Origin of the sequence: Erwinia sp. B116 (assembly GCF_002865965.1) — a bacterium.
Taxonomy (GTDB): Bacteria; Pseudomonadota; Gammaproteobacteria; order Enterobacterales; family Enterobacteriaceae; genus Erwinia.
Genome location: NZ_JRZZ01000011.1, coordinates 1 through 54,262, shown reverse-complemented (window position 1 = coordinate 54,262; position 54,262 = coordinate 1). Strand labels below are relative to the sequence as shown.

Here is a 54,262-nt window from a genome sequence, read left to right as displayed (position 1 = left end):
TTCCCGCCAGGCGTTGAACCGCCTGCGGCCACCGGGCTTCTGCTGGCGGTGTTGCTGGCGGCACTGGTGCCGGTAGTCAGCGAGTTTGTCTACACTTAGGGTGAAGCCATTGACTGGTTATCACTGGGGGAGCGCCTGACGCTCCCTCGCCGACAGACTCAACAGAGGGAAGCATTATGCCTGGCAGACCACCCTATCCACGTGAAGCCTACATCGTCCCGGTGAATAAAGGGGCACCCGGCAAAACCGTGATCTGGTATGAACTGCGCGCCGATCACCCTAAGCCGGATTCACTGATCAGCGAGCACGAAACCGAGCCCGAAGCGCTGGATGCCAAAGCGCGATATGAAGATGTTTCCAAAGAGTAATTTTCCGCGGCAGGGACGCCGTGGACTCTCCCCGCACCGCTCCCATCATTCTGTTTATCCTGATATCAAAAACAATTGCTTGACCGCCTGGCAGCAAGGTCGTAGTTTGAAAATATCAAAAAACAGGAACAGAAGTTCCAGATAATGGAATATCGAAATGACTACTCTTGAGAATGCGACCGCTGTTCTGAAATTATTCACCCGCAGAGGGCTGTCTCAGGGCCTGCAGGGGCTGACGTTTACCGAGGTCGCCAGCGCGCTCGGGCTGCCAAAAAGCACCGTTTCGCGCCTGCTGTCGACCATGGAGCGCGAAGGGATGTTGGATCGCGATCCGCTGACGCGCTGTTTTTATCCCGGACAGATGCTGATCTCGGTCGCCAGTGGTTATCTGTCAACGCCGCTGGTGGATGGGGCATCGTCAGTGATGGCGCGGCTGGCGGCAGAATCCAGCTGCACCGGTTATATCTCGGTGCTGGAAGGGCGTGAAATTATCGTCATGCGCATGTTCCAGGGGCGAATGTTTATCCAGGTGGTGACGCCGCCCGGCAGCCGTTTACCGGCGGCGGAGACCTCGGTGGGGCGGGCGATACTGGCCCGTTACAGCGATGATTATGTCAGCAAGCTGTACGCGGATCACTGGCAGGTCAGCTCGCCAAATTCGCCTCAGACGCTGGAACAGCTGCTGGCCGAACTGGCAAAAATCCGTCAGCACGGCTGGTCGCTGGCCCGCAATGAAACCCTGCAGGGGATTTGTGCGGTCGCTACCACCGTCAGCAATAAACATCGGGGAGAGACGGTTGCATTAAGCCTGGCTTTCCCCGTCGGCAGCCAGCCGGTTCCCCCGCAACCGGATCGGCTGGATGCGTTGAAAAAGGTCACGCAGCAACTGGCCGGCCAGTTTGGCGACCCGTTGTGGTCCACCGGGCACCACCCGGTATCGTAGTATCTGCGTCGCTGCCTGAATGGGGTGACGCAGCGCCTCACCAGGGCACTGGCAGTACCTTGTTGTATCGATTCATCTGCAATCGTCCCGCGCCGCCTCGATCGGGCAGGGTATCAGGCCCACAGAGGCCGAAATAAAAAAACGGAATATCCCCTGGGTTTTCAGGGGATCATTCTGCCGCTCACCCTCGCAAATCCGCCAACAAACTGCGGCATTCCTGCGCAATAACAGGTGACAGCTCCCCGAAAAAGCCTCTACACTGGCTGCTTACCTTTGTCTCTGATTTTAAGGAATTTATATGCTCAACGTTAGTGAGTATTTTGACGGTAAAGTGAAGTCGATCGGTTTTGACAGCGCCAGCACCGGTCGCGCCAGCGTCGGCGTGATGGCCGAAGGTGAATACGCCTTTGGTACCGCACAGGCGGAAGAGATGACCGTGGTCAGTGGGTCACTGAAGGTGCTGCTGCCGGGTGAAGCCGAGTGGAAACTGTATCAGCCGGGTGATGTGTTCAACGTGCCGGGCCACAGCGAGTTTCATCTGCAGGTCGCCGAGCCGTCAGCCTATCTGTGTCGCTACCTGAAAGACTGATTTTGCTGCAGGCCGGGGCATCCCGGCCTGTTGATTCAGAAGGTTCTCACCTCCTGTCGCGCCATCAGCGCTGCGCTTCCCCGCCTAAGGCTTCCACGATATTGGCGATCAGTGCCGCCAGCTCGCCGGTCATCAGCACAAAGTCGGCATCAAAGCGTCCGGTCACGTCTTCACGATCGATATCGTCATTCTGTTCGCGCAGCGTGTCGGCGAACTTCAGACGTTTGATCGAGCCGTCGTCGGAGAGGATCAGCTGAACGCGCTCCTGCCAGTCGATGGCCAGTTTGGTGACCAGCTTACCGGCTTCAATATGGTTGGCGATCTCATCACAAACCAGATCCTGCTTTTTACAGCGGATCACGCCGCCATCTTCAAGGATCGCTTTCAGCTCGGCTTCATCCATCAGCGTAAACCCGGCCGGCAGATCGCCGGAGCGCACCCATTCGGTCAGCGTCAGCTCAATCGGGCTCTCCAGCGTCAGCGGCACCACCGGCAGTGAACCAAGACTTTTACGCAGCAGGGCGAGGGTATCTTCGGCTTTTTTGGCGCTGGCGCAGTCGATCATGATCAGATTATTGATCGTATCGATCCACAGATAAGTCTGGCTGAAGCGGCTGAAGGCGCGCGGCAGCAGGCTGTGCAGCACTTCTTCCTTCAGCGAGTCCTTCTCCGTTTTCTTCAGCTTGCGCGACTGCTCGGCTTCCAGACGGCTGATTTTAGCCTCCAGCGCCTGCTTGACCACCGGCGACGGCAGGATCTTCTCTTCCTTGCGCGCGCAGATCAGGATCTGGCCGTTGGTCACGTGGGTCAGGTCTTCGCTGCGCGGACCAATCGGGGAGACCCAGCCGGTTTTCGCCATATCCTGGCTGCCACAGGGGGTGAAAGAGAAGGCATCGAGCTGTTTTTCCATCTCATCTGCCACCAGCGGAATGTCGCGATTAAGACGATAAACCATCAAATTTTTAAACCACAGCATGCTGCATTCCCTCTCAGGGCGCGCAAAAGGCGCGCATGTTCAAAGTCAGCGCGCATGATAGCGAATCGGCGGCGGGGTTTCATTGCCTTTCCGCCTTTCGCCTTTTAAGGTAAGGGTCTCAGCGTTAATTCATAAGGACTAACCCGTGCGGATCGGTATCGATTTAGGTGGCACCAAAACAGAAGTGATCGCGTTATCTGACCAGGGGGAATCGCTGTTCCGCCATCGTGTCGCCACGCCGCGTGATGATTATCCGCAGACGCTGGCGGCCATCGTCGGGCTGGTCGAACAGGCCGAGGCGGCGACCGGCCAGCGTGGCAGCGTGGGCGTCGGTATTCCGGGGACGCTGTCACCGCTGACGCGGCGGGTGAAAAATGCCAATTCCACCTGGCTGAATGGCCAGCCGCTGGACGCCGATCTGCAGCGGCTGCTGGGTCGTGAGGTCAGAATTGCCAATGACGCTAACTGTCTGGCTGTCTCCGAGGCGGTGGACGGCGCGGCGGCGGGGCAGCAGACGGTATTTGCGGTGATTATTGGCACCGGCTGCGGTGCCGGCGTGGCGCTGAACGGTCAGGCGCACGCGGGTGGCAACGGCAACGGCGGCGAATGGGGGCACAACCCGCTGCCGTGGATGGACGAGGATGAGCTGCGCTACCGGGCGGAGGTGCCCTGTTACTGCGGCCACGCCGGCTGTATTGAAACGTTTATTTCGGGGACCGGGTTTGCCACCGACTACCAGCGCCTGAGCGGCATCGCGCTGAGCGGTGCTGAGATTATGCAACGCCAGCAGCAGCAGGACCCGCTGGCAGAGCTGGCGTTAAGCCGCTATGAAATCCGACTGGCGAAATCGCTGGCGCACGTGGTGAATATTCTGGATCCGGATATGATCGTGCTGGGCGGCGGCATGAGTAACGTAGAGCGCCTGTACCAGACCGTGCCGGCGCTGGTCAAAAACTGGGTGTTCGGCGGTGAATTTACCACGCCAATCCGCCAGGCGGTGCACGGTGACTCCAGCGGCGTCCGAGGAGCCGCGTGGTTGTGGCCGCTGTGATAATGTTGCCGGAACCGGCTAATAATATCTGAATAAGTCCGATTCACGTGCGTGATAAACGCGCGTGAATGCGGGAGGGAATAAAACGGATTTTTCTTATTTCATCGCAAAAAAGAGGCCAGGTTATACCGGATTTTTTGTCAGGAGGTGAATATTCACCTTGCGCCATTAAATTTATTTAAAATTTCAGGCTATGTTTTTTATTTCGATATGATAGTCTCTACCGCCAGCAGCATCATGCCTGCTACCAGCATCTCCTCAAACCTTTTGTGCCGGAAAGTCATTCGGCTTTGCCAGACTATTTGGCCTGATTCGCTGTTTGGCTGACTTCTTTCAGGGATATGAAATGAACTCCAGAAATCTTATTGCTTTAACCCTATTCAGCAGCGCCGTGCTCAGCGGCTGCGCCACCGAATCTTCGCGGACCATTGAAGCACCACAGGTGATCGCCGCCAGCCAGCCGCAATATCAGGGCGTAAAAAGTCCGATTGCCGTCGGTAAGTTCGATAACCGTTCGGCCTATATGAACGGCATCTTCTCCGACGGTGTCGATCGCCTCGGCAATCAGTCGAAAACTATTCTGATTACCCACCTGCAGCAGACCGGCCGCTTTAACGTGCTGGATCGCGCTAACCTCGAAGAACTGAAAGCCGAAGCGCAGTACAAGGGCAGCCAGCAGTCGATTAAGGGCGCCAGCTACGTCATTACCGGTGATATCACCGAATTTGGCCGTAAAGAAGTGGGCGATCAGCAGCTGTGGGGCATTCTCGGCCGTGGAAAATCCCAGGTGGCCTATGCGAAAGTGAATCTGAACGTGGTAGATGTCACCACCTCGGAAGTGGTCTATTCCGTGCAGGGCGCGGGAGAGTACAGCCTGTCTAATCGTGAAGTGATTGGCTTTGGCGGCACCGCCAGCTATGACTCCACGCTGAATGGCAAGGTGATGGATCTCGCCATCCGTGAAGCAGTAAATCATCTGGTTAATGGAATTGAGTCCGGCGCGTGGCGTCCGGCTAAATAATAAGGGATTATGACATCATGAATGGAAAAATTATCGGCGTCGCTTTGGCGGCGCTGTTAATGAGTGCCTGCGCCAAAAAAGTTGAACCGATCTATTATTGGGGAGACTACGAGCCTGCGCTTTACAGCTATTATCAGCACGACGTTTCTCCCCAGCAGCAAATTGATACGCTGAATAAAGTGCTGGAGCAGGCTAAAGCCAAAAATAAACCGGTACCTCCTGGATTACATGCGCAGCTGGGCCTGCTTTATGTTGATACCAGCCGTCCTGATTTGGCCTTTGCCCAGTTTAACGCTGAGAAAACGCAGTTCCCGGAATCCGCTGCATACATGGACTTTCTGATGCGTAATAAGGAGAAAAAGCAGTGAATAAATTACTCGCGCTGGTTGCCGTTGCGGCAGGCTTACTTCTCAGCGGCTGCGCAAAGCAGGCCCCCTATGATTACACGGCGTTTCGCGCCAGCAAACCGGCGTCGATCGTGGTGCTGCCGGTGAAAAACAGTTCGCCGGACGTGAACGCTGCCCATAGCCTGGTCTCTGTGGTCACCGGTCCGCTGGCCGAGTCCGGTTACTACGTTTTCCCTGTGGCGGTGGTGGAAAAAACCTTCGAGCAGAACGGTCTGGCAACGGCTGCCGATGCCCAGTCGGTAAGCAGCGCCAAACTGCGTGAAATCTTTAACGCCGATGCGGCGCTGTACCTCGACGTCACCGAATATGGTGCGCAATATCAGGTATTTGACAGCGTCACTGCGGTGCGTGCTAGCGCTCGCCTGGTCGACCTGCGCAGCGGCAGGCAGATCTGGTCCGGCAGCGGCTATGCCTCTGACGCGCAGAACAATAACAATAACGGCGTTATTGGCGTGCTGATTAGCGCTGCGGTCAAGCAGATCGCCAGCAATATCAGCGACAAGAGCCACGATATTGCTGTCCTTGCTGGTGCCTCGCTGTTAACGGCGAGCGGCGCCAACGGTGCCATTCTGCCGGGACCGCGTAAAAAGCCGGTTTCCACGCTGTAAGCCGACAAACAAAGGGGAAGCAGCCTGGGCTGCTTCCCCTTTTTGCTGGATGACAATCGTCCATCACAACGATTTATCCCTGTCGATACGGTTTTTTCACGCCTGTGGCGTCTCCAGCTTGCTGTAGCCCAGCCCGTTAATCTTTTTCACCCGAATCTGCACCGGAATACGCTCCTTCATCGCCTCAACGTGGCTGATCACGCCAATGGTTTTACCGCTGGCGTTAAGTGCATCCAGCGCGTCCAGCGCGCTATCCAGCGTTTCCGCATCCAGCGTGCCAAAGCCTTCATCCAGGAACAGCGACTCGATGCGCGTTTTATGGCTTACCAGGTCGGAGAGCGCCAGCGCCAGCGCCAGGCTGACGAGGAAACTTTCACCGCCGGAGAGGGTGCGGGTATCGCGACGGGCGTCCGCCTGCCAGGTATCCACGACCTCCAGCTCCAGCGCCTCCTGCGATTTTCGCTGCAGCAGATAGCGGCCGTGCAGGCGGTTGAGCTGGTTGTTAGCCAGCCACACCAGATGGTCGAGGGTCAGCCCCTGGGCAAAGCGGCGGAACTTGTCCCCCTCTCTGGAACCGATCAGCTGGTTGAGGAACGCCCAGTCCTCCAGCTGCTGCTCATTAGCCGCAATCTGCGTCAGCAGGTTCTGCAACTGCTGGCGGCGCAGTAAATCCTGGCCGAGCTGCTGGCGCAGCTGCCCCTGCTGGCCGGCGTTTTCACGCAGCTCCGCGGTCAGCGCAGCCAGGCTGGCATCGAGCGTTGCGCGCATTTCCGCCGGATTTTCAGGATGGTTCAGCTGCTGTTCCGCCTCACTGAGCCGCGTCTGTAGCGCGATGAGTTGTTCATTTAGTGATTTATGCTGTCCGGTCAGGGTATTTATCTGGTCCTGCTGCTGCTGCCAGCGCTGCTGACTTTGTTGAACCGCCTGCTGCTGCTGCTCTGAAGCGTCGCGCAGCGCCTGCAGCGCCTCGCTCACCTGGCGCAGGCCAAACAGCTGCTGGCGCTGTTGCTGCAGGTCATCGAGGGTCTGCTGCTGCTGCTGCTGGCGCTTGTCCAGGGCAGCCAGGCGCTGTTGCTGCTGCTGCACATCGTCATCCAGCGCCTGCTGGCGGCTGGCCAGCGTCGCCAGCTCCGGTGCCAGCGCGGCCAGCGCGGCGGCGTTCTGCTGCCACTGCTGCCAGTGCTGTTCACTCTGCTGCAGCCAGCCGTCATCGTCACCGTCCGGCAAGGTCAGGCCCAGCGCCTGCAGCGATGCGGCCAGTTCCTGCCGCTGGCGCGCGGCCTGCTGGCTGTCCTGCTCCAGTTGCTGCTGTAGAGACTGCAGCTGTTCTGCAGCGCTGGTCAGCTGTTGCTGAAGCAGCAGGCTGCGCTGCTGCAGCGCCTGCCACGCCAGCTGCTGTTGCTGCAGGGACTCTTTCCGCTGCTGGCACAGGCGCAAAGCCTGCTCCAGCGCGGTCAGCAGCTGCTGCTGACCCGCCTCCTGGCGCTCCTGCGCCTGCAGCCAGTCACAGGCCTGCTCGCTTTGATCAGGACTGAACGGCATCTCTAACGGCTGTGCCGCCTGCTGCCACTGCTGGCTCAACTGTTCTGCCTGCTGCTGCGCCTCCTGCTCTTCACGCAGCAGGCGTGCGTCCTGCAGCTGTAGCTGTTTCTGCTGCTCGCCGCAGGCGGTACCTTGCTCTTTCAGCGTCTGAACCTGCTGCAGCAGTAACGCATGGCGCTGCTGATTTTCCGTCAGCTGCAGCGCCTGGTACTCGGCCACTGCCGGATGGGATTCGGAACCACACAGCGGGCAGGGCTGGCCAGGCTCCAGCCGGGCGCGGTGCTGAGCCAGGTCGGCAATCTGCCGTTCCAGTTCACAGCGCCGTTTCAGATCCTGTTCGTGCTCATTTTTCTCTTTCCACTGGCTGCGCAGGTTCAGTAACTGCTCGCCCGTGCGGGCGATCTGCTGCACCAGCTCCGTCCGCTCCTCTGCCAGACGCTGGCGGCGCAGCCGCAGCTGCTGCCACTGCGGCAGCAGGGTGGCGAGCTGCTGGCGCTGCGGCCGCAGGCGAGTGGCGGTAGCCAGCGACTCGCGCAGGGCGGGCTCATCGTTGCGCTGGGGCAGTGCGTCCAGCGCCTGCTGCGCCTGTTTCAGGCTCAGTTCTGCGGCATCCAGCTGCTGGCGCAGCGGCCCGAACTGCTGTTCAAGCTGTTGCTGCGTCTGTTGCAAATCCTGTTGCGCGTGTTGCTGTGTGCTGACCCGCAACTGCTGCTGAGTGAGTGACTGCTTACTTTGCTGCTGCTGGCGGAAACGTTCGCGCCACAGTGGCAACGACTCACCGTAGCGTGCATAGTGCGAATGCTGCTGGCTCCAGTCGGCCAGCCGCTGCTGCTCCGCCTGCTTCTGCTGACGTTGCTGCTGGTTAGCCGCGTGTTCCTGCTGCCGGCGGCTAAGCAATTGTTGGTACTCACTTCGCTCGCGCGCCAGTTCTGTGGCACGATCGCGTAAGGTAGCCAGCTGATGGTCCAGCGGCGATACCTGTTCGGCGATCAGCGTCTCCTGCTGCTGTCGCACGGCGGCCTGTTGCGTCTGGGCTGCAATCGCCTGCTGATGCGCGTCGGTAGCGGCGGCCAGCTCCTGTTGCGCCTGCTGGCGCTGCTCCGCCAGCCGGGCGTGCTGTTGCGTCAGCTGCTGCTGCTCCTGCTGTAACAGGCCGAGCTGATGGAGTTCGGCCCGTTCCCGCTGCTGTTGCTGCTGTTTTGATGTGAGCGCTTGCTCACTCTCTGTAAGCTGCGCCAGCTGTTGTTGCAGCGCCTGCTGCTGCTCCTCGTTCAACAGTTCCATCGCCGAAACCTGAACGCGCAGCGTATCCAGCTCGCTTTTTGCCAGCTTGTGGCGCTCAAACACCGCGCTTGAGAGGCGACCGTAAATCTCGGTACCGGTCAGCTCCTCCAGCAGCTCGGCACGTTTATTGGCATCGGCGTTGAGGAAGGCGGCAAACTGCCCCTGCGACAGCATCATCGACTTGGTAAAGCGCTCGAAGTCCAGCCCGGTCAGCGCGGCGGTGATCTCCAGCTTGTCTTTAACCTTCTCGGCGAGAATTTTACCGTCATCGCAGCGCGCCAGCTCCACGCGCGGGGCCTGCAGGTTGCCGTCGCTGGCGCCGCGCGCGCGGTTCTGGCTCCAGAAAGCGCGATAGGCTTCGCCCTTGACCTCAAACTCCACCTCGGCCAGGCAATCCGCCGTATCGCGGGTCATCAGGTCGTTCTGCGACTGGGTGATGCCCTTCAGGCGCGGTGTTTCGTGGTACAGCGCCAGGCAGATCGCATCCAGCAGGGTGGTTTTGCCGGCCCCGGTCGGGCCGGTGATGGCAAACAACCCGTTGCTGGCAAAGGGCTCTGCGCTGAAGTCGATCTTCCACTCGCCCTTGAGGGAGTTGAGATTTTTAAACCGCAGGGTGAGTATTTTCATGGCTGTTCCTCGTGGCGCACCGCTTCCAGGGTCTGCGCAAACAGCACGCCGGCGCGTGCCAGCCGCTCCGGGGTTTCCTCTTCCAGCGCCAGGCGGCGGGCGAACACCTCTTCCACGCTCAGCTCGCTCAGGGTTTCGTTCTGCTGGCGGGCAAGGTTTTTCTCCCGCTGTTCGCGGCTGCGGCGCAGCAGAATCACCTCGACCGGCAGCGCTTCGGTCAGCTGCTGAATATGGCGCTGCAGGTCGCTCAGCCAGGTGTCGGTGACGATCTCAATATCCAGCCAGACCGGCCTGCCGCTCGGGTGCGGCTGCACGGCGGCCAGCTGCTGTTCAATCTCCGCCAGCGACCCTTTGATCATCTGCATCGGCTGAAACGCGGGGATGGCCAGCGGGGTGACGCTGCTGAGTTTTCCCTGAGAGAAATCAACAAGAAAGACGCTCTTTTCCTTACCGAGCTCATCGAAGCTTAGCGGGATGGGCGATCCGCTGTAGCGGATATGCTCGCTGTTGGCGATGCGTTGGGCGCGGTGAATATGGCCGAGGGCGATATAGTCGGCGGGCGGAAACGCGTCGGCCGGAAACGCGTCGAGCGTGCCGATGTAGATATCGCGCACCGCGTCACTTTTGGTGACGCCGAGGGTGGTCAGGTGACCGGTGGCAATAATCGGCAGCGTCACGCCGAGGGCCTCACGCCGGGCCAGCGCCTCCTGCCAGCACTGCTGATAGTGTCCGGCGATCGCCTCCAGCAGGCTGAGCTGCTTCTCGCGCCCCGACTGCCCGCTCTGGCTGTGCAGGATATCGCGCGGCCGCAGGAACGGAATGGCGCACAGCAGCGCGCCGGGCTGCCCGTCGCGCTGGTTGAGCAGCAGCACCTGCCCGGCGATGTCGTCACCGGCGGCGGCTATCACCCGGGTATTCAGGCAGGCCAGCAGCTCGCGGGATTCGTTGAGCATAGCGACGGAGTCATGGTTGCCGCCCAGCACGATCAGCTGGCAGCCGGTGGGTTGCAGCCTGACGATAAAGCGGTTGTACAGCTCGCGGGCATAGCTGGGCGGTGAACCCGTGTCGAAAATATCGCCTGCGACGATAATGGCATCCGCCTGCTGCGCCTCGGCCTGCTCCAGCAGCCAGTCAAGAAAGGCCTGATGTTCGGCTGCCCGGCTTTTGGTATAAAAAAACTGCCCGAGATGCCAGTCGGCGGTATGAATGATGCGCATGAAACTCCCTGCATGGCGGAAAAGCGTGAGACTGATTATAAACATTGTGCCGCTGGCAAACCATTGATAACCCGTGGGCTGTGGGGCCGCAGTGAACTGTCATTTATCGGGTGCTTTTTTCATAAAAGTGTCATAAAACTGACGCATAATGGCGCCGCATAAACCCGTGACTTTTTGTCACCCGAGCAGGAGCAATAATGGCTAAGCGCATTCTGGTAGTAGAAGATGAAGCCCCAATCCGCGAGATGTTGTGTTTCGTTCTTGAGCAAAATGACTACCAGCCAATCGAAGCTGAGGATTATGACAGCGCGGTCAGCCTGCTGATCGAACCCTGGCCCGATTTGATTCTGCTGGACTGGATGTTACCCGGCGGTTCCGGAATTCAGTTTATCAAACATCTTAAGCGTGAAGCGATGACCCGCGATATTCCGGTGATGATGCTGACCGCGCGCGGTGAAGAGGAAGACCGCGTGCGCGGGCTGGAAGTGGGCGCGGATGATTACATTACCAAGCCGTTCTCGCCGAAGGAGCTGGTGGCACGCATTAAAGCCGTGATGCGCCGCATCTCCCCGATGGCGGTGGAGGAGGTGATTGAAATTCAGGGGCTTAGCCTCGATCCCTCCTCGCACCGGGTGATGTCCGACACCCAGCCGCTGGAGATGGGGCCGACCGAGTACAAACTGCTGCACTTCTTTATGACCCACCCCGAGCGCGTCTACAGCCGTGAGCAGTTGCTAAACCACGTGTGGGGAACTAACGTTTACGTTGAAGATCGCACCGTTGACGTGCATATTCGCCGGCTGCGCAAGGCGCTGGAACTGACCGGGCACGATCGCATGGTGCAAACGGTTCGCGGAACAGGTTATCGTTTCTCTGCCCGCTATTGAGTGTTCATGCTGGAGTCTGAACCGTGTTGGAACGCCTCTCCTGGAAGAGATTATTGCTTGAGCTGCTGCTCGCCAGCCTGCCCGCCGTTTTTATCGGGCTGCTGACGGGCTGGCTGCCCTGGCTGCTGTTGGTCTCAGTGCTCTGCGTGCTGGGTTTTCATTTCAACAATTTACTCCGGCTTTCCCACTGGCTGTGGGTGGATCGCAGCATGACGCCGCCGAGCGGGCGCGGCAGCTGGGAACCGCTGTTTTACGGCCTGTATCAGATGCAGGCGCGTAACCGTCGTCGTCGTCGCGAGCTGGGGCATCTGATTAAACGCTTTCGCAGCGGGGCGGAATCGCTGCCGGATGCGGTGGTGCTGACCACCGAAGAGGGCACCATTTTCTGGTGTAACGGTCTCGCCCAGCAGCTGCTGAACCTGCGCTGGCCGGAGGACAACGGGCAGAATATCCTCAACCTGCTGCGTTATCCTGAATTTACCCGCTACCTGCGCCAGCGCGATTTCTCCCGTCCTCTCACCCTGATCCTCAATAACCAGCGCCACCTTGAGTTCCGCGTGATGCCTTACACCGAAGGGCAGTGGCTGATGGTGGCCCGCGACGTGACCCAGAAGCACCAGCTGGAAGGCGCGCGGCGTAACTTCTTCGCCAACGTCAGCCACGAACTGCGCACGCCGCTGACGGTACTGCAGGGCTACCTGGAGATGATGAACGATTCGGTGCTGGAGGGCAGCCTGCGTGATAAGGCCCTGCACACCATGCAGGAGCAGGCGAAACGCATGGACAGCCTGGTCAGCCAGCTGCTGACGTTGTCGCGCATCGAAGCGGCACCGACGCTGGATCTGCAGGAGAAGGTCGACGTGCCGCTGATGCTGCGCATCCTGCAGCGCGAGGCGGAAACGCTGAGCAACGGCCGCCATGAGATTCACTTCCATACCGACCCGCACCTGAAGGTATTCGGCAACGACGATCAGCTGCGGAGTGCGATCTCCAACCTGGTCTATAACGCCGTCAACCATACGCCATCCGGCACGCAGATTGACGTTAGCTGGCTGCGTACCGCGCAGGGGCCGGTGTTTGCGGTGAAGGATAACGGGCCGGGGATTGCCGCCGAGCATATCCCGCGCCTGACCGAACGCTTCTACCGGGTGGATAAGGCGCGCTCGCGCAACACCGGCGGCAGCGGGCTGGGGCTGGCGATCGTAAAGCACGCGCTCAGCCACCATAACGCCCGGCTGGATATTACCAGCCAGCCGGGCAAAGAGACCTGTTTCAGCTTTCAGTTGCCGCCAAGGTTGATTGTTACCGCCGATCGGGTTGAGAATGCGCTGGGTTAACTCTGGTGAGTCGCTGTTGATGAAAACGCTGTTTGCACTACTGATGTTATTGTTCACTCCGCTGACGCCGGCGCGCGAGGGGATGCTGGCCGGTAACCTGACCAGCGTAGGGTCAGACACCCTCGGTAACCTGATGGCCGTCTGGGGGGAAAGCTTCAGCCGTCAGTACCCGGGGATTAACGTGCAGATCCAGGCGGCGGGCTCGTCCACCGCGCCCACCGCGCTGGCGGCCGGGGCGGCGCAGCTGGGGGCGATGAGCCGCCCGATGCAGACCGCCGAGCGCCAGCTGTTTGAAGACAGCTACGGCTACCTGCCGCTGGCCGTGCCGGTGGCGCTGGACGCACTGGTGGTGGTGGTGAACCAGGACAATCCGCTGCCGGGGCTGAACGTTGAGCAGCTGGACGCGATCTTCTCCGTGACCCGCAACTGCGGTTCACCCACCTCGCCAGCCCGCTGGGGAGATCTGCAGCTGACGCAGCCGGGGTGGGCCGCGCGCAGCCTGCAGCGCTTTGGTCGTAACTCGGCTTCGGGCACCTGGGGATTCTTTAAACAGCAGGCGCTGTGTAACGGTGATTTCCGCAACGACGTCGGTGAATATCCGGGATCTGCGGCAGTGGTGCAGGCGGTTGCCGGCACGCTGAACGGCATTGGTTACGCCAGCGCCGGTTTTCATATCAGCGGGGTGAAAACGGTGCCGGTGGCACGCAGCGGCAGCGACTGGATTGCGCCGACCTCTGACAATATCCGCAGCGGCCGTTATCCTTACGCGCGCCCACTCTACATCTACGTTAACAAACGGCCCGGCAAGCCGCTGGAACCGCTGACCGCCACCTTCCTGCGGCTGGCGCTGTCTGCCGAAGGGCAGGCGCAGGTCAGCCAGTCCGGTTATCTGCCCCTCTCCGAAGCCCAGCGGCGGCAGGCGCTGGCGCTGCTGGAACCCTGAACTCTCTGACGGCAAACGGTCTGCAGACCGTAGCCGGTTTCATACTCCTCTTCATCCTCTTTACAGCAGGGCGGCACGCTGCGCCGGGCTGATTTATTTGCCACTGGCTAAGGTCAATACAGAAAAGGGTGCACGCCTCTGAGCATCCTGCGCCTTTTGGTCAGTCGGCCCTGTAACATGAATTTTTTTCAATTATGGTGAATTTTCCTCGTTTGCGGCGATGACCTTCTCATGACACTCTTAACAGCAGATATATAGACATCCAGACGTCCATAGTTAACGCAGTGTAACTATACCGCCGCTAAATTACGCGCCCGGTAGCAAGGAGAAAATTCTATGAGCACCTTCACCCCGTACCGCGCCGAAGTCGTCGGCAGCTATCTGCGTCCTGCTGCAATCAAACAGGCGCGCAAGCAGTTTGAAGCCGGCGTGATTGACGCCGCCGAACTGCGCCGCGTGGAAGACCAGGAGATCCGCAAGGTGGTGGCAAAGCAGCGCGAATGCGGTCTGCAGGTGGTGACCGACGGTGAATTCCGCCGTGCCTGGTGGCACTTTGATTTCTTCGACGGCCTGGACGGCGTGGAGCGCTATGAAGCTGAGCAGGGCATTCAGTTCAACGGCGTGCAGACCAAAGCCCGTGGCGTTAAAGTCACCGGCAGGCTGGGTTTCAGCAACCATCCAATGCTGGAAGATTTCCGCTTCCTGCAGAGCATCAGCGGTGATGCTGTGGCGAAAATGACTATCCCAAGTCCGAGCGTGCTGCACTTCCGCGGTGGTCGTAAGGTGATTGATGAGACGGTCTATCCCGATCTGGACGTCTATTTTGACGACCTGGCGCAAACGTATCGGGACGCGATCAAAGCGTTTTATGACGCAGGCTGTCGCTATCTGCAGCTGGATGATACCGTCTGGGCTTACCTGTGCTCAGACGATCAGAAACGCCAGATCCGCGAGCGCGGTGACGACCCGCAGCAGCTGGCTGAGACCTATGCCCGGGTACTGAACAAGGCGCTGGAAGGCAAACCGGACGATCTGATTATTGGTCTGCACGTTTGCCGCGGTAATTTCCGCTCGACCTGGATCTCTGAAGGCGGCTATGAGCCGGTAGCTGAACTGCTGTTTGGCGGCGTGAACATCGACGCCTTCTTCCTTGAGTACGATAATGAGCGCGCCGGTGGTTTTGAGCCGCTGCGCTTCATCAAACCGGGCAGGCAGCAGGTGGTGCTGGGGCTGATTACCACCAAAACTGGCGAGCTGGAAGCCGTGGAATCGGTGGAAAAACGCATCGCAGAAGCGGCGAAGTACGTCAGTCTCGACCAGATTTGCCTCAGCCCGCAGTGCGGCTTTGCCTCTACCGAAGAGGGCAATAGTCTGACGGAAGAGCAGCAGTGGGCCAAGCTGCAGCGGGTGGTCGAAGTGGCGCAACGCGTCTGGTAACCACTGCACCGTTTTGTGTACAGGGCGCGGTTTTCCGCGCCTTTTGTGCATATGTAGGGTAAATGGTGCGGAAATTAACCCCGCTACGGTTGAAAAAAATACAAATCATGTAACGTGTTCTTTGCATAAGTTACGGTTATTCACCAGGTATGCAGTTTTTTGCGCTATATCCTTCTGCTTTTTAGATCCCGTCTTGCCTTTCTCCGCTATAAACGTTCTACTTAGCCCCGTTTTTTCGTTATCCCCCTGCATATTGAGAATAAAAACCTCAAATTCGCTGCCAGTTAGCGCTCAGTAAAGTGTATTACACTGCATTGAACTGATTTGGCGACGTTTTTAGAGAAAACAGGGCGATATAACTGACATCACGATCTTTAACACCAGTACAGGCAGCACGCTTCTTATGACGCATCGTTTAACATCTAAAGATATTCTGGCTCTGGGCTTTATGACCTTTGCCCTGTTTGTCGGGGCCGGAAACATCATTTTCCCGCCGATGGTTGGCATTCAGTCCGGTGAACACGTCTGGACGGCAGCGATCGGCTTTCTGATCACCGCCGTTGGCCTGCCGGTCATTACCGTTATTGCGCTGGCGCGCGTGGGCGGCGGTATCGATGCCCTCAGCTCACCGATCGGCAAGGCTGCAGGCCTGGTACTGGCTACCGTCTGCTACCTGGCCGTTGGCCCGCTGTTTGCCACGCCGCGCACCGCCACCGTTTCATTTGAAATGGGCATTGCGCCGCTGACCGGCGACGGTGCTATGCCGCTGTTTATCTACAGTCTGATCTATTTTGTGCTGGTGATCGGCATTTCGCTCTATCCGGGCAAACTGCTGGATACCGTGGGCCACGTGCTGGCACCGCTAAAAATCATTGCGCTGGCGGTGCTGGGCGTAGCGGCGCTGCTGTGGCCAGCCGGTGGCCTTGCGCCGGCAAACGCGGATTATCAGCGTGCGGCCTTCTCCAGCGGCTTTGTTAACGGCTATCTGACCATGGATACGCTGGGCGCGCTGGTGTTCGGTATCGTTATCGTTAACGCTGCCCGTTCGCGCGGCATCAGCGAAGCGAAACTGCTCACCCGATATACGGTGATCGCCGGTCTGATCGCCGGTATCGGCCTGACGCTGGTCTATCTTGCCCTGTTTAAGCTGGGTTCTGACAGCGCATCAATCGTTGATCAGACCGCTAACGGTGCGGCGATCCTGCACGCGTACGTCCAGCATACCTTTGGCGGGATGGGCAGCTTCTTCCTCGCTGCGTTGATCTTTGTTGCCTGCATGGTGACCGCCGTCGGCCTGACCTGCGCCTGCGCTGAATTTTTTGAGCATCTTTTACCACTTACCTATCGTCAGCTGGTCTTTATTCTAGGCCTGTTCTCTATGGTGGTGTCCAACCTCGGGCTCAGTCATTTAATCCAGTTTTCCATTCCGGTATTAACCGCGATTTACCCGCCGTGCATCGTGCTGGTGCTGTTAAGCTTTACCCTGAATTGGTGGAAGAAAAGCGTGCGGATTATCGCACCAACCATGCTGGTAAGCCTGCTGTTCGGTATTGTTGATGCGATTAAAACAACGGCATTTAAAGAGCTGCTGCCTGCCTTCGCCCAAAATCTGCCGCTGGCCGATCAGGGTCTGGCCTGGCTGCCGCCTTCTCTGGCGATGTTGGTGCTGGTGGCGATTTACGATCGTCTGTCAGCCCGCCAGTCCGTTACCGCACATCAGCAATAGCGTGTAATTTTCCCCCTTGCCCCCAACGGTTAAGGGGGCAGACAGGTGGAAGATGAAAAATACCAATCTCAAGCAAGGACTGAGTAACCGGCACATTCGCTTTATTGCGCTGGGCTCGGCAATCGGCACCGGGCTGTTCTACGGCTCTGCCGATGCCATTAAGATGGCCGGCCCCAGCGTGCTGCTGGCCTACATCGTGGGCGGCGCGGTGGCGTATCTTATTATGCGGGCCCTTGGCGAAATGTCGGTGAATAACCCGCAGTCCAGCTCCTTCTCGCGTTATGCCAACGATTATCTGGGGCCACTGGCCGGTTATATCACCGGCTGGACCTACTGCTTCGAAATCCTGATTGTCGCCATTGCTGACGTTACCGCGTTCGGTATCTATATGGGGTTCTGGTTCCCGGATGTACCGCAGTGGATCTGGGTATTGAGCGTGGTGCTGGTTATCGGAGCCCTTAATCTGGCGACGGTAAAACTGTTTGGCGAAATGGAGTTCTGGCTGTCGCTGTTCAAGGTCGTTACCATTATTCTGATGATTTTAGCCGGGCTCGGCATCATTATCTGGGGCATTGGTAACGGCGGCCAGCCTACCGGCATCAGTAACCTGTGGAGTAACGGTGGCTTCTTCCCTAACGGCTGGATCGGGACGCTGCTGTCGCTGCAGGTGGTGATGTTTGCCTTTGGCGGTATTGAAATTATCGGCATCACCGCCGGTGAGGCAAAGAACCCGGAAATTTCTATTCCCAACGCGGTCAATACCGTGCCGTTGCGTATTCTGGTGTTCTATGTCGGTACGCTGTTTGTGATCATGTCGATTTACCCGTGGAATCTGGTTGGCACCACGGGCAGCCCGTTTGTGCTGACTTTCCAGCATATGGGTATTGCGGGGGCCGCGGCAATCCTCAACTTTGTGGTGATTACCGCATCGCTGTCGGCGATTAACGGCGATGTATTTGGCGTTGGCCGCATGCTGCACGGCATGGCCGGGCAGCGCCAGGCACCGCAGGCCTTTACCCGCGTAACCCGCAACGGGGCGCCGTGGCTAACCGTGCTGACGATGATGGCAGCGATGCTGGTTGCGGTGGGGCTTAATTATCTGATGCCGCAAAAAGTCTTTCTGGCTATCGCTTCACTGGCGACCTTTGCGACCGTATGGGTGTGGATTATGATCCTGTTTTCCCAGATCGGTTTCCGCCGCTCGCTGAACGCAGAACAGCGTAAGGCGCTGAAATTTGCCCTGCCGGGCGGTACCCCTATAGCCGTGGTGGGGATCCTGTTCCTTGCGTTGATTATCGGGCTGATTGGTTACTTCCCGGATACCCGCATATCACTCTATGTCGGTATTGTGTGGATAGCGTTGCTGGTGCTGAGCTGGCAGTGGGTGAAGCGCCGTACGGCGTAATCTGTCGTTAACGCTGAACAATGCGGCGCGAAGCGGGTGAAACCGGTTCGCGCCGTTTTTTTATGCTGACATTCTCCAGCGGTTGCCCCTGCGCTCAATGCGGGTGAATCCGCGCTCATCAAGATGCATCCCGGCAATTAGCAGCTGTTCGGAACAGGCCTGGTCTAACAGTTTCAGGCGAGTTTCAGCGGCGAGCTGTGGATCCAGATCAAACGCGATTGAGACCGCCGGATGCGCGATCTGAACGGAAGGAAAGTGGACGATATCCCCCCAGACCAACAGACTTTCATTACCCGACTCAATACGATAGCCGGAATGCCCGGCAGTATGTCCCGGCAGGGGGATGCCGCTAATGCCGGGGAGAACCTCATTAGCGTTAAAGGTGCGCGTTCGCTGACGATAGCGGTCGAACACCTTACGCGCGAAAAGGAAGTTGCCGCGCGCCCGCTGGCTGGCCCGGCTCAGGTTGGCGTCATCCTGCCAGAAAGTGACCTCACGTTGCTGTATCACCAGTTCAGCGCCGGGAAACGCCGCTTCACCTGAGGCATTCAAAAGCCCACCGATATGGTCAGGATGGGCGTGGGTGAGCAAAATAGTGTCAATCTCCGCGGGTTGTACGCCAGCACGTGCAAGATTAACCTGGAGATTGCCCCCCCACTGATTAATCCCTCCTGCACCGGCATCTATCAGCACCGTGCGGCCACAGCCGCGCAAAAGATAGCAGTTGATATGCACGGCAGAGGGATCGCTGATGCCGGCTTGCTGCTGCAAGGCTGCTGCATCCTGGCAAGTGATACCCGAAAGCAGATCCAGACTGGCGGAAAGGTAGCCGTCGCTGATGGCAACAACGGAATAGTCGCCACTCTGCATGCCGGGTGGTGTCATTAAGGTCATTGGGAGGTTCCTGATTAGAAGAGATGGCGCGACGGGTAGGTAGCGTGATGTTCTGTCAGGTTAACGCTTTGAAATCAGCCCGGTAAGCGATATTTTGACAGGCATTCATGACAAAAAATCAAGGTGTGACAGGTCAGCCCTTTATGCGCAGAAAAGTTCCCAGCAACAGCTCGCTTATTGCCTTCGAAGCGGCGGCGCGACACGGCAGCTTTGCGCGTGCCGCCAGCGAGCTTTCTCTTACGGAAGGCGCGATCAGCCGGCAGATTTCCCGGCTGGAAAAATTTCTCGGGGTAGCGCTGTTTGACAGAACCGGCAATCGCGTGCGGCTGCTACCCGGAAGTGAACGCTACGCCGCGCAGGTGCGCGAACTGTTGGACCGTCTGGAGCGTGACAGCCGGTACCTGATGGGACAGCCCGGTGACAGCGCCAGCCTGGAGATCGCCGTGACCCCGACGTTTGCGATGAAGTGGCTGATTCCGCGTCTGCCAGACTTTCGGCAGGCGTATCCGCAAATTACTGTGCATCTTGCTGAACGCATGGCCCCCTTTGTGCTGGCCGAGAGCGGATTTGACGCAGCCATTCATTTTGCGCATCCGGCCTGGACGGGAATGGTCAGCTGCCCGCTGATCCATGAGGTGCTGATTCCGGTCTGCCACCCGCAACTGCTGGTGGCTGGCAGCGAAAGTCAGGAGCTTGATCGACTACCACGCCTGCACCGGCGACAGAATCCTGATGCCTGGCAACACTACGCGCGGGAGACCGGCATCCCGCTGAGCCATCCCGCCATCGGAGCCCGCTTCGATCTGCACGCCATGCTGATCGAAGCCGCGCTGGCCGGGCTGGGTGTGGCGCTGGTGCCGCGGCTGTACGTGGAAAACGAGCTGGCTGCGGGGACGCTGGTCGCCCCCTGGCCTGCGGCAAGCTCAGTCGCTAAAACGTTCAGTCTGATCCTGCCGCAGGCCATTGAACTCAGCAGTGAACCGCTTAAGGCATTTGCGCAGTGGCTGCTGAACCAACAGGGGATTATTCCGACCGGTAGCTGACCGTTGTCAGTGCGCTGCGGTCAATGCTGCGGTTAATCATCTTCTGCATGCTCTGATAAGGACACAACACGCCGACATCGGTCACCCGGCAGTCCTGCGCTGTAAACTCTTTCCGGACCAGCGCCTGCGGACCGTTAAGCGGGATGAGGTTGCGGATCTGGTCGAGGGTTTGCGCCTGGAAGTAGAGGCGGATAAAGCGCTGGCCGCTCTTGCCGTCGCGCCAGCGTTCGAAGACCAGACTGCCGGCTGGCGGGATATTACCGCGCGGATAGTTGGCCAGCTGCCAGCTGAAACCGAGCATGGTGCGCAGCCAGGAGATGTTGGTGTCGTGTGCCACATAGAGCAGCCAGTGTACATCCGGCGGGGCATCCTGCTGTGGGGTAACGCCCTGCGCCAGCGCTTTGGCGATCTGATCCATCAGCACCGAGCCGTTACGCCGGGCGATATAGGGGACATCGCTGGTGTAGTCATATTTGGCAGTCAGCAACGGCATCAGGCGGGCAACCTCATCAGCTGAGTGTACATGGCCAAATGCCACCTGTTCAGCCGGAATATTTTCACTCCAGGCCAGGCGGAAGGTCTCTGCCATATTTGACAAGGTAGAGAGTCCTTTAACGTCAAAGCGACCATCCTTGCCCTGTTTAATGGACCAGGGCTGGTCAAACACCGGGCAGGGAGTGCCGGGCAGGCAGACCGCCGCCTTCATGCGGGCGATATCTGCGGTGGCGCGCTGTTGTGCCTGTTCGACGCTGCCGCCCATTGCTGCGTTGATGCCGGCCAGCGCTTTGGCGCTGTCCAGCGGTGCCAGGCCCATCTTATCGATCTGAAACAGCGGATCGCTGTCGCCCGCCACGCTGTGCACCGCCACCCCGCAGCCGGGGAAGGCCCCGTCGGTCAGCGCTTTCGCGGTGGCGCGGGTGCGCTGCATCGGGCTGGCCCAGACAAACAGCGTACCGGGCTGCGGGCAGCCCGCTGTCAGCAATCCGGCCTGTCGCCAGCCCGCCGCTTCATACTGCCCCTTCAGCGCCGCTGCCGCATAGCCGTGGCCGGTCAACTCGCCATCGGCGGTAAGCCACCCCGGCCAGCGGCGATCGCTGCCGGCCTCCATCGCTTTGGTGTTGTCAGGCGTTGGCGGACGCACGCCGTGGCGGCTGATCTCCACCACTTTTTCCAGCACGTAGTCACCCGCCAGAGCAGCGTGGCTGGCGAGGCCGGTTGCCGCGATTATCATCAGGCGCGGCCAGAATTTGTGTCGGGTTATCATATGTTTTTTCCTTGCAGATGAAGGCAGGATGCTCCTGCCAGCGATGCACAGGCGTAAACCGGGTTTAACTGCCGCCTGTCGGGCAAAGGGGAGCGCCTGTTTGCACACGCGTGCAATTAGTGCTCCAAAAAATCCCTGACCAGCAGGGGTATGCGAATGATGATGAATCAGTGAATAACTTTCCGTGAGCATGACCACAAATTGTGCAATGAACGCGAACGGGAATGGCGTGTACAGGTCAGCAGGCAGGCACGTAATACGCAGGCAGATGACCGGATCAGCACGTTAAGGGCACCGGCAAACGGACAGGCGAAAAAGAGGAACGACAAAAGGCACCGCGGACAATCAGGCAAAAAAAAACCGCCGTAGCGGTTTTTTTAACGCGTTGAGATTACAGCTTAGCGGCGTTCTCAGACAGGTATTTAGCCACGCCTTCCGGCGATGCGCCCATACCTTCTTTGCCTTTTTCCCACTGAGCCGGGCACACTTCGCCGTGCTCTTCGTGGAACTGCAGCGCGTCAACCATACGCAGCATTTCGTCAACGTTACGGCCCAGCGGCAGATCGTTAACCACCTGGTGGCGAACCACACCGGCTTTGTCGATCAGGAACGAACCGCGCAGCGCAACGCCTGCATCCGGATGTTCGATACCGTAAGCTTTCTGGATTTCGCGTTTGATGTCGGCCACCATCGCATACTGCACTTCGCCGATGCCGCCTTTATCAACCGGGGTTTTACGCCACGCGTTGTGTACGAATTCGGAGTCGAATGAGACGCCAACCACTTCCACGCCACGCTTCTGGAATTCAGCATAACGCTTGTCGAACGCGATCAGCTCAGAAGGGCAGACGAAGGTGAAGTCCATTGGCCAAAAGAACACAACGGTGGCTTTACCAGCGGTGTGTTTTTTAAAGTTGAAGTTTTCAACGATTTCACCGTTGCCCAGTACGGCAGCGGCAGTAAAATCAGGGGCTGGGCGAGTTACCAGGACCATGTTCACTCCTGTAAAAGGTTAGTGGATAGTAAATGTGACAAGACGCGTGAAGTATACGGGTAACATCCTGCCGGGAACCAGCGTAATCCGCCGATTGATCGTATAGGCTGTGCCTATCAAAAGGCGAGTTATTAAAAAGCAGTTTTATAAAATAACCTTTTTAAGAAAAAGGGCAAGCGCCAAAGCTGCGCTTCTTCTCACAGCGTGCCGTCGGCGGCCTGGCGCATCATTCGTGGGTAGAGCTGCCAGAAAAGCGCCTCAAGCTGATGATAATGCTCGGCGAAATCCTGATAGCTCTCCGCCAGCGCCGCCAGCCGCGGTCGACGGCTGGCCATACCCTGCAGCACCTTTTGCAAATACCCGGCGTCAGCGTAGCGCTCCATCCAGCGATCCTGCCACAGGTAATGGTTAAGCTGCTGAAAACGCTCGGGAGTATTGGCCAGATCGGGCGTGATAGTGCGCTGCGCGTCGGCGAGGAAATCGGGCAACGCCACCTCAGGTACCAGCTTATCCCAGTGATGTGACAGGAAATGGTCCCACACCACGTCAAGGGTAATCGGTGAGACGCGGCGGGTTTCGGCGCGGAACCACCCCCGCGCCTCGCGCACCTCCGGCAGCGAATCGGTCAGCGCGTCGATGCGGCGGTGCAGGGCGATACCTTCGGCAACATCGGTCGACCACTGCGTATAAGGATTGCCGCGCACATAGTCAGCCATGATATTGCCGAGCAGCGAGCTGTTGGCCAGCGATGCCAGATGAAGGTGGGCTAAATAGTTCATCCGCTTACTATATCCCATTTCTTTGGGTTTTCAGTCGGATTTCAGCTAGAATATGCGCCCTGATTTCCCTGACTGTGACTGACCATGCGCGTTGCCGATTTTGCTTTTGAGTTACCTGAATCCCTGATTGCCCACTACCCACAGGCGCAGCGCAGCGGCTGCCGTTTACTGTCGCTGAACGGTGAAGATGGCGCGCTGCAGCACGGTGTATTTACGGACCTTCTGGACAAGCTCAATCCCGGCGATCTGCTGGTGTTTAACAACACGCGGGTGATCCCGGCGCGTATTTTTGGCCGCAAGGCCAGCGGCGGAAAAATTGAAGTGCTGGTCGAGCGCATGCTGGATGATAAGCGCGTGCTGGCGCACGTGCGCTCCTCCAAAGCGCCGAAGCCGGGCAGCGAACTGCTGCTGGGAGAAGATGAAAGCGTGCAGGCCACCATGACCGCCCGCCACGACGCGCTGTTTGAAATCGAATTTAACGATGACCGCCCGGTGCTGGATATTCTCAACGCCATCGGCCATATGCCGCTGCCGCCGTATATCGACCGCCCGGATGAAGACGCCGACCGCGAACTCTATCAGACCGTTTACAGTCAGAAGCCGGGTGCGGTCGCCGCGCCGACGGCCGGCCTGCATTTCGATGAGCCGCTGCTGGCTGCACTGCGCGAAAAGGGCGTGGAGAGCGCCTTTGTTACTCTGCACGTCGGCGCGGGTACCTTCCAGCCGGTGCGGGTGGACAGCATTGAAGACCATATCATGCACGCCGAATATGCCGAGGTTCCTCAGGACGTGGTTGACGCCGTGCTGGCCTGTAAAGCGCGCGGCAACCGGGTGATCGCCGTCGGCACCACCTCGGTACGTTCGCTGGAGAGCGCGGCGCAGGCGGCGGGCGATGCGCTGATTGCGCCGTTCTTCGGCGACACCAAAATCTTTATCTACCCGGGCTATCACTATCAGGTGATTGACGCGCTGGTGACTAACTTCCACCTGCCTGAGTCAACGCTGATTATGCTGGTTTCCGCGTTTGCCGGTTATCGTAACACCATGCACGCCTATCGGCAGGCAGTCGCCGAACAGTACCGTTTCTTCAGCTACGGTGACGCGATGTTTATCACCCGCAACGAGCGGGCGTTTAGCGAAATCCCCGGTCAGCCCATTTCCTGAGAGCCGGGCGCTGGCCCGGTTCTGATTCCACCGGTGTGAACCCCGATTCGCGCCGGTTAACTTAATCATCAGATTGTTTCTCTGATGGAGGCAACATGAAGTTTGAACTAGACACTACCGACGGCCGCGCGCGCCGTGGCCGCCTGGTCTTTGACCGTGGCGTGGTTGAAACCCCGGCCTTTATGCCGGTGGGCACCTACGGCACCGTCAAAGGTATGACCCCGGAAGAAGTGCAGGAGACCGGCGCACAGATCATCCTCGGCAACACCTTCCACCTGTGGCTGCGCCCGGGCCAGGAGATCATGAAGTTGCACGGCGATCTGCACGATTTTATGCAGTGGAAAGGGCCAATCCTCACCGATTCCGGCGGCTTCCAGGTGTTCAGCCTCGGCGATATTCGTAAAATTACCGAAAAGGGCGTGCACTTCCGCAATCCGATCAACGGTGATGCGATCTTCCTCGACCCGGAAAAATCGATGGAGATCCAGTTCGATCTCGGCTCTGACATCGTGATGATCTTTGACGAATGTACCCCGTACCCGGCCGACTGGGATTATGCCAAGCGCTCGATGGAGATGTCGTTACGCTGGGCGCAGCGCAGCCGCGACCGTCACGACTCGCTGGGGAATAAAAACGCCTTATTTGGCATTATTCAGGGTAGTGTTTACGAAGATTTACGAGATGTCTCGGTGAAAGGGCTGGTGGACATCGGCTTTGATGGGTACGCTGTTGGCGGCCTGGCAGTGGGTGAGCCGAAGGACGATATGCACCGGATCCTTGAGCATGTCTGCCCGCAGCTGCCGCAGGACAAGCCGCGTTACCTGATGGGCGTGGGCAAGCCGGAAGATCTGGTTGAAGGCGTGCGTCGCGGTATCGATATGTTTGACTGTGTGATGCCAACCCGCAACGCGCGTAACGGCCACCTGTTTGTAACCGATGGCGTGGTTAAAATCCGCAACGCTAAACACAAAGACGACACGTCCCCGCTGGATGCCGAGTGTGACTGTTACACTTGTCGCAATTACAGCCGTGCTTATCTTTACCATCTTGACCGCTGTAACGAAATTCTGGGTGCGCGTCTTAACACCATCCACAATCTGCGTTATTACCAGCGTTTAATGGCGGGTTTACGTCAGGCCATTGAAGAGGGTAAATTAGAGCACTTTGTTACCGAATTCTACCAACGGACGGGCAAGGCGGTTCCGCCATTAACGTCTGATAATTAAACAATGAGGGAAATTTAATGAGCTTGTTCATTTCTGATGCCGTGGCTGCTGCAGCTCCATCTCAGGGAAGTCCGTATTCTCTGGTGATTATGCTGGTCGTATTTGGTCTGATTTTCTACTTCATGATCCTGCGCCCTCAGCAGAAGCGTGCGAAAGAGCACAAAAAACTGATGGACTCTATCTCCAAGGGTGATGAAGTGCTGACCACCGGTGGCCTGGTCGGCCGTGTAACGAAAGTTGCTGAAACCGGTTATGTTGCTATCGCGCTGAACGAGACCACTGAAGTTGTGGTCAAACGTGACTTCGTAGCTGCCGTTCTGCCGAAAGGTTCGATGAAGGCGCTGTAATTTTACCGTTTTCCCTAAGGGAACTGCCGTGTTAAACCGTTATCCTTTGTGGAAGTACATCATGCTGGTCGTCGTATTACTCGTCGGCCTGCTGTATGCGCTGCCCAACCTTTATGGTGAGGATCCGGCTGTTCAGATCACTGGCGCGCGCGGAAGCGCCGCCAGTGAGCAAACGCTGGGTCAGATTCAGAACGCATTAAAAGAAGACAATATTCAGAGCAAATCTGTCGCTCTGGAGAACGGTGCTATCCTGGCGCGTTTTGCTAACACTGACGTGCAGCTGCGCGCCCGTGAAGCGATTACCAAAGCACTCGGTGAAAACTACGTTGTGGCGCTGAACCTTGCTCCGGCGACGCCAACCTGGCTTACCCTGCTGTCCGCAGAACCGATGAAACTCGGCCTTGATCTGCGTGGCGGCGTGCACTTCCTGATGGAAGTCGATATGGATACCGCTCTGGGCAAGCTCCAGGAGCAGAACATCGACAACCTGCGCAGCGGGCTGCGCGATAAAAACATTCCTTACGTTAACGTGCGCAAGACCGATAACTGGGGTCTGGAAATTCGTTTCCGTGACGCTGACGCGCGTAACCATGCGGTGACTTATCTGACCGGCCTGCATCGCGATATGGTGATTAACAGCAGCGGCAGCAACGCGCTGACGGCGGTGATGACCGATGAACGCCTGCGTGAAGCCCGTGAATATGCGGTTCAGCAGAACATCACTATCCTGCGTAACCGTGTCAACCAGCTGGGCGTGGCTGAACCCTTAGTTCAGCGCCAGGGTGCTGACCGCATCGTGGTTGAACTGCCGGGTATTCAGGACACCGCGCGCGCGAAAGAGATTCTGGGCGCGACGGCCACCCTCGAGTTCCGTCTGGTGAACACCAACGTTGACGCTACTGCGGCGGCGAACGGCCGCGTGCCGGGCGATTCCGAAGTGAAAGATACCCGTGATGGCCAGCCGATTGCGCTGTACAAGCGGGTGATCCTGACCGGTGACCATATTACCGATTCAACCTCCAGCACCGACGAATACGGCCAGCCGCAGGTGAATATCTCGCTGGACAGCGCGGGCGGTAATATCATGTCCAACTTCTCTAAAGATAACGTCGGTAAAGCGATGGCCACGCTGTTTGTTGAATACAAAGACAGCGGGAAGAAAGACGCCACCGGCCGTGCGATCCTTGAGAAGCAGGAAGAGGTGATTAACGTTGCTAACATCCAGTCGCGACTGGGTAACAGCTTCCGTATTACCGGCATTGGCAACCCGAACGAAGCCCGTCAGCTATCGCTGCTGCTGCGTGCCGGTGCGCTGATTGCGCCGATCCAGATTGTTGAAGAGCGTACCATTGGCCCGACCATGGGTGCGCAGAATATCACTCAGGGTCTGGAAGCCTGCCTGTGGGGCCTGCTTGCCTCAATCATCTTTATGGTGCTGTTCTATAAGAAAATGGGCCTGGTTGCGACCAGTGCGCTGATCGCCAACCTGATCCTGATCGTCGGTATCATGTCGCTGCTGCCGGGTGCCACGCTAACCATGCCGGGTATTGCCGGTATCGTGTTGACGCTGGCGGTCGCGGTCGATGCTAACGTACTGATCAACGAACGTATCAAGGAAGAGCTGCGCAACGGACGTTCCGTTCAGCAGGCGATCCATGAGGGTTACAAAGGCGCGTTTTCCAGTATCGTTGATGCCAACGTGACCACGCTGATCAAGGTTATCATCCTGTACGCAGTGGGCACCGGCTCGATTAAAGGCTTTGCCATTACTACCGCCATCGGCATCGGCACCTCGATGTTTACTGCCATTGTCGGTACCCGTGCCATCGTGAACCTGATGTACGGCGGCAAACGCGTTACTAAGTTGTCTATCTGAGGAGTGCGTTGTGGCACAGGAACATAGTGTTGAACAAATGAATCACGGGCGTAAAGTCATCGACTTTATGCGCTGGGATAAGCTGGCGTTCACCATCTCCGCACTGTTGATTATCATCTCTGCGGCGATCATCGGCGTGCGCGGCTTTAACTGGGGTCTGGATTTCACCGGCGGTACGGTGATTGAAATCAACCTGGAGAAAGCCGTCGATCTGGATCTGATGCGTGGCAGCCTGGAGAAAGCGGGCTTCGCAGAACCTCAGGTGCAGAACTTTGGCAGCAGCCGCGATGTGCTGGTGCGGATGTCGCCGCACGAGGGTAATGCGAATGACGGGCTGGGCACGAAAGTGGTGGGCATCATCAACGAGGCCACCCAGCAGAACGCCACCGTGAAGCGTATCGAATTCGTCGGCCCGAGCGTGGGTAGCGACCTGGCAACGGCGGGCGGCATGGCGCTGCTCTCGGCGCTGATCGCTATTCTGATTTACATCGGTTTCCGCTTCGAATGGCGCCTGGCGCTGGGTACGGTGCTGGCGCTGGCGCACGACGTGATCATCACCATGGGTCTGCTCTCGCTGTTCCATATCGAGATTGACCTGACCATCGTCGCCTCGCTGATGTCGGTGATCGGCTACTCGCTGAACGATAAGATCGTGGTGTCAGACCGTATTCGTGAGAACTTCCGTAAAATTCGTCGCGGATCCTCTTACGATATCACCAACGTGTCGCTGACCCAGACGCTGAGCCGTACCATCATCACCTCGGGTACCACCCTGGCGATGGTGCTGATCCTGTTCGTGTTCGGCGGCGCGCTGCTGCAGGGCTTCTCTCTGACCATGCTGATCGGTATCATCATCGGTACCATTTCATCGATTTACGTCTCTTCGGCCCTGGCGCTGAAGCTGGGCATGAAGCGTGAACATATGATCCAGCAGAAAGTAGAGAAAGAGGGCGCAGACCAGCCTTCAATCCTGCCGTGATGCTAACCCGGTAACGAAGAAGGGCCACTCAAGCGAGTGGCCCTTTTTTTGTGACTAATGCGGCAGCCCACTGCGCCGCCGGGTAAGGGTCAGGGCGCGTTGCCGCCCGGTGCGGAATCGGTCAGCAGCACCTGATGCACCCGAACGTAGCCGAGCTGCTGCGGCGTCAGGTTGTTCAGCGGCAGGGGAATGCTGGCTTCGCTACGCGGCAGCAGCGCGGCGTGCACCGCGATTTGTTGCGTCTGGCTGTCCACGGTTAAAGGTTTACCGGTGGTAGCGTCCAGTTCACCCCACTCGACGCTGGCGGTGAAGGCCGGCAGCGGCGCATTACCCTTGCTGTGAATGTGCAGTACCGCCCGACTGCCGCTGGCCGCGGCTTCCACCTGGCCCAGCGACAGCTGCAGCTCACCCGCCTGGCTCTTCAGTATCACGCCGGTGGCGGCGGCCGGCAGCAGCCACGCCCCTTGCGCAGAACCGCCGTTTAACTGACCCTGCTGTTCCAGCGCGGTGGCCTGATCGGTCAGCTGGCGCATTTGCTGGCTGAGTTTACCCACTTCACGGTGCAGTTCGCGCAGCTGCGACGGTGCGGGCTTACTGGCGCAACCGGCCAGGGCCAGCAGCGAGGCGAGAAGCGAGAGCCGCAGATAAGCTGTTGTCATTGTTCATTTCCTTGTGCTGGAGACGTCTGCCTCTATCTTAGAGCAAACCGACGCTAAGCGCCTGTCGGCTAAACTCTTCTTTTCAGCGCCGCCGTGTATAAACAGTGACGGTTTTAGCGGCGCGGCTTTGGCAGAGCGTCGCGATCGCGGTACACTAACGCTTAATTTCCAGCAATCTCAGGACGCGTCATGTATTGCCCATTCTGTTCCGCCGTGGATACTAAAGTGATCGACTCCCGTCTGGTTGGCGAAGGGACGTCGGTACGCCGCCGCCGTCAGTGCCTGGTCTGCCACGAGCGCTTTACCACCTTTGAGGTGGCAGAGCTGGTGATGCCGCGGGTGGTGAAGAGCAATGACGTGCGTGAACCCTTCAACGAGGACAAACTGCGCAGCGGCCTGATGAAAGCGCTGGAGAAGCGGCCGGTCAATTCCGATGCGGTAGAGACGGCGCTCAGCCATATTAAAAGCCAGCTGCGCGCCACCGGGGAACGGGAAGTGGCCAGCAAGCAGATCGGCGGCCTGGTGATGGATGAGCTGAAGAAACTGGATAAGGTCGCCTATATTCGTTTCGCCTCGGTCTACCGCAGCTTTGAAGATATCCGCGAATTTGGCGAAGAGATCGCCCGCTTACAGGATTAACGGCATGCAAGATGAACATTACATGGCGCGGGCGCTGGAACTGGCGCGCCGCGGACGTTTCACCACCACGCCTAACCCCAACGTCGGTTGTGTGATCGTGCGCAATGGTGAGATCGTCGGCGAAGGTTATCATCTGCGCGCCGGGGAGCCTCATGCGGAGGTCCACGCGCTGAGAATGGCGGGTGAAAAAGCGCGCGGCGCTACCGCCTACGTGACGCTGGAGCCCTGCAGCCATCACGGGCGTACCCCGCCCTGCTGTGATGCGCTGGTTGCTGCCGGCGTTAGCCGGGTGGTGGCGGCGATGCAGGACCCCAACCCGCAGGTTGCCGGGCGTGGGCTCTACCGGCTGCAGCAGGCGGGGATTGAGGTCAGCCACGGGCTGATGATGGCGGAGGCCGAAGCGTTGAATCGCGGCTTCCTGAAGCGGATGCGTACCGGTTTCCCCTGGGTACAGCTGAAGCTGGGGGCCTCGCTTGATGGCCGCACCGCAATGGCCAGCGGCGAAAGCCAGTGGATCACCTCGCCCGAGGCGCGACGCGACGTGCAGCGCCTGCGCGCGCAGGCGTCGGCTATTCTCAGTACCAGCGCCACGGTGCTGGCGGACGATCCGGCGCTGACGGTGCGCTACGACGAACTCGACGCTGCCAGCCGCGCCGTCTATCCCCAGGATCTGCTGCGCCAGCCGCTGCGGATTATCGTCGACAGCCAGAATCGCGTCACGCCGCAGCACCGGCTCGTTGCACAATCCGGCGACGTGTGGCTGGCGCGGGCGCAGAGCGACGCGCAGGCGTGGCCGGACAACGTCACCCAGTTCACCGTGCCGCTGCATCATCAGCGGCTGGATCTGGTGGTGATGATGATGCTGCTGGGGAAAAAACAGATTAACAGCCTGTGGGTCGAAGCGGGGGCGCAGTTTGCCGGTGCGCTGCTGCAGGCTGGCGTGGTGGATGAACTGATCGTCTACCTTGCGCCGAAACTACTCGGTGATGCCGGGCGTGGCCTGTGCCATCTGCCGGGTCTGGACCAGCTGGCCGATGCCCCCGGCTTTGATTTTAGTGACGTGCGTCAGGTGGGGCCGGACCTGCGCCTGACGCTGACGCCGCGTTATGCCTGAGCCCCGAGGCTGACCGGCGCAAGGTTTGCGCAATTACAAGCAGACCGCTAAAGAGTGTGATAGAATCCGCCCCCCTGCGGGGCCAAACAGAACCCTGAAAGGAAGATTATGAACGTTATCGAAGCTGCTGTTGCGACTCCTGACGCGCGCGTTGCCCTGGTGATTGCGCGTTTCAACAACTTCATCAACGACAGCCTGCTGTCTGGTGCCATCGATGCGCTGAAGCGTATCGGCCAGGTGAAAGATGAGAACATCACCGTGGTGTGGGTGCCGGGCGCCTATGAACTGCCACTGACCGCACGTGCGCTGGCTAACGCCGGTAAACACGATGCGATCGTGGCGCTGGGCACGGTGATCCGTGGCGGTACAGCCCACTTCGAGTACGTGGCGGGCGAAGCCAGCTCCGGTCTGGCCAGCGTCGCAATGAACAGCGATATCCCGGTTACTTTTGGCGTGCTGACGACGGAAAACATCGAGCAGGCCATTGAACGTGCCGGAACCAAGGCGGGGAACAAAGGGGCGGAAGCCGCTCTGACCGCGCTGGAAATGATTAACGTATTGAAAGCCATCAAAGCCTGATTTTAAGGGGAATTTCGTGAAACCTGCTGCTCGTCGCCGCGCCCGTGAGTGTGCCGTTCAGGCACTCTACTCGTGGCAGATCTCCCAAAACGACATCGCTGATGTCGAATACCAGTTTCTGGCGGAACAGGACGTAAAAGACGTCGATATTGCTTATTTCCGTGAGCTGGTCGGCGGCGTTGCCACTAACAGTGCCTATCTCGACGGCCTGATGAAACCGTGGCTCTCGCGCCAGCTGGAAGAGCTGGGCCAGGTGGAGAAAGCGATTCTGCGCATCTCTCTGTTTGAGCTGAGCAAGCGTTCCGACGTTCCCTACAAGGTTGCGATTAACGAAGGGATCGAGCTGGCCAAAACGTTTGGCGCTGAAGACAGCCATAAGTTTGTCAACGGCGTGCTGGATAAAGCCGCTCCGCAGATCCGCCCTAACCGCAAATAATCCTCCAGAGGCCGCTAACCCGGCCTCTTCTTTATCAAATCCCGGAATGCACTATGGCCTGTGGCGAATTTGAACTGATTGCGCGCTATTTTGACCGCGTAACAAGCTCGCGTCGCGATGTGGAAAAAGGCATCGGTGACGACTGCGCGCTGCTCAGCGTGCCGGAAAAGCAGACGCTGGCGATCAGCACCGACACCCTGGTGGCCGGTGTTCACTTCCTGCGTGATATTCATCCTGCCGATCTCGGCTACAAAGCGCTGGCGGTTAACCTCAGCGATCTGGCGGCGATGGGTGCTGACCCGGCCTGGCTGACGCTGGCGCTGACGCTACCGTCGGTCAGCGAGCCGTGGCTGAAAGACTTCAGCGACAGCCTGTTTGAGCTGCTGGATTATTACGATATGCAGCTGATCGGCGGTGACACCACCCGCGGGCCATTGAGCCTGACGCTGGGTATTCATGGACTGGTCCCTCACGGCCGCGCGCTGAAGCGGGGCGGGGCGAAACCCGGCGACTGGATCTTCGTTACCGGCTCCCTCGGCGACAGCGCGGCCGGCCTGGCACTGCTGCAGCACCACGTCAAAATCAACGACCCGGTGGCCCATGAGGCGCTGATTAAGCGCCATCTGCGACCAATGCCGCGTATTCTGCAGGGCCAGGCGCTGCGCGATCTGGCCAGCTCGGCGATCGATATTTCTGACGGTCTGCTTGCCGATCTCGGCCATATCCTTGACGCCAGCGGCTGTGGGGCGCGGGTGAATGTTGATGCGCTGCCGCTCTCAGGGGTGATGCAGCAGCACTTTGATCGACAGCAGGCGCTGCAGTGGGCACTGAGCGGCGGTGAAGATTACGAACTGTGCTTTACCGTACCGGAAATTAACCGTGGCGCGCTGGACGTGGCGCTGGGCTATCTTGGCGTGCCGTTTACGTGTATCGGCCAGATCGGCCCACAGTCGGAGGGTCTGGTCCTGTTAGAGGACAACCAACCGGTCTCCTTCACTCATAAAGGATTTGATCACTTTGGCACGTGAAAAAGATGTGGCGAAAAGCCGACTGAAGATGAGCAACCCGTGGCATCTGCTGGCCACCGGGTTTGGCAGCGGACTTAGCCCGTGGATGCCGGGCACCGCCGGTTCCATTGCGGCGATCCCGTTCTGGTTTCTGCTCAACCGCCTGCCGGGAGACCTCTACTCGCTGGCGATCCTGCTGGGGATCTGTATTGGCGTTTATCTCTGCCACCGCACGGCAAAAGATATGGGCGTACACGACCACGGCAGCATCGTCTGGGATGAGTTTATCGGAATGTGGATCACGCTGATCGCCATTCCGGTCAGCAGCTGGCAGTGGATACTGGCAGGTTTTATCATTTTCCGCGTGCTGGATATCTGGAAACCCTGGCCGATCCGCTGGTTTGACCGCAACGTTCATGGCGGTATGGGAATTATGGTAGACGATATTGTTGCCGGCGTTATTTCGGCTGCGATTATATACGTTATTGGTAACTACTGGCTGCTGTAATTAAATCCAGTGTTCTGGTTATTAAAGTAAAAAAGGAGTCTTTATGACTCCTTTAATACTATGAGGATGGTTTATCCGAAAATGCTTTCAATGACGCCCTTGAAAAAAGTTTCAGTTTGCTCAGAGGTGTGCGTAATGCCATACAGTCCACCGCCCACGCCGCCAACGATTATCCCTAATGCCACGCCAATGGCCTGACCGATACCGAGGTTCAGAATGCTTGCGCCCCCTCCGACTCCGCCAGCCAGAGCATAACTGACCGCACCCGTCACAGCACCATCAAAAACACTTTGCAGGCTTGCGCCGCTAACCTGCTCAACTTCACCGACAGTTAACTCTTTCATGTCATTCCCTTACTCTTTATTTTCAATTAAGGTATATATCAACAATTGACGTCAATACAGGGGAAGTATCAGTAATTCTGGAGTATTAAGTAAATAGATAATTATCCAATTAAGATTAGAGATGGCATGGTCTAATAAAAGATTGCGGTTTTAATATCGCATAAATCCGGTGAAATAATGCAGGCAGACGAGAGAAAGGGTGAAGAATTGAAAGGTCAGGCACCCGATTGAATACGGGTGCCTGAGGGTTGACCGGCCTGTTATCCTACAGCGTCAGCCAGTTGGCAATTTGCTGCCGGATACCCGTAGCGTCCAGCTGGTAATCCGCGCGGATCTCATCCTGAGTGCCCTGCGGGATAAACTCATCGGGCAGACCAATGTTCAGCACCGGCACCGCTTTACGCTTCGCCATCAGCAGTTCGTTAACGCCGCTGCCGGCCCCGCCCATGATCGCGCCTTCTTCCAGAGTGACCAGATTGTCATGGGTGGCGGCCAGCTCCAGCACCAGCGACGCATCCAGCGGCTTCACAAAGCGCATATCCACCAGCGTGGCGTTCAGCGCCTCCGCGGCGGCGGCAGCCTCTGGCAACAGGGTGCCAAAATTGAGGATTGCCAGCCCTTCGCCCTGGCGTTTCACCACGCCTTTCCCCAACGGCAGCGCGGCCAGAGGTTGCAGCGGCGCACCGGTGCCGGTACCGCGCGGGTAGCGCACCGCGCTTGGACCCTCACCGTAATGGTAGCCGGTATAGAGCATCTGACGGCACTCGTTCTCATCGCTCGGGGTCATAATTACCATATTTGGGATGCAGCGCAGGAAGGCGAGATCGAAGGCACCCTGATGCGTCTGGCCGTCCGCTCCGACGATGCCGCCGCGGTCGATGGCAAACAGCACCGGCAGCTTCTGGATTGCTACGTCGTGGATCACCTGATCGTAAGCGCGCTGCAGGAAGGTCGAGTAGATCGCCACTACCGGCTTATAGCCGCCAATCGCCAGCCCGGCGGCAAAGGTCACCGCGTGCTGTTCGGCGATCGCCACGTCGAAGTACTGCTGCGGGTAGTCGCGGGAGAAGCTGACCATGCCTGAACCTTCACGCATTGCCGGCGTGACCGCCATAAGCTTCGCATCATCCGCGGCCGTTTCGCTCAGCCAGTCGCCAAAGATACGCGAATAGCTCGGCAGGCCCTCAACGCTTTTCGGCAGTTGCCCGCTGGCGACGTCAAACTTCGGTACCGCATGCCAGCTGATAGGGTCTTTCTCTGCCGGCGCGTAGCCTTTACCCTTTTTGGTCATGATATGCAGGAACTGCGGGCCTTTCAGGTCGCGCATATTGCGCAGCGTCTGCACCAGCGCCAGCACGTCATGACCATCAATCGGGCCGATATAGTTAAAACCCAGCTCTTCAAACAGCGTGCCCGGTACCACCATCCCTTTCAGATGCTCTTCGGTGCGTTTGACCAGCTCTTTTATCGGTGGCAGCCCGGTCAGTACTTTCTTGCCGCCTTCACGCAGGCGGGCGTAGGTTTTACCTGACAGCAGCTGAGCCAGGCGGCTGTTGAGCGCGCCAACGTTCTCAGAAATCGACATCTCATTGTCGTTCAGCACCACCAGCAGGTCCGCTTTGATATCTCCGGCGTGGTTCATTGCTTCGAAGGCCATGCCGGCGGTGATCGCGCCGTCGCCGATGATACAGGCGGTGCGGCGACCTTTGCCCTCTTTCCCGGCGGCAACGGCCATGCCCAGCCCGGCGCTGATCGAGGTTGAAGAATGGCCGACGTTGAGCACGTCATACTCGCTCTCATCGCGCCATGGGAACGGGTGCAGGCCATTTTTTTGCCGGATGCTGCCGATACGATCGCGGCGGCCGGTCAGAATTTTATGTGGGTAAGCCTGGTGCCCCACGTCCCACACCAGCTGGTCAAACGGGGTGTTGTACACGTAGTGCAGGGCAACGGTCAGTTCAACAACGCCGAGTCCCGAGGCAAAATGACCGCTGGAGCGGCTGACACTGTCGAGCAGATACTGCCGCAGCTCATCGCAGAGTGCAGGGAGGCTCTCTTTCGGTAGCAAACGTAATTCTTGCACCGAGCCTGCCAGGGCTAAGGTCGGGTATTTTGCAGGTTCAAAACTCATCAGTGACTCATTAGGAAGTTATTTATCGCGCTCAATAACGAAGCTGGCCAGCGCTCGCAGAGGCGTAGTGTTGTAAGAGTGTGCGGCCAACTCATCCAGTGCGCTGAGTGATTCCAGGTACAGGTCCCTGGCTTTTACCCGCGCATTTTCCAGCCCCATCAGCGCCGGGTAGGTGCTTTTACCCAGCTGCTGGTCGGCCCCCTGCTGTTTGCCCAGTACAGCAGTGTCACCAATCACGTCCAGAATATCGTCCTGCACCTGGAAGGCCAGGCCGATCGCAGCGGCGTAACGATCAAGCTGCGGCAACGCGGCGCGTCCGCGTTCTCCAGCGGTCAGCGCGCCTAAACGTACGGCTGAACGAATCAGCGCGCCGGTTTTGTGGCGGTGGATCTTCTCAAGTGCGGCTAAATCGACCTGCCTGCCCTCAGCAGCAAGATCGAGCGCCTGCCCGCCACACATCCCCGCTACGCCGCTGGCCCTGGCCAGCTCCGATAACATCGCTACCCGTGTGTTAGCGTCAACGCCGGGCATCGGCGTGTCGGCAAGGATTGAAAAGGCCAGCGTTTGCAGGGCGTCACCGGCAAGGATTGCGGTATCTTCGCCGAAGCGGATATGGCAGGTGGGCTGGCCACGCCGCAGGCTGTCATCATCCATCGCTGGCAGGTCGTCATGAATCAGCGAATAGGCATGAATGCACTCTACGGCGGCTGCCGGAGCATCCAGTGCCGCGTCGTCGGCCTGCAGCATCTGTCCGGTGGCATAAACCAGGAAAGGACGCAGCCGTTTACCGCCCAATAATGCACCGTACTCCATGGCGTTAACCAGTGGAGAACTCTGAAACGGCAGGGCCATAATAAACTGCTCTAGCGCAGCGTTGACGCGCTGGTGGTGCGCATCAAGCAGGACGTTGAAATTCATTACTCGTTTTCCGCGTTAAACGGCATCAGATCGGCGTTTTTATCGTCGCTCAGTAAAATCTGCACCCGCTGTTCCGCCTGCTGCAGCGTCTGCTGCCCGGCTCGGGCCAGCTGTACGCCGCGTTCAAACTCATTCAGTGCCTCTTCCAGCGGCAGATTGCCGCTCTCAAGGCGGGTGACGATCTGCTCTAACTGCTGCAGCGAGCTCTCAAAGCTGGCGGGCTGTTCGGCTTTTTTCGGCATCATCGATCCTGACTTATCATCATTTTATCTACGGATAATCCCTCATGGTATCCGACTGGAAATGATTAGCAAAATATACTCTGCAACTTTCGTTAAGAAGCGGGCGCCAGTGCAGAAAAAAGAGGGTTTTACAGCCTGGTTACCTCATCGACAGATGAATAAGCAGCCAGCGGTCAAAGATGATATACTCCCGCGCCTGGATGCAGTGGGGCCAGCCCCTTATTGCAAGACTCTGATTTTACAACTAAGTGCTTTTCCTTTCAGCATTTAATTGCCTAACGAACCCGTGCCGCCATGAAGTTTATCATTAAGTTATTCCCTGAAATTACTATTAAAAGCCAGTCCGTCCGCCTGCGTTTCATCAAAATCCTCACCGGAAACATTCGCAACGTACTGAAACACTACGATGAAAGCCTTGCCGTGGTCCGTCACTGGGATCACGTTGAAGTTCGCGCGAAAGATGAAAGCCAGCGCGGTGCGATTATCGGGCAACTGACCCGCACGCCCGGGATCCACCATATCCTCGAAGTGGAAGATCGAGCCTACACCGATGTGCACGACATCTTCGAGCAAACGCTGGCAGCCAACCGCGAACGCATTGAAGGCAAGTCATTCTGCGTGCGCGTGAAGCGCCGGGGTAAGCAGGAATTCAGCTCGCAGGACGTTGAACGCTATGTAGGCGGCGGGCTGAATCAGCACGTTGCCAGCGCCCGTGTGCAGCTGGATAAACCGGAAGTGACCGTTAATCTGGAGATCGACAATGACCGCCTTACGCTGGTCAACGCGCGTTTCGAAGGGCTGGGCGGCTACCCGATCGGTACCCAGGAGGACGTGCTGTCGCTGATCTCTGGCGGCTTCGACTCCGGCGTATCCAGCTATATGTTAATGCGCCGCGGCTGCCGCGTGCACTACTGCTTCTTTAATCTCGGCGGTGCCGCGCACGAAATCGGCGTGCGTCAGGTGGCCCATTACCTGTGGAAACGCTTTGGCAGCTCGCACCGCGTACGCTTTGTGGCGATCAACTTTGAGCCGGTGGTCGGTGAAATTCTGGAAAAAGTTGATGATGGTCAGATGGGCGTGGTGCTGAAGCGCATGATGGTGCGCGCCGCGTCGAAAATGGCCGAACGCTACGGCGTACAGGCGCTGGTCACCGGAGAAGCGCTGGGTCAGGTCTCCAGTCAGACCCTGACCAACCTGCGCGTCATCGACAACGCCAGCGACACGCTAATCCTGCGTCCGCTGATCTCGCACGATAAAGAGCACATCATCAAGATTGCCCGTGAAATCGGTACGGAAGATTTCGCCCGTACCATGCCGGAATACTGTGGCGTGATCTCAAAAAGCCCGACGGTGAAAGCGGTGAAGTCGAAGATCGAAGCGGAAGAGCAGAACTTCGATTTTGCCATCCTCGACCGGGTGGTGGAAGAAGCCAGCAACGTTGATATCCGTGAGATTGCGGAACAGACTCAGGAAGAGGTGGTGGAAGTTGAAACCGTCGCTTCCTGTGCGGCTAACGACGCGGTGCTGGATATCCGTTCTGCTGATGAACAGGATGCCAGCCCGTTAAGCGTTGACGGTGTTGAGGTTAAAGCGCTGCCGTTCTACAAGCTGGCGACCCAGTTTGCCGATCTGGATCAGAGTAAAACCTGGCTGCTGTACTGTGAGCGTGGCGTGATGAGCAAACTGCAGGCGCTGTACCTGCATGAGCAGGGCTTTACCAACGTTAAGATTTATCGTCCCTGAACCACCGCCGCAGCATCATGCCGTGTCCGGGCCGTACCTGCACTCCTTCGAGGAGTTAAGGCCCGGACGCGCGCTCGCTTAAAAAGCCTCGCGATAGTCGAAAATACCGGCGGCCAGCACCAGCTGTTCGCCGACTTCGCGGGCTTTTTCACTGCCCACCAGCAGGTCGATCAGCTTCAGCGCAAAATCAATCGTCGTGCCCGGTGCCTGGCTGGTCAGCAGATTAACCCGGCGATCCCACACCACGCGTCGATCCATCCATTTACCCTCCGGAATGGTCTCTTTCAGGCCAGGAAAACCGGTCATATTGCCCACCGGGAACAGATCGTGTGGGATCAGCACGGTACCGGGAGCGGCGCAGATCGCGGCGACGATGCGTCCGGAAAGGTGAAACTGACGGACGGTCTCGATCAGCAGCGGGCTGTCGCGGAAATTTTCCGCGCCCTTTAGCCCGCCGGGGAGCACAATGGCCGCGAACTCATCGTCCGCCACCGTCACCAGCGTGGCATCGGCCAGCAGCCGCACGCCGCGGGAGCAGACGATTTCCCGGCTGCCGTCGCTGGTGACGCTGGCGGTGACCACGTTGATGCCGGCGCGCACCAGCAGATCGATGGTGGTGACGGCCTCCGTCTCTTCACTGCCAGGCGCCAGGCAAACCAGAACCGATACGTTCGCGGTCATAATCTTGTTCCTTTCTTTTAATGTATTCGTAAAGACGGTTATTTTCCGGCGTGGCCAGGCCCTGGGCGCGGGCGCGGCGAATCACATAGCCGTTGATATAGTCGATTTCAGTGCGGCGCAGGGCGCGGATATCCTGCAGCATCGAAGAGACGTTGCCGGAGGTGGTACGGATCACCTCCATGACATAATCAATCAGCCACTCCCGCGACACGTGTTGCCCTTCGCGCTCCATCACGGCAGCGACTTCGTTACTGAGGGCGGCAATCTCCTGCGGGTATTGCGCCAGCTCGCCGTTAGTACAGTCGTAAAATACCGTCAGCGGGTTGATCACACAGTTTACCGCCAGCTTGTGCCAGGCGGCTGAGGCGACGTTGTTATGCCAGGCCACGTCAGGCAGCGCGGCGTGCAGGATTTCCGCCAGCTCGCTCATCGCCACCGCCGCCGGCGATATCGGGCCAATGTGGGTAATACCGCAGGCGACGTGGACGATCACCGTGCCGTCACGCCGCGCGGCATGGGTGGTGACGCCGCGCAGCAGCGGCTGCGGCAGCGACTTAAGCTCAGCCAGCGTACCCATGCCGTTATGAAGCAGCAACACCGGCGCCTGCTCCGGCAGCACCGACTGCAGGTTTTTTACCGCCTCGGAGACCTGAAACGCCTTCAGCGTTACCAGCAGCAGATCGCTGCCGGCGAGAAAGGCCGGATCGTTGGCGATAAAGGTTTTGTTGATCGTGCTTCCGTCAGGCTCGATCACGTTTACCGAACAGTAAGGCTGCGGCACGCGCAGCCAGCCCTGCACTTCATGGCCCTGGCGGTCAAGAGCGGCCAGCCACAGCTGCCCTAAAGCACCGCATCCAAGTACGGTAATTTTCATAATTCCTCCCGCGTGCGGGTGCTGTTAACCGCTCGGCCCGCCTGCTCATTATTATCGCTATCAGCGCCTGCGGTTTTATTTACCGGTGGCAAGCAGGTATTATGCCTGTCACTTTAGTATCAGGAGAATAGATCATGCCATCTTTCGATATCGTTTCCGAAATTGATTTGCAGGAAGTGCTCAATGCGGTGGAAAACGCCAACCGTGAACTGGCCACCCGCTTCGATTTCCGCAACGTGCAGGCCAGTTTTGAACTGAACCAGAAGAATGAGACCATCAAGGTGCTCAGTGAGTCTGACTTTCAGGTGAAGCAGCTGGTGGATATTCTGCGTGAGAAGCTGCTCAAGCGCGGGATTGAAGGCGCGGCGCTGGAGATTCCGGAGGAGATCGAGCACAGCGGTAAGAGCTGGAGCGTCGAAGCCAAAATGAAAAAAGGCATTGAAAGCGACGTGGCGAAGAAGCTGGTGAAGCTGATCAAAGACAGCAAGCTGAAGGTACAGACGCAGATTCAGGGCGACGAACTGCGCGTCACCGGCAAATCACGCGACGATCTACAGGGCGTAATGGCGCTGGTGCGCAAAGGCGAGCTGGGGCAACCGTTCCAGTTTAAGAACTTCCGCGACTGATTCTCTGCGGACAGCGTGTGCATGCTCAGCCCGCCGGTCTGCGCTGCTGCCACGCTCTGTTGTTCGCGGTCAAACCGCCCGCGCGGTTCAGGTGCGGGCGGATTTGACCGGCCTTCAGCTCCCGGGCGACAGACGGCCCGGAAGCCCGGATGCTCAGGCCATCTGACCTGCCGGGTGTCCGGCAATTAGCATCTCAAGTTCAGCGCGGCTGGTGACCTTACTGTCGATTTTGACATAGGCACTCTGCTCTTCCGGCACAATAAATACGGCGGCAACGCCTGGATGGGCCTTCAGCTTCTGCTCAAGTTCTGCTTTATCAGCGGCGCAGTGCTCCAGCGTGATGCGCAGGCTGCTGACATAAGGTGGCTCTTTCATGGTCATGCTGACACCCAGCCAGACAACGGCCAGCAGGGCACCGACCAGGAACACGCTCTGCGCATCAATATGACCAAACACCCAGCCGCCCATGCTGCCGCCGATCGCCACACCGATAAACTGGCTGGTGGAGTAGAGGCCCATCGCCGTGCCTTTATAACCCGGCGGAGACTCCTTGCTGACCAGTGACGGCAGGATCGCTTCCATCAGGTTAAAGCCGATAAAGAACAGCTGGACGCCGATAACCAGCGTCCAGAAGTTGTTGCCAGCACCCCACAGCACGATTTCCGCCACCAGCATCAGCGCCACGCAACCGACAAAGACCCGCTTCATCTTACGCTTCACTTCGGCGTAGATGATAAAGGGCAGCACGGTGACGAAGGCGATCAGCATGGTGAACAGATATACCTTCCAGTGCTCGGCCGGCGGGAAGCCAGCCTGTTCAAACTGGCCGGGCATAGCGACAAAGCTCGACATCAGCAGCACGTGCAGGCAGAGAATACCGAAATTCAGCCTGATGAGTCGTCCGTTGGTCAGCACGTCACGAATGCTGCCTTTCACCATGCCGGATTCCCGGTTCAGCTGGTGGCTGGCGGCTGAAGGCACCACCAGTAGCGTGATTACGATACCCACGGTTGCCAGCGCCGCAATCAGCCAGAACAGGGCGTGCAGGCCGAGGGCGTTGGTGATAATAGGGCCCAGTACCATGGCAATGGCAAAAGTGATGCCAAAGCTGATGCCGATAAACGCCATCGCCTTGGTGCGGTTCTGTTCGCGGGTCAGATCGGAAAGCAGCGCCATCACGGCGGCGGCAATCGCGCCGGAACCCTGGAGCGCACGGCCGAGAATCACCCCCCAGATTGAGGTGGTGGTGGCGGCGATAATGCTGCCCAGCACGAAGACTAACAGGCCAAACACGATCAGCGGCTTACGGCCAATCCGGTCGGAAAGCAGGCCGAAGGGGATCTGGAAAACGGCCTGTGCAAGGCCGTAAATACCAATGGCGAGGCCAATCAGCGCCTCGCTGGCACCTTGCAGTGCCATACCGTAGGTGGTCAGCACCGGCAGGACCATAAACATGCCCAGCATTCTCAGGGAAAAAACGCTCCCCAGACCCCAGGTGGCACGCAGCTCGCCCGGCGTCATTTTATTGTCGTTCATTACACCCTCAATTCTTCCAGGCCTTACTCTGCAGGCACCAGGATAAAGGCTTGCCTGAAACGGCTTGCCTGTGTAAGCAAATGGTCAGATTTGTCTATTTTATGTGGCGGGGGAGGGCGGGTAAAACAATAGTTTCCAGTTAGTCGTAACAAAAAGAAAGGGCGCGAAATCGCGCCCTTAGCAGTGATGTAGCTTGCGCTTACCAGACGTAAGTCAGCAGGTCTTTCGAGGCCGGGGTCATAAAGTCGACCGACATCATCACGCTGAGCGCGGTGATAGCCACGATTGAGAACACAAACAGCTTACGTGCCCAAACGCGATCGTTTGAGGTTTTGTAACCTGACAGTGCCATACCCAGCCACCAGACGCTCACCGCTGCCGCAACCACCAGATACTTGTACCCGGCGTAGCCACCGAGGGTCAGCATCAGCGTGGCAATCATAAACGCCAGGATATAGAGCGTAATATGATTCTTGGCGACAGAGATACCTTTCACCACCGGCAGAACCGGAATGTTGGCAGCCTGGTAATCTTTAAAGCGGAAGATCGCAATCGCGTACGAGTGCGGCATCTGCCACAGGCTAAAGATCGCCAGCAGGATCAGCGCGCCGGCATCGAACTGGTTGGTCACCGCACAGTAACCGATCACCGGCGGTGCAGCGCCAGACAGGCTGCCGATCAGGGTGCCGTAGACGGAGTTGCGCTTCATGTACAGGCTGTAAACGCCGACATAAACCACGAAGCCCATCACCGCCAGCCACATAGCCAGCGGGTTTGCTCCGAAATACAGCATCGCGAAGCCAGCAATACCCAGTACGGTTGCATAAACCAGGCTTAATTTCGGAGAGATGAGGCCTTTAACCAGCACCCGATTCTTGGTTCTCTCCATCTTTTTGTCGATGTCACGGTCGATAAAGTTGTTGTAAACACAACCTGACGCGACCACCAGCGAGACGCCGACTAAGGTGAAGAGAAACAGGGAGTAATCAATGCTGCCTTTCGAAGCCAGCAGGAATCCCCCGATAACAGAAATTAAATTTCCGAAAATAATTCCTGGTTTTGTTACTTGCAGGTATTGCTTAATCATCACAGTAGCTCTGTTAGTGGGCCATCATATTGTAGTTGAGGTTCCACATGATCCATAGCGAGCCAACAACAACAATCAGGATGATAATTGCAGCAAAGACGATAGCGACCATGTTCCAGCCACCTTCTGACTTGCTGTCCAGGTGCAGGAAGTACTTCAGGTGAACAAACACCTGAACCACTGCACAGATCAGCACCACTGCCAGGATAGTGGCTTTAGAAGCGCCACCGTCCATCACCATCCAGAAGGGGATACCGGTCAGAATGATCGACAGCACAAAGCCGATCATGTATGACTTCACGCTGCCGTGAGATGCACCATGCTCAGTTGCAGAATGGCTCATTACATCACCCCCATCAGGTAAACAATGGTGAATACGCAGATCCACACCACGTCCAGGAAGTGCCAGAACAGGCTCAGGCACATAATACGGGTACGGTTGGTTGAGGTCAGGCCACGCTTAGACACCTGATACATCAGCACCAGCATCCAGATCAGACCTGAAGTCACGTGCAGACCGTGAGTCCCTACCAGCGTGAAGAAGGCTGACAGGAAGCCACTGCGGTCAGGACCAAAGCCCTCTTTGATCAGGTGATGGAATTCATAGATTTCCATCGCGATGAAGCCCAGACCAAACAGGAAGGTCAGCGCCAGCCAGCCCAGCACCGCACCTTTCTTCTCGTTGTTCATGTTGATGACTGCAAAACCATAGGTAATGGAGCTCAACAGAAGCAGTGCGGTTTCAACCAGTACAAACGGCAGTTCAAAAATATCTTTCCCTGCCGGGCCGCCAGCGACGTTGTTTACCATTACACCATAGGTAGCAAACAGCGTGGCGAAGATGATGCAGTCGCTCATCAGGTAGATCCAGAAGCCAAAGACTTTGTTGGCTCCTGCATCGTGATGCCCATGGTCCCCATGGGCGTCGTGGTGTTTAGTCAGAGTTTCAGTTGACATTTTTCAGGCCTGCTTTGCTAATTTCGTCAAAGTGCTGATTCTCGATTTTTTCGATCTCGGCAACAGGAACGTAGTAATCCACGTCTTCGTCAAAGCTCTTAACGATCCAGGATACGATCATGGCCACGAAGGACAGACCGAGCAGCCACCAGATATGCCAGATCGCAGCGAAACCAAATACCAGCGAGAAGAAGCCAATCACCACACCGGCGCCGCTGTTCTTAGGCATATGAATTTCGTCATAGTGCGCAGGTTTCTTATACGCTTCGCCTTTCTCTTTCATTTCCCAGAACGCATCACGTTCCTGGATTTCAGGGACAATAGCAAAGTTATAGAACGGCGGTGGTGAAGAGGTTGCCCACTCCAGCGTACGGCCGCCCCACGGGTCACCGGTCAGGTCACGGTTCAGTTCACGGTCACGTACGGAGACGTAGAACTGAATGGCCTGGCAGATAACGCCACAGGCGATCAGACCGGCACCACAGGCTGCAACAACCAGCATCGGGTGGAACTGAGGATCGATATCCTGGCTGATGCGACGGGTCATACCCATGAAGCCCAGCACGTACAGCGGCATAAAGGCGGTGAAGAAGCCGATAATCCAGAACCAGAACGCACGGATACCCCAGGTTTCATTCAGCGTGAAGCCGAACGCTTTCGGGAACCAGTAGGTCACACCAGCGAAGCAACCGAACACCACACCACCGATAATCACGTTATGGAAGTGGGCAATCAGGAACAGGCTGTTATGCAGAACGAAGTCCGCACCTGGTACGGCCAGCAGCACCCCGGTCATACCACCTACAGAGAAGGTGACCAGGAAGCCAACGGTCCACAGCATCGCAGAGTGCATCTGAATGCGGCCCTGATACATGGTGAACAGCCAGTTAAAGATTTTCACCCCGGTAGGAATGGCGATAATCATCGTCATAATACCGAAGAAGGCGTTAACGTTGGCGCCAGCACCCATGGTGAAGAAGTGGTGCAGCCATACGATGAAGGACAGGATGGTAATTACCACCGTTGCCCACACCAGAGAGGTGTAACCAAACAGACGTTTTTTCGAGAAGGTTGCAACAATCTCTGAGAACACACCGAAGACCGGCAGAACCAGGATGTACACTTCCGGATGTCCCCAAACCCAAATCAGGTTCACGTACATCATCATGTTGCCGCCCATATCATTGGTAAAGAAATGGAAACCAAGATAACGGTCAAGGGTCAGCAGAGCCAGGGTCACGGTGAGAACCGGGAACGCGGCGATGATCAGCACGTTGGTACACAGGGAAGCCCAGGTAAACACCGGCATTTTGAACATGGTCATGCCCGGCGCACGCATCTTCATGATGGTCACGAAGAAGTTGATACCGGTCAGGGTCGTACCAATACCGGAGAGCTGTAGACTCCATATCCAGTAGTCAACACCGACCCCCGGACTGTATTCCGCTCCCGAGAGTGGCGGATAAGCCAGCCAGCCGGTCTGTGCGAACTCGCCCACACCCAGTGACAGGTTAACCAGAACCACACCGACCGCGGTGAACCAGAAGCTCAGGTTGTTCAGGAACGGGTAGGCCACGTCGCGCGCGCCGATCTGCAGAGGAACAGCAATGTTCATCAGACCAACCACGAACGGCATCGCTACGAAGAAGATCATGATCACGCCATGGGCGGTGAAGATCTGGTCGTAGTGGTGCGGTGGTAGAATGCCCGCTTCACCCGCAGAGGCTAGCACCTGCTGGGTACGCATCATTACGGCATCGGCAAAGCCGCGCAGCAGCATGACGAAAGCCATAATGATGTACATGATACCGAGTTTTTTGTGGTCGACTGACGTCAGCCATTCGGTCCACAGATATTTCCACTTACCGAAGTAAGTCAGTGCGGCAACCAGTGCCAGGCCACCCAGGATGATGCCAGCCACGGTAACCATGATAATCGGTTCGTGATACGGCACTGCTTCCAGTGTTAATTTTCCTAACATCGTATTATTCCTCGGCTCCCGCGTGAGCGGAGTTGCTCATATCCATACCTTCATGGCCTTCGCCGTGAGACATGTCCATGCTTCCACCGTGGCTGGTCATAAACTGCCCAATAACGTCGCTGAACAGGCCAGGCTTCACGCTTGAGTAGTACGCCACTGGATTATTTTCGCTTGGTGCTGCCACCTTTTTGAAATCATCCATGGAGGCCAGTGCATCTGGTGACTGCTTCACTTTTGCTACCCACTGATCGAAGGTTGCTTCGTCAGGCGTTGCAATCGCTTTGAACTTCATACCAGAGAAGCCACGACCACTGAAGTTTGAGGAGATACCGTCAAAGGTGCCAGGTTCATTCGCAATCAGATGCAGTTTAGTCTGCATACCCGCCATAGCGTAAATCTGGCTACCGAGGGTTGGAATGAAGAAGGAGTTCATCACGGTGTTCGAGGTAATCTTGAAGCTCACCGGGCGGTTAGCCGGGAAAGCAATCTGGTTGACGGTCGCTATACCCTGTTCCGGGTAAATGAACAGCCATTTCCAGTCAAGCGACACTACTTCAATCTCGATCGGCTTGGCATCGTGCACCAGCGGCTTGCTTGGTTCCAGAGCGTGGGTTGATTTCCACGTCAAAATTCCAAGGAAAACAATGATTAAGATTGGAACAGTCCAGACCACGGCTTCAACTTTATTCGAGTGTGACCAGTTCGGGCTGTATTTGGCGTTAGTGTTAGAAGCCCGATATTTCCAGGCGAACACAACGGCCATCAGGACTGCGGGGATCACGACGATCATCATCAAGCCAAAGGCTGTCAGAATCAATGAACGCTGCTCCAGTGCAACCTGTCCTTTGGGATTTAACAACGCGCTATCGCAGCCACTAAGTAAAATAGTGCCTGCGATTAACGAGAAAATCCCCAAACTTTTATTGTATTTACTGAGTCTCATTTAACGACCTCAATGACAAGGGCTCTATTGTCGTTTAAGTGTGTGCGGCATTTTACGGGAAGGTTTATGGACTGTAAACCTGCAACAGGTTGTGTCAGCGGGGTGTTGACACCTTTTGCAAAGGCTATCACAGATGTTACTGGTAGTGACAAAATATGAATATTGGCAAGGGGTTGGCGCTAATATAACAAAAAACGATGAAAAAAAAGCCGCTAAAATCAGATACGCTATAACCAGACGGTTAATGCCCCAATTGTTTAACAAGTCCTTATCATTTGTGTGATATTTATTAACCTAAAACTGATTACGCACCGGTTTTTAATACTAATTTATCACACTTAATTCCCGCCAAAAATTTTCTTAAAGGGCACCTTCTGACCGAAAATTAAATTTCCAGCAGCGTTTTATGTTTGTTAACACAAACCTCGCTGCGGGGCGGGGCGCACGTTTTTTTCTCCTTAATTGTTAATGCCTTGTTGTAAAAACAAGGCATTAACAGCAACGATTGCGGCACCGGCGTCAGGACTGAGGCTGCTGTGGCACCGTTTTTTGCGCCCGGTAATCCATTACCGTTCCCGCAACAATGGCGGCCAGCAACAGGACGATACCCGCTTCAAACAGCAGCGAACTGAGGGCATCAGCCGCCAGTACGCCAGACGCACCAAGTGCCAACAGCACCAGCCAGATGGCCAGCAGCAGACAGCCCAGCGCCAGCCCGCGGGTGGCCCAACGGTAACCGGCAGCAAACGACGTCCGCGGCTGAAAGGCGTTACCGCTCGCCGCCTGTTCCAGCGTTGAGCGGCAGGCGGCGAGCAGCAGCAACCCCGGCAGGGCGGCGATGACCGAGAAAGCATAAAATGTCGGCCAGCCCCAGCCGGCCACAAACCAGCCTGCCACCGGGCCAACGTAGACGCGGCCCACCGCTGACAGCGCCGAAAGCAGCGCAAACTGTGTGGCAGAGAAAGAGCGGTTGCACAAGGTCATCAGCAGGGCGACAAACGCCGCGGTGCCCATGCCGCCGCACAGGTTTTCTACCGTCACCGCTGCTGCCATGCTGTACAGATGCCTGTCGGTAACGGCCAGGATCCAGTAACCGAGGTTAGAGACGGCCTGCAACAGGCCAAACAGCATTAACGCACGGAACAGGCTCAGCCGCTGCATCAACAGGCCGCCGGCCAGCGCGCCGATAATGGTCGCCACCAGCCCCAGCGTTTTATTAACCAGGCCCACGTCGCCGGCATCGAAGCCCACGCCCCGGATCAGGAAAATGGTGGTCAGGCTGGCGGCAAAGGCATCGCCGAGTTTATACAGCACAATCAGCGACAGGATCAGCCAGGCGTTGTTGCGGTTAAAGAAATCGCGCAGCGGCGCGACCACTGCCGCCTCAAGCGTGCGCGGACGCTCAATCCTGTCATCGGGTTCTTTCGCCAGCAGGGTGGCGATCACGCCGGGCACCATCATCGCGGCCATCAGCCACCAGATTGCCTGCCAGCCGAGGAAGCGGTCCGCCAGCCACAGCGCCAGGCCACCGGAGACCAGCATCGCCAGGCGATAGCCCAGCACGCTGATCGCCGCACCGCTGCCGCGTTCTTCCGCCGGCAAGACGTCGGTTTTCCAGGCATCGAAAACAATATCCTGTGAGGCAGAGCAGAACGCGACCAGCACCGCCAGCGCGGCCAGCAGCGTTAAATCACGAGAGGGCTGCATAAAGCCCATCAGTGCAATACCGACGATTAACAGCAGCTGGGTGATCAGCAGCCAGCCACGACGACGCCCAAGAAACGGCGGCGTATAGCGATCCATCAACGGTGACCAGAGAAACTTAAAGACGTAGGCCTGGCCTACCAGAGAGAAGAAACCGATGGTTTTGATATCGATATTTTCGACGGCCATCCATGCCTGTAGGGTGCCGGAGGTGAGCGCCAGCGGCAGGCCGGAAGCAAAACCCAGTAACAGAAGCAGGGCGGAGTTACGCCGGGTAAAGATGTGCAGATAATGGCTGGGCATAAGGGCCTTATGACAGCCCGGCATCCTGCCGGGCTGAAAAGTGATTAACGGGTGTTCTGCTTGATGAACTCGCTGACGCTGGTGTCCTGTGCCATATCAGAGATCACGTCGCCGAGCGTGGCGTTAACCGCATTGGTGATTTTCTCGTTGCTCGCGCTCAGCGCGCCTTCAACGCTATAGACCTGGCGGTAGTTTTTCACCTGCTTGTTGCCATTTTTCGCCGTGGCAATGATCGAAATGTCCGCTTTAGTGGTGATGCTGTAGCGCAGGTTACCCTGGGTCACATCAGCGTACAGGTTGTTCACAACGATCTGCAGATCGACAGCACCGTTCGGGCCAATCATATAACCGCGGGCGGTCATCTGCTTCTCCAGCGTCTCCTGCAGCAGGAAGCGCAGATCGCGTGAAGGCGTCAGCGTCACCAGCTGGCCATCGCGGTTGATTTTAGCCAGCGCCTGATCGCTGCGCTGATCGGCACCGTTGATGCTGACTGTGACGCCCATCAGGCCCGGATCCTGCTGGGGCAGCTTAATTTTTGGTGAAACTTCAAGGGTATTACTGCTGGTTGCACAGCCAGCCAGAACGAACATGGCCAGCAGAGGGAAGATGAATTTTTTTAACATGCTTATTTTCTCGGTTTCATAAGGTGTAGTGCTGACAAAACTGCGGCCATCATAACACTGCCTGTCAGCAGGGGAAGAGCTGATCGCGCGTAAATTCATCGCGTTGGCCGTTTTTCAGACGTGTCTGCGCCGGGTTTTTTGACTGCGCGGCGGGGATTACGTTGCACCCGCCGCTGTGAAAATTTTCCGCTGCTGCGAAAATTTCGGTAAAGTGCGACGGTTATACTGAAAAACCAACTAATATTGAATGAGATGGGGCACCGCTCTGAATCTGAGGAGTCCGGGTATGATGCGTGAACAAATAGAAGAAAAGCTACGTACGGCATTTTCACCGCTGCACCTTGAGGTCCATGACGAAAGCTACCGGCACAATGTTCCTGCGGGGGCGGAGAGCCATTTTAAAGTGATCATTGTCAGCGACAGCTTTAATGGACAGCGCTTCCTGGCACGTCACCGTGCCATCTATGGCGTGCTGGCGGACGAGCTGGCCGGCAGCGTCCATGCGCTGGCGTTGCACAGCTACACTGATAAAGAGTGGCAAGGTCTGCAGGATACCGTACCTGCCTCTCCAAACTGTCGCGGCGCGGGCACGCTGGCCTGATTTCGCATACGAATTAAACAAACGGCCTGCGGGCCGTTTTCTTGTTTCTGGGCGCAGTTGGCATCTGCTGCAGCAATTTCTTGCGGTTTTACCTTAAAAATGTAAAAAGTAGCCTGTTTAGAGGGGAGGTGTCGCCTCGACTCGCTTTGACGTTGCAGCTATAATGCGCGTCTAATTTTTTTCCGGAATGTCTTCGGGACGCTTCTGCGTAACAGGGAACGCGGTTCTGACATCAGAAGCCGTCCCGGTTCTTAGACCGACGCTGTTCAGGGTGCCTGCACCCGTGGACAGGGCCAGTCTGAAGTCGACCGAGCACGTGATTTTTTGAGGTAATAAGATGCAAGTTTCAGTAGAAACAACTCAGGGCCTGGGCCGTCGCGTAACGATTACCATCGATAAAGATGTGATCGCCACTGCGGTTAAAAACGAGCTGGTTAACGTTGCTAAGAAAGTACGCATCGACGGTTTCCGTAAAGGAAAAGTGCCGATGACCGTGGTTGCACAGCGTTACGGCGCCTCTGTTCGCCAGGACGTGCTGGGCGATCTGATGCAGCGCGGTTTTGTTGACGCGATCATCAAAGATAAAATTAACCCGGCCGGTGCGCCAAACTACGTACCAGGCGCCTACACCGAAGGTGAAGACTTCACCTTCACCGCCGAGTTTGAAGTGTATCCGGAAGTTGAGCTGCAGGGTCTGGACGCTATCGAAGTTGAAAAACCGGTAGTTGAAGTGACCGATGCCGACGTCGACACCATGCTGGACACGCTGCGTAAGCAGCAGGCAACCTGGAAAGAGACCGATGCTGCTGCGACCGCTGAAGATCGCGCGACCATCGATTTCACCGGTTCTGTTGACGGCGAAGAGTTTGAAGGCGGCAAAGCCTCTGACTTCGTGCTCGCAATGGGCCAGGGTCGTATGATCCCAGGCTTCGAAGAGGGCATTACCGGTCGTAAAGCTGGTGAAACCTTCACCATCGACGTCAACTTCCCGGACGATTACCACGCTGAAAACCTGAAAGGGAAAGCGGCGAAGTTCGAAATCGTGCTGAAGAAAGTTGAAGAGCGCGAGCTGCCAGAGTTCACCGAAGAGTTCATCAAGCGTTTCGGCGTGGAAGATGGTTCTGTGGCTGGCCTGCGTACCGAAGTACGCAAGAACATGCAACGTGAGCTGAAAGGCGCCGTGCGTAACCGCGTGAAGACTCAGGCGATCGACGGTCTGGTGAAAGCCAACGATATCGACGTTCCTGCTGCGCTGATCGATGGTGAAATCGACGTGCTGAAGCGTCAGGCTGCACAGCGTTTTGGTGGCAACGAGAAGCAGGCGCTGGAGCTTCCACGCGAGCTGTTCGAAGAGCAGGCTAAACGCCGCGTTGTTGTTGGCCTGCTGCTGGGTGAAGTGATTCGTACCCACGAGCTGAAAGCTGACGAAGATCGTGTTAAAGCGCTGATCGAAGAGATGGCTTCGGCTTACGAAGATCCATCAGAAGTGATCGAGTTCTACAGCAAAAATACCGAGCTGATGAACAACATGCGTAACGTTGCTCTGGAAGAGCAGGCTGTTGAAGCCGTGCTGGAAAAAGCCAAAGTGACCGAAAAAGAGACCAACTTCCAGGAACTGATGAACCAGACCCAAACGGCCTGATTCTCCGAACCGGTAGTGTGATCCAAGCCCGCGTCCTTTGGTCGCGGGCTTTTGCATTTCAGAGCGTTACAGCGCACTGCTTTTTTTGACGATTTGCTCATTTAATCTGCAAATTATCGTCTGAGCCACTTTTCCTGGTTAGCAGTTAATAAAAACGTTGTTATGCTTGAAATAGCCGATACAAATCCCCAAATTGTAACAACGAAGTCATCAGGCCCGATGACTCTGTGGACGCGTCGGGTGGAAGGCCTGGGCACATCGTGTCCCCGAACGCTCTTACGTAGAATCGCTACAGAGTGTATTGCCAAATGAAATTTATCCAGGAGACGGTAATGTCATACAGTGGCGAACGTGAACAAATGGCACCCCATATGGCTTTAGTGCCGATGGTAGTCGAACAAACCTCTCGTGGAGAGCGTTCTTACGACATTTACTCGCGCCTGCTCAAAGAGCGCATTATTTTCCTGACCGGTCAGGTCGAAGACCATATGGCCAACCTGATCGTGGCGCAGATGCTGTTCCTGGAAGCGGAAAATCCGGAAAAGGATATCCATCTCTATATTAACTCGCCGGGTGGCGTGATCACCGCAGGGATGTCTATTTATGACACCATGCAGTTTATCAAACCCGACGTCAGCACCATCTGTATGGGCCAGGCCTGCTCAATGGGCGCGTTCCTGCTGACCGCCGGCGCGAAAGGTAAGCGCTACTGCCTGCCAAACTCACGTGTGATGATCCACCAGCCGCTGGGTGGTTTCCAGGGACAGGCGTCAGACATTGATATCCATGCCCGTGAAATCATCAAGACCAAACAGATGATGAACGAGTTGATGGCGAAGCACACGGGTCAGAGTATCGAAACGATTGAGCGTGACACCAACCGCGATCGCTTCCTGTCGGCCAGCGAAGCCGTTGAGTATGGCTTAGTGGATTCTGTGCTGGCACAGCGTAACTGATTATTTGCCGGATCGACGTTGCAGAGCAGAGCCGCCGCGACTGGCGGCCTGTCTCATTGAGTCCGATCGGGGTTTTAGGGGGAGTGAATGACTGAAAAACGCAAAGACGGTTCAGGGAAGCTGCTGTACTGCTCTTTTTGCGGCAAAAGCCAGCATGAAGTGCGCAAGCTGATTGCCGGCCCGTCAGTGTACGTTTGCGATGAGTGCGTTGAACTCTGCAACGACATTATCCGCGAAGAGATTAAGGAAGTGGCGCCGCACCGCGAGCGTAACTCCCTGCCGACGCCGCATGAAATCCGCCACCACCTGGATGACTACGTCATCGGCCAGGAGCGGGCGAAAAAGGTGCTGGCGGTGGCGGTATATAACCACTACAAGCGCCTGCGCAACGGCGATACCAGCAACGGCATCGAGCTGGGCAAAAGTAACATTCTGCTGATCGGGCCGACCGGCAGCGGTAAAACGCTGCTGGCGGAAACGCTGGCGCGGCTGCT

At 57.3% G+C, this 54,262-nt stretch carries 53 protein-coding genes; 31 read left to right on the top strand and 22 right to left on the bottom strand.

Annotated elements, in window-relative coordinates; all coding sequences use genetic code 11:
• Positions 1-176 precede the first annotated feature (176 nt).
• The 3 genes from NV64_RS10325 to ppnP all read left to right on the top strand — a co-directional run bounded on the left by NV64_RS10325 (position 177) and on the right by ppnP (position 1,900).
• The gene (locus NV64_RS10325) at positions 177-368 is read left to right on the top strand and encodes a YaiA family protein (RefSeq protein ID WP_056233883.1); all 192 of its coding nucleotides are present in this window, start codon (positions 177-179) and stop codon (positions 366-368) included.
• Between the two features lie 157 nt (positions 369-525).
• Complete coding sequence (locus NV64_RS10320; protein WP_056233885.1) at positions 526-1,311, top strand: IclR family transcriptional regulator; 786 nt, start codon at positions 526-528, stop codon at positions 1,309-1,311.
• A gap of 298 nt (positions 1,312-1,609) precedes the next feature.
• A complete protein-coding gene (gene ppnP, locus NV64_RS10315) occupies positions 1,610-1,900 on the top strand; it encodes a pyrimidine/purine nucleoside phosphorylase (RefSeq protein WP_056233887.1) in 291 nt (96 codons plus the stop codon).
• A gap of 64 nt (positions 1,901-1,964) precedes the next feature.
• On the opposite strand, the gene rdgC is transcribed toward ppnP, so the two are convergent.
• The gene (rdgC, locus tag NV64_RS10310; RefSeq protein ID WP_056233889.1) at positions 1,965-2,876 is read right to left on the bottom strand and encodes a recombination-associated protein RdgC; all 912 of its coding nucleotides are present in this window, start codon (positions 2,874-2,876) and stop codon (positions 1,965-1,967) included.
• Positions 2,877-3,021: 145 nt separating this feature from the next.
• On the opposite strand from rdgC, the gene mak reads away from it, so the two are divergent.
• The 4 genes from mak (at position 3,022) to NV64_RS10290 (ending at position 5,963) form a co-directional block, all read left to right on the top strand.
• On the top strand, positions 3,022-3,927 hold the full coding sequence (gene mak / locus NV64_RS10305) for a fructokinase (protein ID WP_101505860.1): 906 nt from the start codon (positions 3,022-3,024) through the stop codon (positions 3,925-3,927).
• A gap of 346 nt (positions 3,928-4,273) precedes the next feature.
• On the top strand, positions 4,274-4,948 hold the full coding sequence (locus NV64_RS10300; RefSeq protein ID WP_056233892.1) for a CsgG/HfaB family protein: 675 nt from the start codon (positions 4,274-4,276) through the stop codon (positions 4,946-4,948).
• A 17-nt stretch (positions 4,949-4,965) separates the two neighbouring features.
• Complete coding sequence (locus NV64_RS10295; RefSeq protein ID WP_056233894.1) at positions 4,966-5,316, top strand: DUF4810 domain-containing protein; 351 nt, start codon at positions 4,966-4,968, stop codon at positions 5,314-5,316.
• On the top strand, positions 5,313-5,963 hold the full coding sequence (locus NV64_RS10290; RefSeq protein WP_101505859.1) for a DUF799 domain-containing protein: 651 nt from the start codon (positions 5,313-5,315) through the stop codon (positions 5,961-5,963). Before NV64_RS10295 ends, NV64_RS10290 begins: the two co-directional genes overlap by 4 nt.
• Positions 5,964-6,059: 96 nt before the next feature.
• On the opposite strand, the gene NV64_RS10285 is transcribed toward NV64_RS10290, so the two are convergent.
• The gene (locus NV64_RS10285) at positions 6,060-9,416 is read right to left on the bottom strand and encodes an AAA family ATPase (RefSeq protein ID WP_056233899.1); all 3,357 of its coding nucleotides are present in this window, start codon (positions 9,414-9,416) and stop codon (positions 6,060-6,062) included.
• On the bottom strand, positions 9,413-10,633 hold the full coding sequence (gene sbcD, locus NV64_RS10280; protein ID WP_056233903.1) for an exonuclease subunit SbcD: 1,221 nt from the start codon (positions 10,631-10,633) through the stop codon (positions 9,413-9,415). Before sbcD ends, NV64_RS10285 begins: the two co-directional genes overlap by 4 nt.
• A gap of 197 nt (positions 10,634-10,830) precedes the next feature.
• On the opposite strand from sbcD, the gene phoB reads away from it, so the two are divergent.
• From phoB to proY, 6 genes are all read left to right on the top strand, one after another.
• Positions 10,831-11,520, top strand: a complete 690-nt coding sequence (gene phoB, locus NV64_RS10275) for a phosphate response regulator transcription factor PhoB (RefSeq protein WP_056233905.1) — start codon at positions 10,831-10,833, stop codon at positions 11,518-11,520.
• A gap of 23 nt (positions 11,521-11,543) precedes the next feature.
• Positions 11,544-12,857: a phosphate regulon sensor histidine kinase PhoR gene (gene phoR / locus NV64_RS10270; RefSeq protein WP_056233907.1), complete on the top strand. Its 1,314-nt coding sequence runs from the start codon at positions 11,544-11,546 to the stop codon at positions 12,855-12,857.
• Positions 12,858-12,876: 19 nt separating this feature from the next.
• On the top strand, positions 12,877-13,800 hold the full coding sequence (locus tag NV64_RS10265; RefSeq protein ID WP_056234013.1) for a PstS family phosphate ABC transporter substrate-binding protein: 924 nt from the start codon (positions 12,877-12,879) through the stop codon (positions 13,798-13,800).
• Positions 13,801-14,136: 336 nt separating this feature from the next.
• On the top strand, positions 14,137-15,237 hold the full coding sequence (locus NV64_RS10260; RefSeq protein WP_056233909.1) for a cobalamin-independent methionine synthase II family protein: 1,101 nt from the start codon (positions 14,137-14,139) through the stop codon (positions 15,235-15,237).
• A gap of 403 nt (positions 15,238-15,640) precedes the next feature.
• Positions 15,641-16,963 carry a branched-chain amino acid transport system II carrier protein gene (gene brnQ / locus NV64_RS10255; protein ID WP_056233911.1) on the top strand — a complete coding sequence of 441 codons (1,323 nt, stop codon included), beginning with the start codon at positions 15,641-15,643 and terminating at the stop codon, positions 16,961-16,963.
• 52 nt (positions 16,964-17,015) lie between these two features.
• Positions 17,016-18,368, top strand: a complete 1,353-nt coding sequence (proY, locus tag NV64_RS10250) for a proline-specific permease ProY (protein ID WP_056233913.1) — start codon at positions 17,016-17,018, stop codon at positions 18,366-18,368.
• Positions 18,369-18,428: 60 nt separating this feature from the next.
• Here proY and NV64_RS10245 read toward each other — a convergent pair whose 3' ends face one another.
• The gene (locus tag NV64_RS10245) at positions 18,429-19,262 is read right to left on the bottom strand and encodes an MBL fold metallo-hydrolase (RefSeq protein ID WP_101505858.1); all 834 of its coding nucleotides are present in this window, start codon (positions 19,260-19,262) and stop codon (positions 18,429-18,431) included.
• Positions 19,263-19,405: 143 nt separating this feature from the next.
• Here NV64_RS10245 and NV64_RS10240 point away from each other — a divergent pair, with 143 nt between their 5' ends.
• A complete protein-coding gene (locus NV64_RS10240; protein WP_056233917.1) occupies positions 19,406-20,305 on the top strand; it encodes a LysR substrate-binding domain-containing protein in 900 nt (299 codons plus the stop codon).
• Here the strand turns inward: NV64_RS10240 and NV64_RS10235 are convergent.
• The 3 genes from NV64_RS10235 to NV64_RS10225 all read right to left on the bottom strand — a co-directional run bounded on the left by NV64_RS10235 (position 20,286) and on the right by NV64_RS10225 (position 23,342).
• Positions 20,286-21,569: a histidine-type phosphatase gene (locus tag NV64_RS10235; RefSeq protein WP_056233919.1), complete on the bottom strand. Its 1,284-nt coding sequence runs from the start codon at positions 21,567-21,569 to the stop codon at positions 20,286-20,288. The two genes, NV64_RS10240 and NV64_RS10235, sit on opposite strands and share 20 nt — an antisense overlap.
• A 391-nt stretch (positions 21,570-21,960) precedes the next feature.
• The gene (locus NV64_RS10230) at positions 21,961-22,563 is read right to left on the bottom strand and encodes a peroxiredoxin C (RefSeq protein WP_056233921.1); all 603 of its coding nucleotides are present in this window, start codon (positions 22,561-22,563) and stop codon (positions 21,961-21,963) included.
• A 197-nt stretch (positions 22,564-22,760) separates the two neighbouring features.
• The gene (locus NV64_RS10225) at positions 22,761-23,342 is read right to left on the bottom strand and encodes an ACP phosphodiesterase (protein ID WP_101505857.1); all 582 of its coding nucleotides are present in this window, start codon (positions 23,340-23,342) and stop codon (positions 22,761-22,763) included.
• An 84-nt stretch (positions 23,343-23,426) separates the two neighbouring features.
• On the opposite strand from NV64_RS10225, the gene queA reads away from it, so the two are divergent.
• From queA to secF, 5 genes are all read left to right on the top strand, one after another.
• Entirely contained in the window at positions 23,427-24,506 is a 1,080-nt protein-coding gene (gene queA, locus NV64_RS10220; RefSeq protein ID WP_101505856.1) for a tRNA preQ1(34) S-adenosylmethionine ribosyltransferase-isomerase QueA, read from the top strand.
• Positions 24,507-24,601: 95 nt separating this feature from the next.
• A complete protein-coding gene (tgt, locus tag NV64_RS10215) occupies positions 24,602-25,732 on the top strand; it encodes a tRNA guanosine(34) transglycosylase Tgt (protein ID WP_056233929.1) in 1,131 nt (376 codons plus the stop codon).
• 17 nt (positions 25,733-25,749) lie between these two features.
• On the top strand, positions 25,750-26,079 hold the full coding sequence (gene yajC, locus NV64_RS10210) for a preprotein translocase subunit YajC (protein WP_056233931.1): 330 nt from the start codon (positions 25,750-25,752) through the stop codon (positions 26,077-26,079).
• A gap of 28 nt (positions 26,080-26,107) precedes the next feature.
• Complete coding sequence (secD, locus tag NV64_RS10205) at positions 26,108-27,955, top strand: protein translocase subunit SecD (protein ID WP_072166316.1); 1,848 nt, start codon at positions 26,108-26,110, stop codon at positions 27,953-27,955.
• A gap of 10 nt (positions 27,956-27,965) precedes the next feature.
• Positions 27,966-28,934, top strand: a complete 969-nt coding sequence (secF, locus tag NV64_RS10200; RefSeq protein WP_056233937.1) for a protein translocase subunit SecF — start codon at positions 27,966-27,968, stop codon at positions 28,932-28,934.
• Positions 28,935-29,023: 89 nt separating this feature from the next.
• On the opposite strand, the gene NV64_RS10195 is transcribed toward secF, so the two are convergent.
• Positions 29,024-29,593 carry a DUF3251 domain-containing protein gene (locus tag NV64_RS10195; RefSeq protein WP_056233939.1) on the bottom strand — a complete coding sequence of 190 codons (570 nt, stop codon included), beginning with the start codon at positions 29,591-29,593 and terminating at the stop codon, positions 29,024-29,026.
• Positions 29,594-29,782: 189 nt separating this feature from the next.
• Here NV64_RS10195 and nrdR point away from each other — a divergent pair, with 189 nt between their 5' ends.
• The 6 genes from nrdR to pgpA all read left to right on the top strand — a co-directional run bounded on the left by nrdR (position 29,783) and on the right by pgpA (position 33,876).
• Complete coding sequence (gene nrdR / locus NV64_RS10190) at positions 29,783-30,232, top strand: transcriptional regulator NrdR (protein ID WP_056233942.1); 450 nt, start codon at positions 29,783-29,785, stop codon at positions 30,230-30,232.
• A gap of 4 nt (positions 30,233-30,236) precedes the next feature.
• Positions 30,237-31,346: a bifunctional diaminohydroxyphosphoribosylaminopyrimidine deaminase/5-amino-6-(5-phosphoribosylamino)uracil reductase RibD gene (ribD, locus tag NV64_RS10185; protein WP_101505855.1), complete on the top strand. Its 1,110-nt coding sequence runs from the start codon at positions 30,237-30,239 to the stop codon at positions 31,344-31,346.
• Between the two features lie 108 nt (positions 31,347-31,454).
• On the top strand, positions 31,455-31,925 hold the full coding sequence (gene ribE, locus NV64_RS10180; protein ID WP_101505854.1) for a 6,7-dimethyl-8-ribityllumazine synthase: 471 nt from the start codon (positions 31,455-31,457) through the stop codon (positions 31,923-31,925).
• 16 nt (positions 31,926-31,941) lie between these two features.
• Positions 31,942-32,361, top strand: a complete 420-nt coding sequence (gene nusB / locus NV64_RS10175; RefSeq protein ID WP_056233950.1) for a transcription antitermination factor NusB — start codon at positions 31,942-31,944, stop codon at positions 32,359-32,361.
• Between the two features lie 53 nt (positions 32,362-32,414).
• Positions 32,415-33,389: a thiamine-phosphate kinase gene (thiL, locus tag NV64_RS10170; protein WP_056233952.1), complete on the top strand. Its 975-nt coding sequence runs from the start codon at positions 32,415-32,417 to the stop codon at positions 33,387-33,389.
• On the top strand, positions 33,370-33,876 hold the full coding sequence (gene pgpA, locus NV64_RS10165; protein ID WP_369814365.1) for a phosphatidylglycerophosphatase A: 507 nt from the start codon (positions 33,370-33,372) through the stop codon (positions 33,874-33,876). Before thiL ends, pgpA begins: the two co-directional genes overlap by 20 nt.
• Positions 33,877-33,947: 71 nt before the next feature.
• Here the strand turns inward: pgpA and NV64_RS10160 are convergent, their stop codons facing one another.
• From NV64_RS10160 to xseB, 4 genes are all read right to left on the bottom strand, one after another.
• Positions 33,948-34,220, bottom strand: a complete 273-nt coding sequence (locus NV64_RS10160; RefSeq protein ID WP_056233954.1) for a hypothetical protein — start codon at positions 34,218-34,220, stop codon at positions 33,948-33,950.
• A gap of 265 nt (positions 34,221-34,485) precedes the next feature.
• On the bottom strand, positions 34,486-36,351 hold the full coding sequence (gene dxs / locus NV64_RS10155) for a 1-deoxy-D-xylulose-5-phosphate synthase (RefSeq protein ID WP_056233957.1): 1,866 nt from the start codon (positions 36,349-36,351) through the stop codon (positions 34,486-34,488).
• A gap of 18 nt (positions 36,352-36,369) precedes the next feature.
• A complete protein-coding gene (ispA, locus tag NV64_RS10150; protein WP_056233960.1) occupies positions 36,370-37,269 on the bottom strand; it encodes a (2E,6E)-farnesyl diphosphate synthase in 900 nt (299 codons plus the stop codon).
• Positions 37,269-37,511, bottom strand: coding sequence for an exodeoxyribonuclease VII small subunit (gene xseB, locus NV64_RS10145; RefSeq protein WP_056233962.1), 243 nt, complete (start codon positions 37,509-37,511; stop codon positions 37,269-37,271). Before xseB ends, ispA begins: the two co-directional genes overlap by 1 nt.
• A 294-nt stretch (positions 37,512-37,805) precedes the next feature.
• On the opposite strand from xseB, the gene thiI reads away from it, so the two are divergent.
• On the top strand, positions 37,806-39,254 hold the full coding sequence (gene thiI / locus NV64_RS10140; protein WP_101505852.1) for a tRNA uracil 4-sulfurtransferase ThiI: 1,449 nt from the start codon (positions 37,806-37,808) through the stop codon (positions 39,252-39,254).
• A 78-nt stretch (positions 39,255-39,332) separates the two neighbouring features.
• Here the strand turns inward: thiI and yajL are convergent, their stop codons facing one another.
• Both yajL and panE read right to left on the bottom strand, forming a co-directional pair.
• Positions 39,333-39,935, bottom strand: coding sequence for a protein deglycase YajL (gene yajL, locus NV64_RS10135; RefSeq protein WP_056233968.1), 603 nt, complete (start codon positions 39,933-39,935; stop codon positions 39,333-39,335).
• The gene (panE, locus tag NV64_RS10130) at positions 39,889-40,809 is read right to left on the bottom strand and encodes a 2-dehydropantoate 2-reductase (protein ID WP_101505851.1); all 921 of its coding nucleotides are present in this window, start codon (positions 40,807-40,809) and stop codon (positions 39,889-39,891) included. Before panE ends, yajL begins: the two co-directional genes overlap by 47 nt.
• Before the next feature lie 134 nt (positions 40,810-40,943).
• Here panE and NV64_RS10125 point away from each other — a divergent pair, with 134 nt between their 5' ends.
• Positions 40,944-41,435 carry a YajQ family cyclic di-GMP-binding protein gene (locus NV64_RS10125; protein ID WP_056233976.1) on the top strand — a complete coding sequence of 164 codons (492 nt, stop codon included), beginning with the start codon at positions 40,944-40,946 and terminating at the stop codon, positions 41,433-41,435.
• Between the two features lie 153 nt (positions 41,436-41,588).
• Here NV64_RS10125 and NV64_RS10120 read toward each other — a convergent pair whose 3' ends face one another.
• The 8 genes from NV64_RS10120 to NV64_RS10085 all read right to left on the bottom strand — a co-directional run bounded on the left by NV64_RS10120 (position 41,589) and on the right by NV64_RS10085 (position 50,569).
• On the bottom strand, positions 41,589-42,971 hold the full coding sequence (locus NV64_RS10120) for an MFS transporter (protein ID WP_056233979.1): 1,383 nt from the start codon (positions 42,969-42,971) through the stop codon (positions 41,589-41,591).
• Positions 42,972-43,170: 199 nt separating this feature from the next.
• Positions 43,171-44,058: a heme o synthase gene (cyoE, locus tag NV64_RS10115; RefSeq protein WP_101505850.1), complete on the bottom strand. Its 888-nt coding sequence runs from the start codon at positions 44,056-44,058 to the stop codon at positions 43,171-43,173.
• A gap of 13 nt (positions 44,059-44,071) precedes the next feature.
• Positions 44,072-44,401: a cytochrome o ubiquinol oxidase subunit IV gene (locus tag NV64_RS10110; protein WP_056233984.1), complete on the bottom strand. Its 330-nt coding sequence runs from the start codon at positions 44,399-44,401 to the stop codon at positions 44,072-44,074.
• On the bottom strand, positions 44,401-45,015 hold the full coding sequence (locus NV64_RS10105) for a cytochrome o ubiquinol oxidase subunit III (protein WP_056233986.1): 615 nt from the start codon (positions 45,013-45,015) through the stop codon (positions 44,401-44,403). Before NV64_RS10105 ends, NV64_RS10110 begins: the two co-directional genes overlap by 1 nt.
• On the bottom strand, positions 45,005-46,996 hold the full coding sequence (gene cyoB, locus NV64_RS10100; protein ID WP_056233988.1) for a cytochrome o ubiquinol oxidase subunit I: 1,992 nt from the start codon (positions 46,994-46,996) through the stop codon (positions 45,005-45,007). Before cyoB ends, NV64_RS10105 begins: the two co-directional genes overlap by 11 nt.
• Positions 46,997-47,000: 4 nt before the next feature.
• A complete protein-coding gene (gene cyoA, locus NV64_RS10095; protein WP_056233991.1) occupies positions 47,001-47,939 on the bottom strand; it encodes a cytochrome o ubiquinol oxidase subunit II in 939 nt (312 codons plus the stop codon).
• A 519-nt stretch (positions 47,940-48,458) separates the two neighbouring features.
• Positions 48,459-49,946: a muropeptide MFS transporter AmpG gene (gene ampG / locus NV64_RS10090; protein WP_056233994.1), complete on the bottom strand. Its 1,488-nt coding sequence runs from the start codon at positions 49,944-49,946 to the stop codon at positions 48,459-48,461.
• Between the two features lie 44 nt (positions 49,947-49,990).
• A complete protein-coding gene (locus NV64_RS10085; RefSeq protein ID WP_056233997.1) occupies positions 49,991-50,569 on the bottom strand; it encodes a lipoprotein in 579 nt (192 codons plus the stop codon).
• A gap of 286 nt (positions 50,570-50,855) precedes the next feature.
• On the opposite strand from NV64_RS10085, the gene bolA reads away from it, so the two are divergent.
• The 4 genes from bolA to NV64_RS10065 all read left to right on the top strand — a co-directional run.
• Positions 50,856-51,170: a transcriptional regulator BolA gene (gene bolA, locus NV64_RS10080; RefSeq protein ID WP_056234000.1), complete on the top strand. Its 315-nt coding sequence runs from the start codon at positions 50,856-50,858 to the stop codon at positions 51,168-51,170.
• A 337-nt stretch (positions 51,171-51,507) separates the two neighbouring features.
• On the top strand, positions 51,508-52,812 hold the full coding sequence (gene tig, locus NV64_RS10075; RefSeq protein ID WP_056234002.1) for a trigger factor: 1,305 nt from the start codon (positions 51,508-51,510) through the stop codon (positions 52,810-52,812).
• 332 nt (positions 52,813-53,144) lie between these two features.
• Positions 53,145-53,768: an ATP-dependent Clp endopeptidase proteolytic subunit ClpP gene (clpP, locus tag NV64_RS10070; protein WP_056234005.1), complete on the top strand. Its 624-nt coding sequence runs from the start codon at positions 53,145-53,147 to the stop codon at positions 53,766-53,768.
• Between the two features lie 87 nt (positions 53,769-53,855).
• The coding region (locus tag NV64_RS10065; protein ID WP_199177647.1) for a ClpX C4-type zinc finger protein at positions 53,856-54,262 on the top strand (407 nt) is incomplete at its 3' end.

Bases quoted from the DNA above. Each gene is read 5' to 3' on its own strand.
- NV64_RS10110 (WP_056233984.1), bottom strand. From the start codon at position 44,401: ATGAGCCATTCTGCAACTGAGCATGGTGCATCTCACGGCAGCGTGAAG.
- NV64_RS10120 (WP_056233979.1), bottom strand. From the start codon at position 42,971: ATGAACGACAATAAAATGACGCCGGGCGAGCTGCGTGCCACCTGGGGT.
- ppnP (WP_056233887.1), top strand. From the start codon at position 1,610: ATGCTCAACGTTAGTGAGTATTTTGACGGTAAAGTGAAGTCGATCGGT.
- yajL (WP_056233968.1), bottom strand. From the start codon at position 39,935: ATGACCGCGAACGTATCGGTTCTGGTTTGCCTGGCGCCTGGCAGTGAA.
- ampG (WP_056233994.1), bottom strand. From the start codon at position 49,946: ATGCCCAGCCATTATCTGCACATCTTTACCCGGCGTAACTCCGCCCTG.
- clpP (WP_056234005.1), top strand. From the start codon at position 53,145: ATGTCATACAGTGGCGAACGTGAACAAATGGCACCCCATATGGCTTTA.
- cyoA (WP_056233991.1), bottom strand. From the start codon at position 47,939: ATGAGACTCAGTAAATACAATAAAAGTTTGGGGATTTTCTCGTTAATC.
- NV64_RS10230 (WP_056233921.1), bottom strand. From the start codon at position 22,563: ATGGTCCTGGTAACTCGCCCAGCCCCTGATTTTACTGCCGCTGCCGTA.
- cyoE (WP_101505850.1), bottom strand. From the start codon at position 44,058: ATGATTAAGCAATACCTGCAAGTAACAAAACCAGGAATTATTTTCGGA.
- thiL (WP_056233952.1), top strand. From the start codon at position 32,415: ATGGCCTGTGGCGAATTTGAACTGATTGCGCGCTATTTTGACCGCGTA.
- queA (WP_101505856.1), top strand. From the start codon at position 23,427: ATGCGCGTTGCCGATTTTGCTTTTGAGTTACCTGAATCCCTGATTGCC.
- xseB (WP_056233962.1), bottom strand. From the start codon at position 37,511: ATGCCGAAAAAAGCCGAACAGCCCGCCAGCTTTGAGAGCTCGCTGCAG.
- NV64_RS10235 (WP_056233919.1), bottom strand. From the start codon at position 21,569: ATGATAACCCGACACAAATTCTGGCCGCGCCTGATGATAATCGCGGCA.
- NV64_RS10265 (WP_056234013.1), top strand. From the start codon at position 12,877: ATGAAAACGCTGTTTGCACTACTGATGTTATTGTTCACTCCGCTGACG.
- NV64_RS10160 (WP_056233954.1), bottom strand. From the start codon at position 34,220: ATGAAAGAGTTAACTGTCGGTGAAGTTGAGCAGGTTAGCGGCGCAAGC.
- NV64_RS10320 (WP_056233885.1), top strand. From the start codon at position 526: ATGACTACTCTTGAGAATGCGACCGCTGTTCTGAAATTATTCACCCGC.
- NV64_RS10245 (WP_101505858.1), bottom strand. From the start codon at position 19,262: ATGACCTTAATGACACCACCCGGCATGCAGAGTGGCGACTATTCCGTT.
- sbcD (WP_056233903.1), bottom strand. From the start codon at position 10,633: ATGCGCATCATTCATACCGCCGACTGGCATCTCGGGCAGTTTTTTTAT.
- cyoB (WP_056233988.1), bottom strand. From the start codon at position 46,996: ATGTTAGGAAAATTAACACTGGAAGCAGTGCCGTATCACGAACCGATT.
- NV64_RS10285 (WP_056233899.1), bottom strand. From the start codon at position 9,416: ATGAAAATACTCACCCTGCGGTTTAAAAATCTCAACTCCCTCAAGGGC.
- bolA (WP_056234000.1), top strand. From the start codon at position 50,856: ATGATGCGTGAACAAATAGAAGAAAAGCTACGTACGGCATTTTCACCG.
- NV64_RS10195 (WP_056233939.1), bottom strand. From the start codon at position 29,593: ATGACAACAGCTTATCTGCGGCTCTCGCTTCTCGCCTCGCTGCTGGCC.
- NV64_RS10225 (WP_101505857.1), bottom strand. From the start codon at position 23,342: ATGAACTATTTAGCCCACCTTCATCTGGCATCGCTGGCCAACAGCTCG.
- NV64_RS10105 (WP_056233986.1), bottom strand. From the start codon at position 45,015: ATGTCAACTGAAACTCTGACTAAACACCACGACGCCCATGGGGACCAT.
- NV64_RS10300 (WP_056233892.1), top strand. From the start codon at position 4,274: ATGAACTCCAGAAATCTTATTGCTTTAACCCTATTCAGCAGCGCCGTG.
- ispA (WP_056233960.1), bottom strand. From the start codon at position 37,269: ATGAATTTCAACGTCCTGCTTGATGCGCACCACCAGCGCGTCAACGCT.
- NV64_RS10125 (WP_056233976.1), top strand. From the start codon at position 40,944: ATGCCATCTTTCGATATCGTTTCCGAAATTGATTTGCAGGAAGTGCTC.
- tgt (WP_056233929.1), top strand. From the start codon at position 24,602: ATGAAGTTTGAACTAGACACTACCGACGGCCGCGCGCGCCGTGGCCGC.
- phoB (WP_056233905.1), top strand. From the start codon at position 10,831: ATGGCTAAGCGCATTCTGGTAGTAGAAGATGAAGCCCCAATCCGCGAG.
- thiI (WP_101505852.1), top strand. From the start codon at position 37,806: ATGAAGTTTATCATTAAGTTATTCCCTGAAATTACTATTAAAAGCCAG.
- yajC (WP_056233931.1), top strand. From the start codon at position 25,750: ATGAGCTTGTTCATTTCTGATGCCGTGGCTGCTGCAGCTCCATCTCAG.
- NV64_RS10260 (WP_056233909.1), top strand. From the start codon at position 14,137: ATGAGCACCTTCACCCCGTACCGCGCCGAAGTCGTCGGCAGCTATCTG.
- proY (WP_056233913.1), top strand. From the start codon at position 17,016: ATGAAAAATACCAATCTCAAGCAAGGACTGAGTAACCGGCACATTCGC.
- NV64_RS10325 (WP_056233883.1), top strand. From the start codon at position 177: ATGCCTGGCAGACCACCCTATCCACGTGAAGCCTACATCGTCCCGGTG.
- ribE (WP_101505854.1), top strand. From the start codon at position 31,455: ATGAACGTTATCGAAGCTGCTGTTGCGACTCCTGACGCGCGCGTTGCC.
- NV64_RS10085 (WP_056233997.1), bottom strand. From the start codon at position 50,569: ATGTTAAAAAAATTCATCTTCCCTCTGCTGGCCATGTTCGTTCTGGCT.
- NV64_RS10295 (WP_056233894.1), top strand. From the start codon at position 4,966: ATGAATGGAAAAATTATCGGCGTCGCTTTGGCGGCGCTGTTAATGAGT.
- NV64_RS10240 (WP_056233917.1), top strand. From the start codon at position 19,406: ATGCGCAGAAAAGTTCCCAGCAACAGCTCGCTTATTGCCTTCGAAGCG.
- brnQ (WP_056233911.1), top strand. From the start codon at position 15,641: ATGACGCATCGTTTAACATCTAAAGATATTCTGGCTCTGGGCTTTATG.
- dxs (WP_056233957.1), bottom strand. From the start codon at position 36,351: ATGAGTTTTGAACCTGCAAAATACCCGACCTTAGCCCTGGCAGGCTCG.
- panE (WP_101505851.1), bottom strand. From the start codon at position 40,809: ATGAAAATTACCGTACTTGGATGCGGTGCTTTAGGGCAGCTGTGGCTG.
- tig (WP_056234002.1), top strand. From the start codon at position 51,508: ATGCAAGTTTCAGTAGAAACAACTCAGGGCCTGGGCCGTCGCGTAACG.
- nrdR (WP_056233942.1), top strand. From the start codon at position 29,783: ATGTATTGCCCATTCTGTTCCGCCGTGGATACTAAAGTGATCGACTCC.
- rdgC (WP_056233889.1), bottom strand. From the start codon at position 2,876: ATGCTGTGGTTTAAAAATTTGATGGTTTATCGTCTTAATCGCGACATT.
- ribD (WP_101505855.1), top strand. From the start codon at position 30,237: ATGCAAGATGAACATTACATGGCGCGGGCGCTGGAACTGGCGCGCCGC.